The organism is Pseudomonas sp. 18173 (assembly GCF_050432945.1).
Taxonomy (GTDB): domain Bacteria; phylum Pseudomonadota; class Gammaproteobacteria; order Pseudomonadales; family Pseudomonadaceae; genus Aquipseudomonas.
Window position 1 is genome coordinate 1 of record NZ_JBKFTN010000011.1, and the last position, 57,671, is coordinate 57,671.

42 protein-coding genes and 6 pseudogenes (1 of these 48 running past the window's edge) are annotated in these 57,671 nt (G+C 59.4%); 28 read left to right on the forward strand and 20 right to left on the reverse strand.

Annotated elements, in window-relative coordinates:
• Positions 1-172: 172 nt before the first annotated feature.
• Together ACLD1X_RS14025 and ACLD1X_RS14030 are read right to left on the reverse strand one after the other, a co-directional pair.
• On the reverse strand, positions 173-1,771 hold the full coding sequence (locus tag ACLD1X_RS14025; protein WP_429368515.1) for a choline dehydrogenase: 1,599 nt from the start codon (positions 1,769-1,771) through the stop codon (positions 173-175).
• A 72-nt stretch (positions 1,772-1,843) separates the two neighbouring features.
• Entirely contained in the window at positions 1,844-3,334 is a 1,491-nt protein-coding gene (locus tag ACLD1X_RS14030) for an APC family permease (protein WP_429368517.1), read from the reverse strand.
• Between the two features lie 224 nt (positions 3,335-3,558).
• Here ACLD1X_RS14030 and ACLD1X_RS14035 point away from each other — a divergent pair, with 224 nt between their 5' ends.
• From ACLD1X_RS14035 to ACLD1X_RS14060, 6 genes are all read left to right on the forward strand, one after another.
• A complete protein-coding gene (locus tag ACLD1X_RS14035; RefSeq protein ID WP_429368519.1) occupies positions 3,559-4,590 on the forward strand; it encodes an SIS domain-containing protein in 1,032 nt (343 codons plus the stop codon).
• A complete protein-coding gene (locus ACLD1X_RS14040; RefSeq protein ID WP_429368521.1) occupies positions 4,587-5,501 on the forward strand; it encodes an ROK family protein in 915 nt (304 codons plus the stop codon). The genes ACLD1X_RS14035 and ACLD1X_RS14040 overlap by 4 nt, the downstream gene beginning before the upstream one ends.
• Before the next feature lie 83 nt (positions 5,502-5,584).
• Complete coding sequence (locus tag ACLD1X_RS14045; RefSeq protein WP_429368523.1) at positions 5,585-6,373, forward strand: DeoR/GlpR family DNA-binding transcription regulator; 789 nt, start codon at positions 5,585-5,587, stop codon at positions 6,371-6,373.
• A 285-nt stretch (positions 6,374-6,658) separates the two neighbouring features.
• Positions 6,659-7,753, forward strand: coding sequence for an alpha/beta hydrolase (locus ACLD1X_RS14050; protein ID WP_429368525.1), 1,095 nt, complete (start codon positions 6,659-6,661; stop codon positions 7,751-7,753).
• Positions 7,754-7,814: 61 nt separating this feature from the next.
• Positions 7,815-8,870 (forward strand): alpha/beta hydrolase, encoded by a 1,056-nt coding sequence (locus tag ACLD1X_RS14055; RefSeq protein WP_429368527.1) that lies wholly within the window; start codon positions 7,815-7,817, stop codon positions 8,868-8,870.
• A 19-nt stretch (positions 8,871-8,889) separates the two neighbouring features.
• On the forward strand, positions 8,890-10,062 hold the full coding sequence (locus ACLD1X_RS14060; protein WP_429368529.1) for a (R)-mandelonitrile lyase: 1,173 nt from the start codon (positions 8,890-8,892) through the stop codon (positions 10,060-10,062).
• Here the strand turns inward: ACLD1X_RS14060 and ACLD1X_RS14065 are convergent.
• From ACLD1X_RS14065 to ACLD1X_RS14075, 3 genes and pseudogenes are all read right to left on the reverse strand, one after another.
• Positions 10,050-10,943: a LysR family transcriptional regulator gene (locus ACLD1X_RS14065; RefSeq protein WP_429368531.1), complete on the reverse strand. Its 894-nt coding sequence runs from the start codon at positions 10,941-10,943 to the stop codon at positions 10,050-10,052. The genes ACLD1X_RS14060 and ACLD1X_RS14065 overlap by 13 nt on opposite strands.
• 145 nt (positions 10,944-11,088) lie before the next feature.
• Positions 11,089-12,222, reverse strand: coding sequence for an ATP-binding response regulator (locus tag ACLD1X_RS14070; protein WP_429368533.1), 1,134 nt, complete (start codon positions 12,220-12,222; stop codon positions 11,089-11,091).
• A 36-nt stretch (positions 12,223-12,258) separates the two neighbouring features.
• A pseudogene (locus ACLD1X_RS14075) lies at positions 12,259-17,445 on the reverse strand (HAMP domain-containing protein); the annotation flags it as partial.
• Positions 17,446-17,900: 455 nt separating this feature from the next.
• On the opposite strand from ACLD1X_RS14075, the gene ACLD1X_RS14080 reads away from it, so the two are divergent.
• Together ACLD1X_RS14080 and ACLD1X_RS14085 are read left to right on the forward strand one after the other, a co-directional pair.
• Complete coding sequence (locus tag ACLD1X_RS14080) at positions 17,901-18,542, forward strand: response regulator (RefSeq protein WP_429368535.1); 642 nt, start codon at positions 17,901-17,903, stop codon at positions 18,540-18,542.
• Positions 18,543-18,751: 209 nt separating this feature from the next.
• Complete coding sequence (locus ACLD1X_RS14085) at positions 18,752-19,051, forward strand: hypothetical protein (protein WP_429368537.1); 300 nt, start codon at positions 18,752-18,754, stop codon at positions 19,049-19,051.
• A 208-nt stretch (positions 19,052-19,259) separates the two neighbouring features.
• Here the strand turns inward: ACLD1X_RS14085 and ACLD1X_RS14090 are convergent, their stop codons facing one another.
• A complete protein-coding gene (locus ACLD1X_RS14090; protein WP_429368539.1) occupies positions 19,260-19,715 on the reverse strand; it encodes a VOC family protein in 456 nt (151 codons plus the stop codon).
• Positions 19,716-20,159: 444 nt separating this feature from the next.
• A complete protein-coding gene (locus tag ACLD1X_RS14095) occupies positions 20,160-21,206 on the reverse strand; it encodes an ornithine cyclodeaminase (RefSeq protein WP_429368541.1) in 1,047 nt (348 codons plus the stop codon).
• A gap of 551 nt (positions 21,207-21,757) precedes the next feature.
• Here ACLD1X_RS14095 and ACLD1X_RS14100 point away from each other — a divergent pair.
• The 6 genes from ACLD1X_RS14100 to ctlX all read left to right on the forward strand — a co-directional run bounded on the left by ACLD1X_RS14100 (position 21,758) and on the right by ctlX (position 27,313).
• Positions 21,758-22,537, forward strand: a complete 780-nt coding sequence (locus tag ACLD1X_RS14100) for a transporter substrate-binding domain-containing protein (protein ID WP_429368543.1) — start codon at positions 21,758-21,760, stop codon at positions 22,535-22,537.
• A 59-nt stretch (positions 22,538-22,596) separates the two neighbouring features.
• Positions 22,597-23,322, forward strand: coding sequence for an ABC transporter permease (locus tag ACLD1X_RS14105; protein ID WP_429368545.1), 726 nt, complete (start codon positions 22,597-22,599; stop codon positions 23,320-23,322).
• Positions 23,319-24,029, forward strand: coding sequence for an ABC transporter permease (locus ACLD1X_RS14110; protein ID WP_429368547.1), 711 nt, complete (start codon positions 23,319-23,321; stop codon positions 24,027-24,029). Before ACLD1X_RS14105 ends, ACLD1X_RS14110 begins: the two co-directional genes overlap by 4 nt.
• 56 nt (positions 24,030-24,085) lie before the next feature.
• Positions 24,086-24,847 carry an ABC transporter ATP-binding protein gene (locus ACLD1X_RS14115; protein WP_007986657.1) on the forward strand — a complete coding sequence of 254 codons (762 nt, stop codon included), beginning with the start codon at positions 24,086-24,088 and terminating at the stop codon, positions 24,845-24,847.
• Positions 24,848-24,859: 12 nt separating this feature from the next.
• A complete protein-coding gene (locus ACLD1X_RS14120) occupies positions 24,860-25,339 on the forward strand; it encodes an Lrp/AsnC family transcriptional regulator (protein ID WP_007974731.1) in 480 nt (159 codons plus the stop codon).
• A gap of 999 nt (positions 25,340-26,338) precedes the next feature.
• Positions 26,339-27,313, forward strand: a complete 975-nt coding sequence (gene ctlX, locus ACLD1X_RS14125) for a citrulline utilization hydrolase CtlX (protein WP_429368550.1) — start codon at positions 26,339-26,341, stop codon at positions 27,311-27,313.
• Here ctlX and ACLD1X_RS14130 read toward each other — a convergent pair.
• Positions 27,258-28,076: a helix-turn-helix transcriptional regulator gene (locus ACLD1X_RS14130; RefSeq protein WP_429368552.1), complete on the reverse strand. Its 819-nt coding sequence runs from the start codon at positions 28,074-28,076 to the stop codon at positions 27,258-27,260. The two genes, ctlX and ACLD1X_RS14130, sit on opposite strands and share 56 nt — an antisense overlap.
• Positions 28,077-28,173: 97 nt before the next feature.
• On the opposite strand from ACLD1X_RS14130, the gene ACLD1X_RS14135 reads away from it, so the two are divergent.
• The 3 genes from ACLD1X_RS14135 (at position 28,174) to ACLD1X_RS14145 (ending at position 31,061) form a co-directional block, all read left to right on the forward strand.
• Entirely contained in the window at positions 28,174-29,130 is a 957-nt protein-coding gene (locus tag ACLD1X_RS14135; RefSeq protein WP_429368554.1) for a threonine dehydratase, read from the forward strand.
• 60 nt (positions 29,131-29,190) lie between these two features.
• Positions 29,191-29,886, forward strand: coding sequence for a tRNA (adenine(22)-N(1))-methyltransferase (locus tag ACLD1X_RS14140; protein ID WP_429368556.1), 696 nt, complete (start codon positions 29,191-29,193; stop codon positions 29,884-29,886).
• A 527-nt stretch (positions 29,887-30,413) separates the two neighbouring features.
• On the forward strand, positions 30,414-31,061 hold the full coding sequence (locus ACLD1X_RS14145) for a hypothetical protein (RefSeq protein ID WP_429368802.1): 648 nt from the start codon (positions 30,414-30,416) through the stop codon (positions 31,059-31,061).
• 203 nt (positions 31,062-31,264) lie between these two features.
• Here ACLD1X_RS14145 and ACLD1X_RS14150 read toward each other — a convergent pair.
• Positions 31,265-31,444 (reverse strand): annotated as a pseudogene (locus ACLD1X_RS14150) (hypothetical protein); the annotation flags it as partial.
• A 281-nt stretch (positions 31,445-31,725) separates the two neighbouring features.
• Between ACLD1X_RS14150 and ACLD1X_RS14155 the strand changes: the two are divergent.
• The 5 genes from ACLD1X_RS14155 to ACLD1X_RS14175 all read left to right on the forward strand — a co-directional run bounded on the left by ACLD1X_RS14155 (position 31,726) and on the right by ACLD1X_RS14175 (position 36,231).
• A complete protein-coding gene (locus ACLD1X_RS14155; RefSeq protein ID WP_429368558.1) occupies positions 31,726-32,166 on the forward strand; it encodes an Ohr family peroxiredoxin in 441 nt (146 codons plus the stop codon).
• Between the two features lie 78 nt (positions 32,167-32,244).
• Positions 32,245-32,697: an Ohr family peroxiredoxin gene (locus tag ACLD1X_RS14160; protein ID WP_429368560.1), complete on the forward strand. Its 453-nt coding sequence runs from the start codon at positions 32,245-32,247 to the stop codon at positions 32,695-32,697.
• A 127-nt stretch (positions 32,698-32,824) separates the two neighbouring features.
• Positions 32,825-33,283 carry a MarR family winged helix-turn-helix transcriptional regulator gene (locus ACLD1X_RS14165; RefSeq protein WP_429368562.1) on the forward strand — a complete coding sequence of 153 codons (459 nt, stop codon included), beginning with the start codon at positions 32,825-32,827 and terminating at the stop codon, positions 33,281-33,283.
• A gap of 362 nt (positions 33,284-33,645) precedes the next feature.
• A complete protein-coding gene (locus ACLD1X_RS14170; protein ID WP_429368564.1) occupies positions 33,646-35,244 on the forward strand; it encodes a multiheme c-type cytochrome in 1,599 nt (532 codons plus the stop codon).
• 288 nt (positions 35,245-35,532) lie between these two features.
• Entirely contained in the window at positions 35,533-36,231 is a 699-nt protein-coding gene (locus ACLD1X_RS14175) for a response regulator (RefSeq protein ID WP_429368566.1), read from the forward strand.
• Here ACLD1X_RS14175 and ACLD1X_RS14180 read toward each other — a convergent pair whose 3' ends face one another.
• From ACLD1X_RS14180 to ACLD1X_RS14195, 4 genes are all read right to left on the reverse strand, one after another.
• Positions 36,232-37,719: a sensor histidine kinase gene (locus tag ACLD1X_RS14180; protein ID WP_429368568.1), complete on the reverse strand. Its 1,488-nt coding sequence runs from the start codon at positions 37,717-37,719 to the stop codon at positions 36,232-36,234. It lies immediately after the preceding gene.
• Between the two features lie 181 nt (positions 37,720-37,900).
• A complete protein-coding gene (locus tag ACLD1X_RS14185) occupies positions 37,901-39,166 on the reverse strand; it encodes an MFS transporter (RefSeq protein ID WP_429368570.1) in 1,266 nt (421 codons plus the stop codon).
• A 51-nt stretch (positions 39,167-39,217) separates the two neighbouring features.
• Complete coding sequence (locus tag ACLD1X_RS14190) at positions 39,218-40,288, reverse strand: sugar phosphate isomerase/epimerase family protein (RefSeq protein WP_429368572.1); 1,071 nt, start codon at positions 40,286-40,288, stop codon at positions 39,218-39,220.
• A gap of 112 nt (positions 40,289-40,400) precedes the next feature.
• Entirely contained in the window at positions 40,401-41,909 is a 1,509-nt protein-coding gene (locus tag ACLD1X_RS14195) for a PLP-dependent aminotransferase family protein (protein WP_429368574.1), read from the reverse strand.
• Between the two features lie 345 nt (positions 41,910-42,254).
• On the opposite strand from ACLD1X_RS14195, the gene ACLD1X_RS14200 reads away from it, so the two are divergent.
• The 3 genes from ACLD1X_RS14200 (at position 42,255) to ACLD1X_RS14210 (ending at position 45,905) form a co-directional block, all read left to right on the forward strand.
• Positions 42,255-43,127 (forward strand): DNA/RNA non-specific endonuclease, encoded by an 873-nt coding sequence (locus ACLD1X_RS14200; protein ID WP_429368576.1) that lies wholly within the window; start codon positions 42,255-42,257, stop codon positions 43,125-43,127.
• 483 nt (positions 43,128-43,610) lie between these two features.
• Complete coding sequence (gene potE / locus ACLD1X_RS14205; protein ID WP_429368578.1) at positions 43,611-44,951, forward strand: putrescine-ornithine antiporter; 1,341 nt, start codon at positions 43,611-43,613, stop codon at positions 44,949-44,951.
• A 48-nt stretch (positions 44,952-44,999) separates the two neighbouring features.
• The gene (locus ACLD1X_RS14210; protein ID WP_429368580.1) at positions 45,000-45,905 is read left to right on the forward strand and encodes an amino acid ABC transporter substrate-binding protein; all 906 of its coding nucleotides are present in this window, start codon (positions 45,000-45,002) and stop codon (positions 45,903-45,905) included.
• A gap of 120 nt (positions 45,906-46,025) precedes the next feature.
• Here ACLD1X_RS14210 and ACLD1X_RS14215 read toward each other — a convergent pair whose 3' ends face one another.
• The 6 genes and pseudogenes from ACLD1X_RS14215 to ACLD1X_RS14240 all read right to left on the reverse strand — a co-directional run bounded on the left by ACLD1X_RS14215 (position 46,026) and on the right by ACLD1X_RS14240 (position 53,519).
• Complete coding sequence (locus tag ACLD1X_RS14215; RefSeq protein WP_429368582.1) at positions 46,026-47,726, reverse strand: aspartate:alanine exchanger family transporter; 1,701 nt, start codon at positions 47,724-47,726, stop codon at positions 46,026-46,028.
• Positions 47,727-47,905: 179 nt separating this feature from the next.
• Entirely contained in the window at positions 47,906-49,306 is a 1,401-nt protein-coding gene (locus tag ACLD1X_RS14220; protein WP_429368584.1) for an MFS transporter, read from the reverse strand.
• A gap of 651 nt (positions 49,307-49,957) precedes the next feature.
• Positions 49,958-50,932, reverse strand: a pseudogene (locus tag ACLD1X_RS14225) (methyl-accepting chemotaxis protein); the annotation flags it as partial.
• 312 nt (positions 50,933-51,244) lie between these two features.
• Positions 51,245-51,523: pseudogene (locus tag ACLD1X_RS14230) on the reverse strand (PAS domain-containing protein); the annotation flags it as partial.
• 297 nt (positions 51,524-51,820) lie between these two features.
• Positions 51,821-52,045: pseudogene (locus ACLD1X_RS14235) on the reverse strand (AAA family ATPase); the annotation flags it as partial.
• A 136-nt stretch (positions 52,046-52,181) separates the two neighbouring features.
• A complete protein-coding gene (locus ACLD1X_RS14240) occupies positions 52,182-53,519 on the reverse strand; it encodes an MFS transporter (RefSeq protein ID WP_429368586.1) in 1,338 nt (445 codons plus the stop codon).
• Positions 53,520-53,650: 131 nt separating this feature from the next.
• Here ACLD1X_RS14240 and ACLD1X_RS14245 point away from each other — a divergent pair.
• Positions 53,651-53,779 (forward strand): annotated as a pseudogene (locus ACLD1X_RS14245) (nucleotidyltransferase family protein); the annotation flags it as partial.
• Between the two features lie 57 nt (positions 53,780-53,836).
• The gene (locus ACLD1X_RS14250; RefSeq protein WP_429368588.1) at positions 53,837-53,998 is read left to right on the forward strand and encodes a DUF2986 domain-containing protein; all 162 of its coding nucleotides are present in this window, start codon (positions 53,837-53,839) and stop codon (positions 53,996-53,998) included.
• A gap of 107 nt (positions 53,999-54,105) precedes the next feature.
• Here the strand turns inward: ACLD1X_RS14250 and ACLD1X_RS14255 are convergent, their stop codons facing one another.
• Positions 54,106-55,428 (reverse strand): DUF1329 domain-containing protein, encoded by a 1,323-nt coding sequence (locus ACLD1X_RS14255; RefSeq protein WP_429368590.1) that lies wholly within the window; start codon positions 55,426-55,428, stop codon positions 54,106-54,108.
• A 362-nt stretch (positions 55,429-55,790) separates the two neighbouring features.
• Here ACLD1X_RS14255 and ACLD1X_RS14260 point away from each other — a divergent pair, with 362 nt between their 5' ends.
• Positions 55,791-57,671 carry the 5' portion of a sensor domain-containing phosphodiesterase gene (locus ACLD1X_RS14260; RefSeq protein WP_429368592.1) on the forward strand. The gene runs 1,026 nt beyond the window's last position, so only the first 1,881 of its 2,907 coding nucleotides appear in the window; the start codon lies at positions 55,791-55,793; the stop codon falls past the right edge of the window.

The window sequence follows — 57,671 nt, forward strand, 5'->3', positions numbered from 1 at the left end:
ATCCTGCATGGCTTGGCGGTGGTCATTCAACGCCTGCCAGGCGGGCAGGGCGGTAACGTCATGAGGAGTGCGGTAGTACGCCATCGCTGCGGGTTTCCTTTTGCAAGTGTCGCGAGGTATCACCAATACGCCCGGTCGCGATTTTCATGTCGCGGCCGGGCAGCACCACGCTTTAGCGGGCACACATTGTGGCGGCAATTTTCTCCGCCACCATGATGATCGGTGCATTGATATTGGCCGTCGGTACACGTGGAAGGATGGAGCCATCGACCACTCGCAGACGGCTCACGCCATGCACGCGACCTTGGCTGTCGGTGACAGCCAAGTCGTCCGAGCCCATGCGGCAGGTACTGGTGGGGTGGTGCTCGGTGTTGGCCACCTGGCGTAGCCACGCGGCCAGCTCGCTATCTGTTGCCTTGAGGCCGGGGGTGTCCACCGATTCACCGCGATAACGCGACCAGGCCGGCTGCTCGACCATTTCCAGGGTTTTGCGAATGCCATCGACCATCTGTGTAACGTCGCGCTGATCGGTCAGATAGTTGAAGCGAATCACCGGTTTGTGACGTGGATCGGCGGTGCGCAACGTGATGCTGCCGCGACTGTGCGGGCGCATCTGGCTGACGAAGTATTGGAAGCCGTCGGCAATATGCACCTTGCCGGACTGGAAGTCCGCGAGGAAGGGCAGGAATTCATGCTGCATGTTGAAGTAGTCGACGTCGTCGCTGCTCTTGAAGAATGACCCCACCTCGAAGAACGGCGTGGCCCCGAGGCCTGTCTTGAACAGTGACCACTGCACTCCGAGCTTCAATCGGCCGAAGGTATTCAACTCTTTGCAAATGGATACGCCCGAAGGTGACTTGAAGCGCAACGGCGCCACCACATGATCCTGCAGGTCGGCACCGACACCGGGCAGGTGCACTCGCGATATAACGCCATGGGCGGCAAGGTGATCGCGGTTGCCGATACCCGACAGCATCAGTAGGTGAGGGGAGCCGATGGTGCCGGCGCAAAGCACGACTTCCCGGGCAGCGTGGATGATTTTCTGTTCGCCCTTGTGCTGCACCGTGACGCCACAGGCAACACTGCCTTCCAGGTTCACACGCTTGACCAGGCAATTGGTCAGGACCGTCAGGTTCGGCCGGCGGATCGCCGGTTTCAGATAAGCGAGGCTCGTGCTGCAGCGCACGCCATTGCGGATGGTGGTCTGCGTGACGTGTACACCTTCCTGATTGCCGCTGTTGTAGTCGCCGGCGTCGTCCAGACCGAATTGCTGGCCGGCGTCCAGGAACGACTGATACAGCGGGTGGTCAGCCTTGCTGCGCACCACAGTGATCGGGCCGTCCGCACCCCGCATCGGGTCGGCGCCATTTTCGAAACTTTCCATCTTGCGGAAGAACGGCAGGCAATCGGCAAAATCCCAACCCTCGACGCCCAGCGTGCGCCAATGGTCATAGTCGTGTTCGCTGCCTCGGACATACACCATGCCGTTGATTGATGAGCTGCCGCCCAGGCAACGGCCGCGTGCCTGGCCGATTACCCGGTCGTGCAGTTCGGGCTCGGGTTCGCTCTCGAATTTCCAATTGAATACATCGCTTTCAATGGGAAAGGTCAGGGCGGCGGGCATCTTGATAAAAATACTTTTATCGCTGGGTCCGGCCTCAATCAGGCAGACCGTCACGCTGGAGTCTTCGGTCAGGCGGTTGGCCAGGACACAGCCTGCCGATCCTGCACCGACGATGACGTAATCAAATTCGTTAACCTTATTGACCATCTTGAGTAACCCGGTAAAGACATGTTTGGCTGAAACAGCCCCATGTATCCGGGGCTGCCTTGAATCGAGGTGTCAGGCTTTTCGTGCCGCAGACAGATGCGCGGCAGATGACGCCGGTCGTGATGAAGCTCCGGCGCTGTTGTCGTTCTCCACCACGTACTTGGACAGCGTCTTCCAGGTGTCGCTGCCGCTGCGCTTGAGATGCACCAGACGCCATAGGCCGAGAATCATCAGCACGATGAAAGCGATCGGTGCGTAACCCACCGGAGGTTCCGGCAGCGGCACAAGCGAGTAGTAAAGGACGGCGAACAGCGCGATGGTCGAGATGATTGGGAACAGGATGTGCACGATGACGTTCAAGTCCTTGCGCATGACAGTCGTGAAAAAGCGAGCGACGCCAATGTTGCCCATGAAGTAGACGAACACGTAAATGATGGTTGCCAGTGTCGCCAGCAGGAAAAAGGCCTGATCGGGTTGCATGAAACTGCCGCCCACCAGCGCGACGACCAACGCCATAATCGTTTGAGTCAGGATCGCTGCGTGAGGGGTGCGGTGCACGGGGTGAATTTTTTTCAACCAACCAGGAATCGCTTCTGCGCGGGCCATGGCGTACCAGTTGCGGGTCGAGTCCACGGTGCAAGCGATGCACACCGCAATGCCGGAGTTGAGCAGCGCCAGCAGAATCAGAATCCAGCCATTGCCCCAGAGTCGATGAGCGACGGAAAACGCCGGGCTGTCCTTCGAGTCGGCCAGCGTATCAAGGTGCGCAATGCCCCAGCCGGTCTGAATGCCCCAGGCGCAGAACACGTAATAGACACCCAGGAGAATCAACGAACCGATGATGGCCTGCGGGATAACCTTGCGCGGGTTGCGCGCCTCTTCGGCAACGGCCGCTGCGCCTTCCCAGCCTGTGAAAGCGAAAATCGACAACACGACCGCCAGGAAAAAACCGTGGGAGCTGGTGCTGTTGGCCGGATTGAAACCTGCCAGCGACACGCCGCCTTCACCCGGAGAGATCAGTCCGCCCATCGCCAGCGCCGCGACGATCAACATCTCTACCACAGACAACAAGGTCAACATCTTGCCGGAGGTCTTGATGCCTTTATAGGCGATGTAGCCGACGACTAGCAGGATGGCGGCCGCGGTGTACTGCCACGGAACGTCGATTCCATAGTTCTTGCTGATTTCAGTTTGCAGAACGTACCCGGTAAACGCGGCCAGCCCCCCTGGAATCAGCGCCACGATCCAGGAATAGAGCCAGCCAACCATGAAGCCGGCACTTGGGCCGACCGTGGCGCTGACGTAGGTGTAGAAACCGCCTGCGGAAGGAAAATGCTTGCCCAATTGCGCCAGGGACACGGCCACGATCAGGCCGATGATAAAGGCTGCGATGTAGGCCGAGGGCGCGCCGAGGCCCGCTTGCTGGGTATTGAATGCAATCGTGGTGAGTACGCCGACAGCGGGGGCGATCTGGGCAATGCTTTGCATCAGCACGGTAACCAGACCGACGGAATTACTTTGCAAACCGGTCGTCGGCGTGGAGTGGGGGTGATCATCGTTCATCGAAATCTCCTCATCTTATTGTGGTACGAGGAGCGGTAATGCGCACCGAGCCTCTGAGGAGATGAGTATTGATGCACGCAAACGTGCAGTCAATACCCTAAAACGTGTATTTTACCGGCGGTGCCACTTGGTTTTGTGTCGTTAAAATCATAATTCGCGCGTTGACTGCACGAAAACGTGCATATAGGATTGAAAAACACGCACACTCATCTCGGAGTTTTCTGATGTCTTTTTCTGCCAGTCCTTATGAACTCGACATTAACGACCAAATCGCTGCGCTGGATGATCAGTTGGCTTACAGGTTGCCTGCTGCACTGGCTGAACTGGACTTGGCCTCCTATGACCGCATCATTCTCACGGGCATGGGCTCTTCCGATTACACCGCGCTGCCAATCGAACGTGACTTTGCTGCCCGTGGCTTGCCAGTCTGGCGCATCGATGCGGGCCGCTTGCTGGATTTCCCGCAACTGATCACCTCTGACACTTTGTTGTGGGCGACTTCGCAGTCCGGTATGAGCGGTGAGATTGTGTCGTTGTTGGCGCAATTGACCGGTACGAAACGGCCGAAAACCATCATTGGTGTCACCAACGCGGAAAACAGCGCGCTGGCGCAGGCCTGCGATATTTTGGTGGCGCTCAAATCCGGGGCTGAAGCGACGGTCAGCTCTAAAAGCTACATCAACACCCTGGTCGCACAAGCCCGCTTGGCCCTGGCGCTGCGGGGCGAAAGTGAAGCGCCGCTATTGGCGACACTGAACAACTTTCGGAAAAACATGGCGAGTCTCATCAAAGACCGCCTACAGGTTCAAAAACTGACTGACAGCGCCTTTGATAACGCTGAGCCGCGCTTGGCGTTGGTGGGAATTGGTGCCGATGGCGCCACGGCGATGACAGGGGCACTGATTTTGAAGGAAGCGTGCAAGGTCATGGCCGAAGGATATCTGGGCGGAGAGTTCCGTCACGGACCACTGGAAACCTCAGGCCCCGGCATGATTGCTTTGTTGATCGGTGACGGCACGGACAGCACCCTGGAAACCCTCGCCCAGGATTTGCTCGCCAATGGTACGACCGTGGTGACCATCGGGCCAAAGGCTTATGCTCAAAGCGAACTGTTGTCTACCAGCGGGCAGGATGAATTGACCCGCCTGATCGCCGGAATTCTTTACATCCAGCACTTTACAGTGACCTTCGCGCGGGCACGCGGCCTGGTCCCGGGCGAATTTCTCTATGGCAATAAGATCACGGTGAAACTATGAGTTGGGCAGGCGAGGGTGGTGTTCGGGCCGGCGTCGACATCGGCGGCACGGGCATTCGCGTGGTCATCCTTGAAAATCGTCGAGAAATCGCTGCGGTCACCGTGTCCACATCTTCCTTCGAGCGATTCGACCGTCAAAATCGCTCATTGGAATTGGCTCGTGTCATCCTCGCACTTGTGCCGAATGGCAAAACCCTGCTGTCGTTGGGAGTCGGCGCCAGTGGGCCGGTAGATACGGCGGCCGGGGTCATCGAGAACCCCAGTACATTGCCGACGTTTTCGGCATTGCCTCTGGTAACTGAGTTGTCGGCGTATCTGCAGGTGCCGGTGCGTATCGATAATGACGCGGTGACGGCAGCCTTGGGCGAGTTCCATTTGGGCACCGGTGCGGGCAGCAAAAGAATGCTCGCCGTCACGCTGGGAACCGGTGTCGGCGTGGCCTTGCTGCTCGATGGCCAGCCGCTGCGAATGGCGAACGGTGCGCACCCGGAAGGCGGGCATATTCCCGTCGGTCACTCAGACACCCCTTGCTACTGTGGTGTGTCCGGTTGCTGGGAAACCCTGGCCTCACGTACCTGGTTACAGGCCGAACTGACGAGGCTGGTGCCCAGTATCGCCTATGAGCAGCATGACTTGGGTTTCTATCGAGACCTTTGTCAAAACGATTCCCGTATCGCCCAGCTGTTTCAGCAGTACGGGCATCAGGTCGGCAGGGGCCTGGGGGCGTTGATGTCGCTCTACGGGCCAGATCTGACTGTGTTGAGCGGCAGTGCGGCGCAGCTTTTTCCGCTCTATGAAGACGCGGTCCAGGCATCGTTGGTGCGTTCAAAAGGCTTCGAGTTAAGCACGCGTATCGTGATATCCGCGTTGGGTGATGGCGCGGGTGCCATGGGCGCTGCGCTTCTGTCTTGACGGTTGGCTCCTTTGCGTTCAATGGGTTAAATGGCTACTCTTTGCACGCAATCGTGCAATCCCTTTCAGTCAATGAGCAGAAAATGACAGCGTCCGAACGGCGGCTCCAGATCGTGGAACTCATAAAAGAACGTGGCTACGTCAATGCCGCCGAGTTGTCCGAAATGTTCTCGGTCGACAGTTCCACCATCCGCCGGGACCTGTCATTCCTGGAGAACAGCGGCAAGCTGATTCGAACCCACGGCGGTGTGCTTCCGTCGCAGGATGCTGATCAAGGTGATACGCCGTACAACGTACGACGCAGCATGCATGAGCAGGGCAAAGCTGCGATTGCCTTGGCCGCACTGGACTATATCCAGGACGGTCAATCGATCATTCTCGATAACGGCTCGACGGTGTTTCAATTGGCGCTAGCACTGAAAGCGCGCAAGAACATCACGGTCATTACCAATGACCTGATGATCGCGATGCAGCTCTCCCAGCACCCGAGTATTACGCTGCATGTCGCCGGCGGCATGATGCTCAACAATGTTTTCACCCTGGTGGGGCCCGACACCGTGCAAAAATTCGAGAACATCCACACTGACTGGGCGTTCCTGGGGGCTGAGGGCGTGCATCCGGAAAGTGGTATCACCAATATCAACACGGTCGAAATTCCAATCAAGCAGGCGATGATCGCCTCGGCGAATCAGACCATCGTTCTAGCCGATAGCTCCAAGCTTGGATACAAGGCCTTTTCGCATGTTTGTAGCCTGGACGCGATTACCAAAGTCATTACGGATGATCAGCAAACTATCAAGCATCGCCATAGCTATGCCGACAAGCTTGAGGTTGTATCGGTCCGTAAGGTCGCAGGTGGAGTGAGTTCGTAGCGAATTATCAAAGCCTGGCGCAGCAACGGCTGCAGGTCGCGCTGGGATCGTGTGAATCACGACCTTTCTCCATCTCAATACAGCGAAGATGAACGGTTGGATCCACAGCCGATTGCAGTCTGTCGCCAAGGACTGCATCCGGCCCAGGTTCACCACTTGCGCAAGTGGTGAACTATCAATCAGATTTATGTGAATCTGGTATCAGTGCTATGTGATTGGCTCGCTTTATCGATTAATCGTTGAAAGGTAATTTGCTTCTCGGCGATATCAATCCGAGAGCAAGCCATGATCCAGAGCCTCATCCGTCAATGCATACCCGCCGCGGCGAAGGCCGGCAGTCTTTGTTTCGCACTGGGCGCCGGTGCGTGTGTCGGCGCAGACGATCACGCCCCGCTGATCATCAAGGATCAGGGCAGCCTCACTGCCGGCGGTGGATCGATCATCCAGCCGGGAACCTTCGACCCCTACAAACCGTTGATGCCCGATGGCCAGACCTATCACGGCGACCATGTGTATGCGTTTTATCAGATACCCGTCGGCGCTCGTCCGCTGCCGATTCTCATGTTGCATGGGGCGGGGCAGTCCGCGAAGTCCTGGGAGACAACGGCCGACGGCCGTGAAGGGTTCCAGAACATTTTCCTGCGGCGAGGATTTTCCACGTACCTGATCGACCAGCCGCGCCGTGGTGATGCGGGACGCAGCCTGGTTGAAACGACGATCAAACCGGTGCCGGACGAGCAGTTGTGGTTCAACCAGTTCCGCATCGGCCTGTGGCCCGAGAGTTTCGAGGGCAGCCAGTTTCCACGTGGGCAGGCGGCGCTGGAGCAGTTCTTTCGGGCGATGACACCCAATACCGGGCCCTACGACATTGAGGTCGTATCCAATGGCGTTTCTGCTCTGTTGGAAAAGACCGGTCCGGCGATCTTGTTTACACACTCCCAGGGCGGCGGCCCCGGCTGGCTGGCGGCGATCAGAAACTCAAACGTGCGGGCCATCGTGGCGTTCGAACCGGGCAGCGGTTTCGTGTTTCCTGAAGGGGAGGTGCCCGCACCGATTGCCAGCGCGTTCGACACGCTCTCGGGCCAGGCCGTATCGGCGGAGCAGTTCAAAACACTGACCCAAATCCCCATCGTTATTTTCTACGGCGACAACATCCCCGACCAACCCGTTCGGCTACCGGCCCAGGACAGTTGGCGCGCGCGGCTCGAGATGGCGCGGCTGTGGCGCGATGCGGTGAATCGCCATGGCGGTGACGCCAGGCTCGTTCACTTGCCCGAGATCGGTATCAAGGGCAATAGCCACTTTCCTTTTTCGGACATGAACAACGTCGAGATCGCGGATCTGGTTTCGCGGTTTCTCGCTGACAAACATCTGGATTGACCAGCAGTGTGGCGATATCGGCCAACCACCCTCACACACTTGAAATCTCAGGAGTATTCCTATGATGCGAACCACGCTCAAGGCCACGTTGATGGCCGCCATGATCGGCATGTCCGGTGCCGAAGCCGAGGCTGCGGACTACAAGCAGAATCCATTCACATTGTCCTACGGTGGTGCGCTGACGAAAAACGAGCCGGGCAAGGTCAACATCCACCCGGTCACCTACAAACTCAATGGCCTGGACATAGCCGCCAACGTTTACACCCCGGCGAACTATGATGTGGCGAAAAAATACCCGGTCGTCGTCGTGGCGCACCCCAACGGTGGGGTGAAGGAGCAGGTTGCGGGCCTGTATGCCCAGCGTCTGGCAGATCAGGGCTACATCACGATCACGGCGGATGCGGCGTACCAAGGGGCCAGTGGTGGTGAGCCGCGCAATGTCGACAAACCGGCGCATCGCATTGAAGACATCCATGGCATGGCGGACTTCATTGCCAGCTATCCCGGCGCAGACAGCAAGCGCCTGGGCTTGCTGGGTATCTGCGGCGGTGGCGGTTATTCCTTGGCGGCGGCGCGAACCGACAAGCGCTTCCAGTCGATTGCGACCTTGAGCCTGTTCAACTCCGGGCTGGTTCGCCGTAATGGTTACCAGGATTCGCAGCTGTCGACGATCCAGGAGCGCTTGCAGCAGGCGTCGGCGGCCCGCGCCCAGGAAGCGGCGGGTGGGGAAGTGCTCTACGTCGGTGATGCCCGGCTGACTGATGAGCAGATCGCCAAGCTGCCGTTCGATCTGTATCGACAGGGCTTCGAGTACTACGGCAAGACCCACGCTCATCCCAACTCGACCTTCCGTTACACACAGAGCAGCCTGATGGACCTGATGAGCTTCGATGCCACGGATCAGATCGAGTTGATCGACAAGCCGTTACTGATGATCGCGGGCAGCAAGGCCGACAGCCTGTACATGTCGCAACAGGCCTTTGCCAAGGCCACCGGTACCCGGGACAAAAAACTGTTCACCATCGATGGCGCGACCCACATCGACACCTACTGGGTGCCTGCGTATGTGGACGTCGCCATGGGCCAGTTGACCGCGTTTTACGCCAGAACGCTCTGACTTGAAGGGATACGTCCTCATGAAGAACACCTTGATAGGCATCGCGGTGTGTGCCGCGGCGCCTTTTGCCGACGCTGCCGGTGCAGACAATGCCAGTGAGTCCCGGACTGTGCAGCAGATCAGCCGGGCAGGCACCCAGGCTTCGGTTGCGGGGCCTGCGGACTATTTCACCGGGCGGGTGCGCGTCGATCCCTTGTTTCCCGCCACGGACGAGATCAATGCTTCCGGTGCTTATGTCAGCTTTGAACCGGGGGCGCGCTCGGCGTGGCATACCCACCCTGCAGGGCAGCGACTGGTGGTGACTTCCGGCGTGGGGCTGGTCCAGGAATGGGGCAAGCCGATGCAGGAAATTCACCCGGGCGACGTGATCGTCTGCCCTCCGGGCGTCAAGCACTGGCATGGTGCCGCTGCGACTAGCGCCATGACGCACTTGGCCGTGACTGGCTCGGTGGATGGCAAGAGTGTGCAATGGCTGGAGAAAGTGACCGACGAGCAATACAACGCTCAAGGTACGCAGGCACCGCAAGCCAAGCCTGCGACCCCGGCAATGTCCGAGACGCTGTCCGCCAGACAACAGGCCATCCCGTTGATGGCCGCCGCCATGGCCACGAGCAACATGTCCGCGCTCAATATCGCATTGAATCAAGGGCTGAATGCCGGCCTGACGGTCAGCGAGGCGAAGGAAGTTCTGGTGCAACTCTACGCCTACAGCGGCTTTCCACGCAGCCTCAATGCACTCGGCGAGCTGATGAAGGTGGTCGAGGCACGAAAGCAACGCGGGGTTCAGGACGATCCGGGGCGCGAGCCCGGCCGGGACATTCCCGTCGGCGATGAACTGCTGGCGGCGGGCAAGGCCAATCAGACGCGAATCGCCGGTGCGCCGGTGCAGGGCCCGTTGTTCGACTTCGCTCCCGTCATCAACCAGTACTTGCAGGCGCATCTGTTCGGCGACATCTTCGAGCGCGATAACCTGGACTGGCAAAGTCGTGAACTGGCCACCGTCGCGGCTTTAGCCGTCACTCCTGGCGTCGAGCCGCAACTGCGTTCGCACATGGCTGCCAGCCTGCGGGTCGGCCTGACGGCTGCGCAGTTACGTCAGCTGGTTCAACTGCTGGCTGATCAGGGCGATGCCGGCGCGGCCACGCGTGCCGGTCAAGTGCTGGAGAGCGTCCTGTCGAATCAACCCAAATAGCGCAGGGCTTCGCGCAGCAAGGTGAAGGCCGGTGAACTCTGGCGCCGGCTCGGGTAGTAGAGGTGGTAGCCGGAGAAGGGTTCGCACCAGTCTTCGAGCACGCGAACCAACCGGCCTTGCGCGACATGCTCCAGCACCAGGTCCTCCGGCATATAGGCCAGTCCCAGTCCCTGGAGGGCCGCCTCCAGGCGCATGGCGATGTTGTTGAACACCAGTTGGCCTTCGACCCGTACTTTCAGTTCTTGCCCGTCCTTTTCGAACTCCCAGAGGAACAGCCCGCCGTAAGTCGGCATGCGCAGGGTGATGCAGTTGTGCACCATGAGATCACTGGGGACGACCGGCCTGGGGTATCGGGTGAAATACGCCGGGGAGCCCACCACTGCCATGCGCATGTCAGGGCCGATGCGCATCGCGATCATGTCCTTGGCGACTTGCTCGCCCAGGCGAACACCGGCATCGAAACCTTGCGCGACGATGTCGGTCAAGCCGTAGTCGACGATGATTTCGATACTGAGATCGGGATTGTCGGGCAGCAGCTTCGCCAGCACCGGATGCAACAGCGTCATTGCCGAGTGCTCACCGGCCGTGATGCGCAATTTGCCGGCCGGTTTGTCGCGGAACTCGCTGAGCAATGCCAGCTCACTGTCGATTTCTTCGAACCGGGGGGCGATCACCCGCAGCAAATGCTCGCCGGCTTCGGTGGGGGAAACGCTTCGGGTGGTGCGAGCAAGCAACCTGACCCCCAGTCGCTCCTCCAGCTGACGCATCGCGCGGCTCAAGGCCGGTTGAGACATGCCGAGCCTGGCGGCAGCGCGGGTGAAACTGCGCTCTTGGGCCACGGCCGAGAAGATCGCGAGTTGGTCATAGCTTTCGACGGTCATTCATGCGCACCTGTTATAAACAGTTTGCGATTATGCCATCTGTGCGATTGATCGTGCGGTCTCTCAGGGAGCGAAGATTAAAATATACCGACCCTGGTTGGCCCGTCCGAAGGGCAGGGGTCAACACATTTCAATGCCATCGGGCTCAGTCGAGTGGCAGCGATATCGTCAGTCTCGTTCCTTTGTGCGGTGCGCTGTCGATGGTGAATTCCCCGCCCAGCATGCTGATGCGTTCCTTCATTCCCACCAGTCCGAACGAGTTCGCTTTCTTGCGATCGGTCATGCCGACGCCATTGTCCTTGATCTGCAGGTAAAGCCGGCGCCCGTCCCTGTGGAGTTCGATGTGCACCTGCGTCGCTTGCGCGTGCCGGGCAATGTTCGACAGTGACTCCTGCACGATGCGGAACAGTGTCGTGGCGGATTTTTCATTCAGTTCGCAACGCAAATCCGGGTCTTTCACCGACATCGTGCACTCGACCGTGCTGCGTTGGCGGAACTCTTCCAGTTGCCACTCGATCGCTGCCTGCAATCCCAGATCGAGTACCGGTGGCCGCAGTTCATTGATGATGCTGCGGACACTGCGGATGGCCGTATCGAGGTGATTGAGCGCATCGCTGGCCTTTTCGTTGAGCCTGGGGTGCAGGGTACTGGTGCGGGCCTGCAGCATGGAGACATCGATTCGCAATGCCAGCAGGCTCTGCCCCAGCTCGTCATGGATGTCGCGTGCGATGCGCTTTCGCTCCTCTTCCTTGATGTGCTCCTGATAGGAGGCCAGTTCACGCAGCTGCCGCTTCGATTGCAGCAACTCTTCGGCCTGCATCGTCAGTTTGCGCTGCAGGTAGAACAGGTCGACAAACACCCGGATCTTGGCGCGAAGCACCTCGGCCACAATCGGCGAGAAGATGTAGTCCACGGCGCCGGACGTATAACCGCGAAAACGCTCGGTATCCGTATCGGCCTCGGCGGTGACGAAGATGATGGGCGTGTGGGCCGACTTGGGGCGGCCGTGAATGAGGGCCGCGGTTTCAAAACCGTCCATCACGGGCATTTTCACGTCGAGCAGGATGACGGCGAAATCGCGCTGCAATAGCAGGCGCAGTGCTTCGCGCCCGGACGTCGCCGTGGCAATATCCAGGCCCATGTCGGCCATCACCGCGGCCAGCGCCGTCAGCTTGGCGGGATTGTCATCCACCAGCAACACGGAGGCGGGCACGCCATCAGGCGGGAGCGGTTGCCGCACCTGGGTTGTCTCTTTGAGTACCGGGGGTTCCTGCTGCATATTCATGCCACTCGGTTTGCGCTGGCGCCTGCAGCGTTATCGATACAGCCATTTGCGCATCAGCGACAGCAGCTGGTCGGTATCCACCGGCTTGCTGACATAGTCCGATGCGCCGGCCTCGAGGCACTTTTCACGGTCACCCATCATCGCCTTGGCTGTCAGGGCAATCATGGGCAGGGTTTCAAACCTTTTGAATGTACGGATCTGGCGCATGGTTTCAAAACCATCCATCTCGGGCATCATGATGTCCATCAGGACGATGTCGGTATCGGGCTGCTGCTGCAGCAGTTCTATGGCGGTCCGGCCGTTTTCGGCGGTAGCCACCTGCATTTTGTTGCACTCGAGCACGCTGGTCAGGGCAAAGATGTTGCGCACGTCATCGTCGACCACCAGGGCTTTTTTACCCTCCAGACTGTCCGAGCCCTCATAGAGTTTTTCCAGCATCCTGCGCTGGGTCTGCGGCAGCCTGGCGACGACGCGGTGCAGAAACAGCGCGGTTTCGTCGAGTATGCGCTCCGGGGATTGAACGGCCTTGATGACACCCTTGCCGAGCAGTGTCCGGAATCGCTCGTGTTCCTGCCGGGTCAGCGTCTGTGCGCCATAGACGACAATCGGCAATTCACGCCTGGCGTGGTCTTCCTGCAACGCCTCGAGAAAGCTGATGCCGGAGGCATCGGGCAGCTTGAGGTTGATTGCCATGCAGTCGTAGCGTTTCTTTGCCAGTTTCTTCAAGGCGTCTGCGCTGCTGTCGGTCGTTGCGATCTTCACGTCGGTATTGCCGAGCAGATCGAGCATGCGGGCGCGATTACCTTCGTCACCGTCGACGAGCAGCAGGCTCCTGGTCTTGCGCCCTGCGAATGCCACGATGCCGACCAGCGCATTTTGAATCTCGTCGGCCGTGACCGGCTTGAGCAGAAAATCGAATGCGCCATAGCGCAGCCCGCGTGTGCGGTCGTCATCGGCCGAAATGATCTGGACCGGGATGTGGCGCGTGGCGAAATTTCGCTTCAACTGCTCGAGCAGCAGCCAGCCATCGATGTCTGTCAGGCCCGGGTCCAGGGTGATCGCGGCGGGTTTGAAGCGCTCGACAAGCTCCAGTGCATCCGCGCCACGGGTTGCGACGATCGCCTTGAATCCCTTCTGGCGCGCGGCCTCGAGCAGAATGCTGGCGAATCGGGCGTCACCCTCGAGCATCAGCAGTACCTGGTCCCCGGGTTGGACAGACTCGCGGTCGTCGAGTATCTGTGCAGAAGTGCCAGGCGTGTGGTCGCGCCTGACCTGGTCAGCTACTGTCCCGGCTTCTGTCGCAGATTCGTCTGGCGCCTGGCGCTCGGCAACCCGTGTCCGCAACGGCACGTACAGCGCGAAAACACTGCCCTTGCCAATCTCACCGGGGATCAGCCGCAGCTCGCCGCCCAGGCGGTGCGCGAGTTCGCGGCTGATCGACAGGCCGAGGCCGGTGCCGCCGTATTTTCGTGAGGTTCCGGTGTCGGCCTGCTGGAACGCTTCGAAGATGAGTTTCTGCTTGCCGGCAGAGACGCCAATGCCGGTGTCGGTGACCACGAAGGCGACCACCGCATCGGCGTGATTCAGTTCGCTGTGATCCACGCTCCACCCGGACACAACGGGTGCGATGCTGATCCTGACGCTGCCTTGCTCGGTGAACTTGAAGGCGTTGGACAGCAGGTTCTTGACCACCTGCAGCAGGCGCTTTTCGTCGGTCCAGATGACCGGGGGCAGGGTAGGCGCCAGTTCAATCGTGAAAGTCAGGCCCCGGCTTTCGGCGACCGGGCGGAAGGTGCGTTCGATCTGGTCGCGCAGGTTGGTGAACAGCGCTTCATTCAGGTCCAGTGTGACCGTACCCGACTCGATCTTCGACAGATAGAGAATCTCGTCGATCAGCTCCAGCAGATCCTTGCCCGCGCTCCGGATGGTCCTGGCATATTCGACCTGCCTGGGCGTGAGATTGTGTTCCGCGTTGTCGCCGAGCTGCTGGGCCAGGATCAGCAAACTGTTCAAGGGCGTCCTGAGCTCATGGGACATGCTGGAGAGGAATTCGGACTTGTACTTCGAGGTCAGCATCAGCTGCTCCGCCTTTTCCTCCAGCGATAGCTTGGTGATTTCGACTTCGCGGTTCTTGCTCTCGACTTCGGCTTTCTGCTCGGCGAGCATTCCAGCCTTGTCTTCCAGTTCCTCGTTGGTCTGGCGCAACTCTTCCTGCTGCCTTTGCAACTCCTGCGCCAGCGATTGCGACTGCTTGAGCAGTTCCTCGGTACGCATATTGGCTTCGATCGTGTTGAGCACGATGCCGATCGATTCAGCCAGCTGATCAAGGAAGGTTTGATGAATGATGCTGTAGCGCGTGAACGAAGCCATTTCGACCACGGCCTTGACCTTGTTCTCGAACAGGATCGGCAACACGATGATGTTCAGCGGGGCGGCCGCACCCAGTCCGGATGATATCGCGACGTAATTGGCCGGTACGTCGGTGAGCAGGATGCGCCGCTTCTCGTAAGCGCATTGCCCGACCAGGCCCTCGCCGAGGCGCCACTCATCGTTGACATTGATGTTGCCCTTGTACGCATAGGCCGACAGCAGCTTGAGTTTCGCAGGATCGGGCGGGCTCTCGTTCATCATGTAGAACACACCGTGCTGGGCGTTGATCAGCGGCGCCAGTTCCGACAGCACCATCTTGGACACGGCCGCCAGGTCGCGCTGGCCCTGCAGCAGGCGGGTGAATTTCGCCAGATTGGTCTTGAGCCAGTCCTGTTCCGCGTTCTGCCGTGTGGTTTCGCGCAGGTTGCGGATCATCTCGTTGACGTTGTCCTTCAGTTCCGCCACTTCACCCCTTGCTTCCACCTCCACGTAGCGGGTCAGATCGCCCTTGGTCACGGCAGTCGCCACGTCGGCAATGGCGCGCACCTGGTTGGTCAGGTTGGCCGCCAGGCCGTTCACGTTGTCGGTCAGGTCGCGCCAGGTGCCGGCAGCACCCGGCACGTTGGCCTGGCCGCCCAGCTTGCCCTCGACGCCCACTTCACGCGCCACCGAGGTCACCTGGTCGGAGAACAGCGCCAGCGTATCGGTCATACCGTTGATGGTGTCGGCCAATTCGGCGATCTCGCCCTTGGCTTCCAGCGTCAGCTTCTTCTTCATGTCGCCGTTGGCTACCGCGGTCACCACTTTGGCGATGCCGCGCACCTGGCTGGTCAGGTTGGCGGCCATGAAGTTGACGTTTTCGGTCAAGTCCTTCCAGGTGCCGGACACGCCTTGCACCTGTGCCTGGCCGCCGAGCTTGCCTTCGGTGCCGACTTCGCGCGCTACCCGCGTCACTTCGGCGGCAAAGCTGTTGAGCTGGTCCACCATGGTGTTGATGGTGTTCTTCAGCTCCATGATTTCGCCCTTGGCTTCCACGGTAATCGTGCGCCCCAGGTCGCCCTTGGCCACCGCCGTCGTCACGTCGGCGATGTTGCGCACCTGATTGGTCAGGTTGGCCGCCATGCTGTTGACCGAGTCGGTCAGGTCTTTCCAGGTGCCACCGACGCCCGCCACCTTGGCCTGGCCACCGAGCTTGCCGTCAGTCCCCACTTCGCGGGCCATGCGCGTCACTTCGTCGGCAAAGGTCGAGAGCTGGTCGACCATGGTGTTGATGGTTTCCTTGAGCTGGAGAATTTCACCTTTCGCTTCGGCGGTGATCTTGCGCGACAGGTCGCCATTGGCCACAGCCGTGGTCACGTCGGCAATGTTGCGCACCTGGGTGGTGAGGTTGGCCGCCATGCCATTGACCGAGTTGGTCAGGTCCTTCCAGGTACCGGATACACCGGTCACTTCGGCCTGTCCGCCGAGCTTGCCTTCGGTACCCACTTCCAGCGCCACGCGGGTCACCTCCGCGGCGAAGCTGGAGAGCTAGTCGACCATGGTGTTGATGGCGTTTTCCAGTTCGAGAATCTCGCCCTTGGCTTCGACGGTAATTGTCTTGCCGAGATCGCCGTGTGCCACCGCCGTTGTCACTTTGGCGATGTTGCGCACCTGGGTGGTCAGGTTGGCCGCCATGCCATTGACCGAGTTGGTCAGGTCCTTCCAGGTACCGGATACACCGGGCACTTCGGCCTGGCCGCCGAGCTTGCCTTCGGTACCTACTTCCAGCGCTACGCGGGTCACCTCCGCGGCGAAGCTGGAGAGCTGGTCGACCATGGTGTTGATGGTGTTTTTCAGTTCGAGAATCTCGCCCTTGGCTTCAACGGTGATTTTCTTGCCGAGGTCGCCGCGCGCCACCGCCGTCGTCACCTGGGCGAGGTTGCGCACCTGGGTGGTCAGGTTGGCGGCCATGCCGTTGACCGATTCGGTCAGGTCACGCCAGGTGCCCGATACGTCGCGCACTTCGGCCTGACCGCCCAACTTGCCTTCGGTACCGACTTCCAGCGCTACGCGGGTCACCTCCGCAGCGAAGCTGGAGAGCTGGTCGACCATGGTGTTGATGGTGTTTTTCAGTTCGAGAATCTCGCCCTTGGCTTCAACGGTGATTTTCTTGCCGAGGTCGCCGCGCGCCACCGCCGTCGTCACCTGGGCGAGGTTGCGCACCTGGGTGGTCAGGTTGGCGGCCATGCCGTTGACCGATTCGGTCAGGTCACGCCAGGTGCCCGATACGTCGCGCACTTCGGCCTGACCGCCCAACTTGCCTTCGGTACCGACTTCCAGCGCTACGCGGGTCACCTCCGCAGCGAAGCTGGAGAGCTGGCCGACCATGGTGTTGATGGTGTTTTTCAGCTCGAGAATCTCACCCCTGGCTTCGACGGTAATTGTCTTGCCCAGATCGCCTTTGGCCACCGCGGTCGTCACGTAGGCGATGTTGCGCATCTGGGTGGTCAGGTTGGCGGCCATGTCGTTGACGGAGTCGGTCAGGTCTTTCCAGGTGCCGGACACCCCTTTGACATTGGCCTGCCCGCCGAGAATCCCTTCGGTGCCGACTTCGCGGGCTACGCGGGTCACTTCGGAGGCGAAGGAGCCCAGTCGCGTCACCATGGTGTTCACGATCCCGGCGGACTTGAGGAACTGGCCCCGAAGTTTCAGGCCGTTGAGTACCGGCGGTACCCGCTGGCTCAGATTACCCTCGGCCACCGAACCGACAACGCGAATGATCTCGTTCATCGGGCTGATGAGGTCGCCGGTGAGCGCATTGCTCGAGTTGATGATCTTTTGCCATGAGCCTTTCAACATCGGCAATTGGATACGCTCATCGACCTTGCCCTGCTTGCCGATCAATTGCGCCACGCGTTCGAATTCGGTGGTGGTGTCGGCCGCCATGTCGATGATTTCGTTGAGCGTGTCGGCGATCTTGCCCGGCATGCCGGTCCAGTCTTCCGGCATGCGCGTAGTGAAGTCACCTTTGCGCAACGCCTTTAGCGCTGCCAGCAACGTCTTCATGTCGAAATCTTCAATCGGTGTCGTTACTGTGGCCATGTCTGTGTCCAGTCAAAATTGATGCCACGCGGTGTTTCCCGGGCTGAAAAGCGAGCGTCAGCTTAGGGAATACTAGCAAGGTTGGCGCAATGCCCCGGATCCTGGGGAAATTGCCATCTTGCAATGCAATCGCGGCCTGCTAACGTCAAACTTTGCGGCACGATTCCGTGGTTTGCCGGTCACTGGCCTCAGGGCCTTGCGGGTACGAATGGAAAATACAGATGCCTGACCAGAAAATCAGAGTCTTGCTGGTGGATGATCACAGCATCGTGCGTAACGGCGTGCGCCGCATGCTGGAGACTGCCGGCGAGATCGAAGTAACGGGTGAAGCTGAGACGGCACAGGGCGCAATGCTGCTGATTCGGGAGCAGGATTTCGACGTAGCGCTGGTCGATATCCAGCTGCCCGACAAGACCGGCCTCCAGCTCCTCAAGCTCATGCGTGCAGAGAAGCCAAAACTCGCCGTACTGATGTTGAGCATGCATTCGGTCGAGGCCTATGCGTTGCGCGCCATCAAGCATGGCGCCGCGGGCTACCTCACCAAGGATATTTCCGCAGCCACCCTGGTCGCGGCAGTGCGCCAGGTGGCCACAGGCGGCAAGCACGTCAGCCCTGAGCTGGCGGAAAAACTGGTCAACGCTATCGGCAGGGGCGACGCGGCACCCCACGAAGCACTCTCCGACCGGGAACTTGAAGTACTCAAGCTGCTCGCAGCAGGCGAGAGAATTGTCCGCATCGCCCAGATCTTGCACTTGAGCCCGAGTACCGTCACCACGTACCGGGCACGCATCCTGGAAAAAACCGGGATGGACAGCAATGCCAAACTGGCCCGCTATGCACTCGAAAACGGCCTGTTGACCTAGTACTCCTTGCCATCCGATACAGCCGATCCAGCCTGCCTGTAGTGGAACCACTACAAACACTTGGCCGATATCTCCACAAGGATGTCCGGCTAACGTCGATAGTGGGAGCCGTTCAACTCAAGCATATTAACCTCTCTGCAAAATGTGTAGGTTGAGCGCGGAATACGCGCTGCATTCATGTTGAATCAAAGTTCCACCTGGAGGACTACATGATGATTGGCTACTGGTTGTGCGCGTTGCTGTGGGGTGTGGTGCTGCTGGAAGAGATCCAGTGCATGCCCCGGCAAGAGTGGAAAGAGCAGGGTCTGAAAAATGTTCTGTTGCTGCGCCGGACGAGAACCCGGACCAACTACTTCATGGCGTTGATCGCTGGCGCCTTGTGCCTTTACAGCGAAATCCGGGTGGCGCCGGTCGATCAGAACATTTTCAATCCGGAGTTGATACTCACCGTGTGCGGCCTGCTTTGGGGTGCCTATCTTTCCGTAGTCGCCATCAAGGGCAAACGATAGACGCCTGGCGCCATATCGACGGCGAGTCATTGATATTTCGCTATCGTCGGCCGGCAGGGGCATTCCCCCGGTCAGGCGCAAAACCCGGCATTTGAAGAGCCGCGGCCTCCCTGGTTGCGGCTTGTGCCGTGTGGTTTGCTTGCCGGGCTTGATGGCCCTGCCTGAGAGGCCGTTTCTGGCTGCAAGCAGACGTTCATTGCAGCACCGCTCAGGAAAATGCAGCGTCTATAAATGCCTCGAGCGCCTTGTCTTCCAGGATTTCGATTGAGAAGTGCCCGAAGCGCCTGGGCAACCAGATAATGCGTGTCCCGGACGGGGATTGCAGGTTCGCGCGGGCCAATGGCTTTCCGTTTTCGTCTTCTGGCTGAACACCGGCGATCACCAGTTCGTCGTAGGCCTTCTCGATATCCGGTGTCGAATAGCAGTGGCGATAAATCATCCCTTCTCCCGAGGAGTCCAATAGCTCCCTCAGGTTCCCCGCCAATGGCTGCACCAACATGAAACGCTCTTGACCGATCAGCGCAATCGCGTAGCGCACGTGCAGACCACCTCGTTCCCAGACGAGCGTTTTGGAGATCCTGGCATTAAGTATCTGTGCGTAGTAAGCACAGGCTTCGTCGAGATTATTAACCAGCACATCTACGTGACTGAACTTCAGATCCATTGCAGCCCTCCTGTTGAATCAACATCCCTGCGCAGGTTAATCAAGCGTCCATTTATGCTGCAGTAGCTCGGCAATACCATTTGCCTGCTGCGTCGGCAGACGCGTGAGCACGTCCTTCAAACAAACATGCGAATCGTGCAGGGTGGGCCGTACTGACGGAATTCGACACAGCATAGCAGTGGCTCGCCGGTCGCTGCCTGGCGAGGTTTGCTTCTGTTCGAAAGCAGCTTTGGAGCGCACGACCGTTTCTGGCTGTGGATTCAACCGGTCGGCGCAACAGCCATGGGGTTTTTATGCAAACGCGTCGTTTGATTATGTTGAACCAGGCAGCTCGCGCAGCGGAAGGTGCTGAAAAAAAACGCGCAAACGACCGAGGGTTTGTCCAGGGTTTCGCCTGGCAGCCGAAGGGGCCGCCAGGTGAACGCATTGACGAGTCGAGTGGCGTCAGGCCCGGAGCCTTGCATCGGCTGTTGCAGAAGGCTGCAGCAACGAGAACAGGTTCTTGGGATCGCGCAGTTCTGGCACCAACTGGATGTCGCTGCCAATGTCGAGCGTTCTGGCTACGTCCAGCACATAACGCAAGGCGGAGTAGTCTTCGAGGGCGAAGCCGACCGAGTCGAACAGGGTGACTTCCTCTGGGTGCTGGCGACCTTGGACCTGGCCATCGATGACTTTCCAGAACTCGATAACCGGTGAGTCGACGGGCATCTGCTGTATTTCGCCTTCAATGCGGCTTTGCGGTTCGTACTCGACCATGACCCGCGCACGCTCCACGATGTCCCGATGCAGTTCGGTCTTGCCGGGACAGTCGCCGCCCACGGCGTTGAGGTGCATGCCGGGCTCGATCATCTCAGGCGTCAGAATGGTTGCGTAGGCCTTGTCGGCGGTGACCGTGGTCACGATATCGGCACCTCGCACCGCTTCGGCGACGGTCTTGGCAACGGTCACCTCAATGGCGGGGTAGGCCTGCAGGTTGGCTACCAGTTTCGCGGTCGCGGCAGGGTCGATGTCGTAGAGGCTGATTTCCGTAATGCCCAATAAGGTATGAAACGCCAGGGCCTGGAATTCGCTCTGTGAGCCATTGCCGATGAGCGCCATTCGGCGGCTGTCCGGTCGGGCGAGGTAGCGGGCCGCGAGGGCAGACGTGGCGGCGGTGCGAATGGCGGTCGTCAGGGTCATTTCACTCAGCAGCACAGGCTTGCCTGTATCGACGTCTCCCAGCGCACCAAACGCCATGACCGTCAGCATGCCATTGTGCGTGTTCTTCGGATGTCCATTGACATACTTGAAGGCGTAGAGCGCTGCATCAGACACAGGCATCAACTCGATGACACCCTCGGGCGAGTGGTTCGCCAGGCGCGCGCATTTTTCGAAATCCGGCCAGCGCAGGTAATCCTGACGGATGTATTCGGCCATTTCGGTCAGGCAACCAGGCAAGCCTTTTTCCTGGACGAGGCGGCTCAGATCATTGACGTCGATGTAACGGGTCATATCGGGTTCCTTTGGGCTTTGGCAGCTGCGACTCGGGAGGTGGTCGATGTATTTGCGACGGACCTATTGTCGAGGCAATGGCGAGAAGATTTCGGCCAATACCAACCCCGGATACAGCGTGAGAAGTCGAAAAACACAGCACGCACAGCGGAATCGGCTTGGCGCTTCACGAAGCATCGTCATGCCGATAAAGAAGGCCGCATAGACCATCACATTGCCTGTGCCAACCCCCATCAAGTGGTGAAACCGTGATTTACAGCGGACGACAGAATCGGCTGTGAGCGCCCTTCGTTCAGCACAGGCACGCTGTTTGAACGAGGGCTTACGACACCAGCACCGTCCCCGCAATTGGCATTCTGGCGGTCCGTTTCAAGCGGTTGTCGATCGCCGCTTGAGAGGGATGCATCTGCGACGACTGGTTGCTTCCAGTCGAAAACAACAACAAAAACGGCTGCGGTGAAGACCGCTTCGATTCTCTGCCCCTGTCAAAAAGTGTGGTCCGGCACAGGCGCCGGATCGCGATAAATCCAAATAATCCGGGACTCAAGAAGATGAACATCAAATGGCTGACTTTGCCGGCACTCGCGTTGCTGTGCTGCACCACAGGCGCCAGCGCCAAGGAATGGAAGGAACTGCGATTTGGCGTCAACCCAAGCTACCCACCCTTTGAATCCTCCACGGCCGATGGTGGCGTGCAGGGCTTCGGCGTGGATCTGGGCAATGCGATATGTGCCGAGCTGAAGCTGACCTGCGTGTGGGTCAGCAATGACTTCGACGGACTGATTCCGGGGCTCAAGGCCGGCAAGTTCGATGCCATCGAATCTTCGATGACCGTGACCGATGCGCGCAAAAAACAGATCGACTTTACCGATCGCCTGTACGCCGGGCCGACTGCCATCGTCACCCGCAAAGACTCCGGGCTGCTGCCCACGGCCGAGTCGCTGCGCGGTAAAACCATCGGCTACATGCAAGGCACGATTCAGGAAACCTACGCCAAGGCCAAGCTCGGGCCGGGCGGGGTGAAACTGCGGGCTTATCAGGATCAGGACCAGGTCTATGCCGACCTGGTGTTTGGCCGTCTCGATGCGTCGATCCAGGACAAGCTGCAAGCGCAGATGAGTTTCCTGACCTCGCCGCAAGGCGCGGACTTCCAGAACAGCGAAGGCATCAGCGACCCGTTGGTGCCATCGGAAATCGCCATCGGGGTGCGCAAGGATAACGAGGAGCTCAAAGGCATGCTCAATGCCGCCATCAAGGCCCTGCACGACAAGGGCATCTACGCGCAGATCCAGCAGAAACACTTCGGTGATCTGGACCTCTACAACAACTGATCCTCGTGCCCCGGCCACTGTGTTGCAGCGACCGGGGCGCATCAAGACAGGTGACTGGCGTGAATTCCTTCCTGAATATCCTGGGGCTCGACCTTTCGGCCCTGCAAGGCTATGGCCCTCTGTTGCTGCACGGCACCTGGGTCACTCTCAAACTGTCGGCGCTTGCGCTGGTGGTGAGCATGGCGCTGGGGCTGCTCGGCGCGGCGGCCAAGCTGTCGCCGTTGAAGCTGCTCAACCTGCCGGCGACCTTTTACACGACGCTGATCCGTGGCGTGCCTGACCTGGTGTTGATGCTGCTGATTTTCTACAGCCTGCAAGGCTGGCTCAGCGCCCTGACCGAGGCCATGGGCTGGGCCTACATGGAAATCGATCCGTTCGTGGCCGGCATCGTCACCCTGGGTTTCATCTACGGTGCGTATTTCACCGAGACCTTTCGCGGAGCGATCCTGAGTGTGCCACGCGGGCAACAGGAAGCCGCGGCGTGCTTCGGCCTGAACCGTTGGCAGCGCTTTCGTTTCGTGGTGTTCCCGCAAATGATGCGTTTCGCCTTGCCGAGCCTTGGCAACAACTGGCTGGTGCTGCTCAAGGCAACGGCACTGGTATCGATCATCGGTTTGTCGGACCTGGTCAAAGTCGCGCAGGAGGCCGGTAAAAGCACGTTCAACATGCTCGATTTCCTGCTGCTGGCCGCAGCGCTCTACCTGCTGATCACCAGCGCTTCGAACTATGTATTGCGTGTGCTGGAACGGCGCTACAACCAGGGTGTACGGGGGATGGTGCGATGATCGAATTGATTGCCGAATACTGGCGACCCTTCCTGTTCAGCGACGGCGAAAGCTTCACCGGGTTGGCGATGACCCTGTGGTTGCTGGTGGCGAGCATTGCCATGGGCTTCGTGCTGTCGCTGCCCCTGGCGATCTTGCGTGTGTCGCGTTGGGGCGTATTACGTTGGCCGGTCCAGCTGTTTACCTACGTGTTTCGCGGCACGCCGTTGTATATCCAGTTGCTGATTTGCTACAGCGGGATCTACGGCATCGCCGCGGTCCGTTCGCAGCCATTGCTCGAAGCGTTTTTCCGCGACGCCATGAATTGCACCTTGCTGGCGTTCACCCTCAACACCTGCGCCTACACCGTGGAGATTTTCGCCGGGGCGATCCGCAGTATTCCCTACGGCGAAATCGAAGCGGCCCATGCTTATGGGCTGAGTGGTTGGCGCCTGTATCTGCAACTGATCCTGCCTTCGGCGTTGCGCCGCGCGCTGCCGTACTACAGCAACGAAGTGATCCTGATGCTGCATGCGACTTCGGTGGCCTTTACCGCAACGATTCCGGACATCCTGAAGATCGCCCGGGACGCCAATGCGGCGACCTTCATGACGTTCCAGGCATTCGGCATCGCCGGTCTGTTGTACCTCGCGCTGTCGTTCGGGCTGGTCGCCGCTTTCAGGCTGGCGGAGAAACGCTGGCTGAGCTTTCTCGGCCCGACCCACTGACTTCCATTTTTAATCCAGAGCGGCGCCGATTCTAGTGCCGTTCCAGGGGTATTCGCATGTACAAACTCACGGTTGAAAATCTGTATAAACGTTTTGGTGACAACGAAGTGCTCAAGGGCGTCTCGTTGAACGCACGGGCAGGGGACGTGGTGAGCATGATCGGCGCCAGCGGTTCGGGTAAAAGCACCATGCTGCGCTGCATCAACTTTCTGGAGCGGGCCGACGAAGGTGCCATTGCCCTGGATGGCGAGCGAGTCCTCACCCGTCAGGGCGTGGGTGGCATGCGCGTGGCCAACCCGAAGCAGTTGCAGCGATTGCGCACGCGGCTGGCGATGGTGTTCCAGCATTTCAACCTGTGGAGTCACCTGACCGTGCTGGAGAACATCGTGCTGGCGCCGTGTCGGGTCCTGGGCATGAGCCGCAAGGCTGCTGAAGAAAGCGCCCGGGCGTACCTGGACAAGGTCGGCCTGCCGCAACGGGTGGCCGACCAGTACCCGGCGTTTCTGTCGGGCGGGCAGCAACAACGGGTGGCGATTGCCCGTGCCCTGGCGGTGGAGCCGGAAATCCTGTTGTTCGACGAGCCGACCTCGGCGCTCGACCCGGAACTGGTGGGTGAAGTCCTGAAGGTGATTCAGGCACTGGCCGAAGAAGGCCGGACCATGTTGATGGTGACCCACGAAATGGGCTTTGCCCGGCAGGTCTCCAGCCAGGTGCTGTTCCTGCATCAGGGCCGGGTCGAGGAGCAGGGTGATGCTACGATACTCGACCGGCCAAACAGCGAACGTTTGCAGCAATTCCTATCGGGTCGTTTGAAGTGAGGCAAGGCGTACATGGCGGATATTCGCGATCTGTCGATCGTGCTTGATCGTATCGATCAGGCAATCATTGAAGTGTTGCGCCACGAAGGGCGCATCACTTATCAAAAGCTGTCCGAGCGCGTGCACCTGACCCCCAGGCCCTGTCTGGAGCGGGTACGCAAGCTGGAACAGCTGGGGGTCATTCGCGGCTATGGCGCGATTCTCGACGAGAAGAAACTGACGCCGGGCTTGTCGTTGCTGGTGCTGGTGGCATTGTCGAACCAGAGTGGACGCGCAGCGCAAAAGGCCTTCGAGGCCAAGGTGCGCGCTTGCCCGCAGGTGCTGGAATGTCGCCTGATCAGTGGCGCGTTCGACTACAGCCTGCGCATGCGCTGCCGGGACATGGAGCATTATCGGGTGTTGACCGAAGTCTGGTTTGACGACCCGGATCTGCACATCGACAAACTGGTCAGCCACCCGGAGCTGGCGATGGTCAAGACCACGATGGAATAAGATCAAAAGCTTGCTCGCGGAGGTGGCCTGACTGGGTACATATCCATTATTTGGGTAACGGCGGCTGGCGGTTTCGCCCTTACGGCGACTCACTTTTTTTGACAAACGCCTCAAAAAAAGTAAGCAAAAAAAACGCTCGCCCCGAACGTACGGCCCCTCGCCAAGGCTCGGGGTTCCTTCGCTCCGGCATTCATCCGGGGGCATTGCCCTACGGTTTGCTTCGCTGCACCTCCCTGCAATGTGTGCGGCTTCGCCGCACGGCGCTGTGCGCCAGTCCCCGGATGAACGCCTCCACTCAGCCTGCCGAGGGGGCGGGTGGATCAAGATCAAGAGCGGCAGGCGAGCTAACGCTCGGCCTGTTGAGTGGTGAAGGGCGTGGGTGTTCGCCGACCTGCCTTTGCTCTGCTTTTGCTCTGCTTTTGCTCTTTTGTGGGAGCGGGCTTGCCCGCGATGGACGTCAACGATGACGCGGGCGGCCTGAATCCACGCGGTGTCCCGGCATTTTTCGCGAGCAAGCTCGCTCCTACAGGGGAAGGCATTCAATCGTGGTCAGGTCGGCTGTCAGGCCGCCTCGCTTTGGTTTTGGCTTTTGATCTGCTTGCCCCCTCGAGAGGCCGAGCGCAGGTTCTGCGCAGCGGGCAACCCGGCATAGATGCCGGGTTAGCCGCGTCCGGCCATGGATGGCCGATCGCGGCGGGCCCACGGAGCAAGACCGGAGCGAGGGAATGCTGAGCCTTGGCGAGGCACCGAACGTCAGGGGCAAGAGCCCTTGGTTACTTGGGGCTTTTCCAAGTAACCCGCTGTAAAAGCGGAACCGCCAGAGGCCGTTACCGCAGTAATGGATATGTACACCTGCAAGGGCTCCGCAGCCACACCGAATCGGCTGGCCAACCCAGAATCTTCAGCCGTTTTCATCACCCCGACAGCCGTTATCAACCGGGTTTTTCCCGCCTCGAAACAGACAATGAGCCTCTCTCGACCCTCATTGAGTCTGTGCCCATGCAAACCACCAATACGGTATTAATGATTCGCCCGACACGTTTTTCCTTCAATCAGGACACGGCAGCGAACAACCGTTTCCAGCGTCCGGCAGCCATAGCCGAAGATGTCCAGATCAAGGCCCTTGCCGAGTTCGATGGCTATGTCGCCGCGCTGCGTCGGCACGGTGTCGAGGTCCTGGTGCATAACGATCGCGAAGCCCCGCATACTCCGGACTCGATCTTCCCCAACAACTGGTGGAGCACCCATCCGGACGGCACCCTGGTGCTGTACCCGATGCAGGGTCACAACCGCCGCCTGGAGCGGGGCAAAGGCGTACTCGACGGGTTGCTGGACGAATACCGGGTCGAGCAGGTGCTGGACCTGTCCAGTCTCGAAGAACAGGAGGTTTTCCTCGAGGGCACCGGCAGCATGGTGCTGGATCGGCAACAGCGGATTTGCTATGCCGGATATTCCACGCGCACCCACGCCCAGGCCCTGGACCGGTTGGTCAGCCATTTGGGCTATGAGCTGTGTGCGTTCAACGCGGTGGACCGCCAGGGCGTGGCGATCTATCACACCAACGTGATGATGAGTGTCGGCACCCGCCTGGCGGTGGCGTGCCTGGCGTCCTTGTCCCATCCGGGTGAACGTGCGGCGCTGCGTGAGCGGCTGGAATCCAGCGGCAAACAGGTCGTCGCCCTGAACTGGGCACAGCTGGAGTCCTTTGCCGGCAACATGCTGCAAGTGCACAACGCAGCGGGCGAGCCGCTGCTGGTGATGTCGCGCACCGCCTGGCAATCGCTGGACGCCGATCAGCGCCGCTTGATCGAAACCCACACCACGCCGTTGCCGGTAAACATCGACACCATTGAGCGCATCGGCGGCGGCAGTGCACGCTGCATGCTGGCCGAGGTGTTCCTGCCCAAACGCTCCCAGGCTAGGCGCCGCTGCGATGACGCAGTTGCGCCGGACTCAAGCCAAGGCGTTGCTTGAAGGTAGTCGCCATGTGCGCCTGGGAATTGAAGCCGCAGGCGTAGGCAATTTCTGTCAGCGTGGCCGTTGAATCGAGCATCAGGGCTCGGGCCTTGGCCAGGCGTCGGTCGATCAGGTAGCCATGCGGGCTTTTGCCCGTGGCGTTCTTGAATGCCCGCATGAAATAGCCTTCGGACAATCCAAGCAGGCCCGCCATTGCCGGTACGCTCAACGGGCCATCGAGGCCCGCATCGATGAACTCATCGAGCAGGCGCATTCGCGGGCCGGTTATTGCACCACGGGGCGGCGTCGACACAACTTCGCTATCCGTCGCCCGCGCGGACAAGGCGAGTGCCCAGGCCTCCCAATCGTCGTCCACGGAGGCCTGCAACAGCGCGGCGCGCATTCGCCGTGCGAGGACAGTGGCTTGCTGATCGATGCGGTTGTTGAAGGGCCGGTCCCCCTCCAGCGCCATACCGTCGGTGCGTATCACCCGCAGATATTCACCACCCCTGGCTGATTCGGACAACACGTCACACCCGGCGGGGACGAACGCCAGGCCGTTGGGCATGGCATCGAAGGGCTGTACCCGGTCGCTGCCGATAGCGTGCAGGCCGCGCTGGCTGTCGAAGGCAAAGCCGATTCCCGCCTGACTCGCTACGTACCGGGTGGCGTAGGCGCGCCCGGGGAGTAATTCGATCGCCCAGGGCCCGGCCTCGATGCGGCGGATCGGTTCTGACAGGAGCGGCAGCGGCGGGCGGTTTCGATGATTCATGAACAGCATAGTAGTGAAGGTGAGGGGCAAAAGTCAGGTCAGTTTTCTGAAAGCCGCAAGACGGCGACCGTGTTCAGATTGAGCGAAATCTCAGGGGGACCCACTCATGCACAGACTGACTCGCGACGATATCGAACAGGCGGCCCGCACCGTCTACCAGGTAATGCCGGCCACCGCCCAGTACCCTTGGCCCTTGCTGGCCCGGCGGCTGGGTTGCACGGTGTGGGTCAAGCACGAAAATCACACGCCTACCGGTGCTTTCAAAGTGCGCGGCGGTATCACCTTCATGCACTGGCTCAAACGTGAGCACCCAGGTGTGAAGGGCATTGTCAGCGCTACCCGCGGCAACCATGGCCAGAGCCTGGCGCTGGCGGCGGGCGCGCTGGGCTTGCAGGCATTGATCGTGGTGCCGGAAGGTAACTCGCTGGAAAAGAACAATGCCATGCGCGGCTTTGGCGCTGAAGTGGTCGAGTATGGCCGTGATTTCGACGAAGCCCGTGAAGAGGCTGCACGCCTTGCGCACGCGCATGAGCTGTTCCTGGTTCCGCCGTTTCACCCTGAGTTGGTCAAAGGTGTCGCCACTTATGCGCTGGAGTTGTTCAACGCAGCGCCAGACCTGGATACCGTGTATGTGCCGATTGGCTGTGGGTCGGGGATCTGTGGGGTAATCGCCGCCCGCGATGCGCTGGGTCTGAAAACCCGGGTGGTGGGCGTGGTTTCCACGGAGGCGGCGGCCGCACAGTTGTCCTTTGATGCCGGGGTGATATGCGAAACCGCCTCGGCAACCACCTTTGCCGATGGTCTGGCCGTGCGCAAGCCGGTGCCCGAAGCTTTTGCCGTGTACGCGGCAGGTGCGCAGCGGATTGTAGCGGTCAGTGATGCGCAGATTGCCGAGGCCATGCGCGTGTATTACACCGACACCCACAACCTGGCCGAAGGCGCCGGTGCGGCGGCGCTGGCAGCGCTGATTGCCGAGCGTGAAGACATGGCGGGGAGAAGGGTGGGGGTGATCCTGTCCGGAGGAAACGTCGACAGACCGGTGTATGCGCGGGTGATTGCATGACAGAATCACGCCCCGATCCGGCCAGAGGCGCCGGACGTCGCTGGTTTAGAGGGGCCGCAGTTGAACGAACAGACATTGTCCATGCGCCTGGAGCGCGTGGCGGCACATGTGCCAGCCGGTGCGCGACTGGCCGATATCGGCTCCGATCACGCCTACCTGCCGGTGGCGTTGATGCGCCGGGGCGCTATCGCCGCGGCGGTGGCCGGCGAGGTGGCGTTGACGCCGTTCCTCTCGGCCGAACGCACCGTGCGCGAGAACGATCTGGACCTGCTGATTACCGTACGTCTGGCCAACGGCCTGGCGGCAATCGAGCCGGCAGACGGGATTACGGCGATCAGCATCTGCGGCATGGGCGGCGAAACGATCCGCGACATCCTCGACAGCGGCAAGGCCTGCCTGAGCGGTCAGGAGCGCCTGATCCTGCAACCCAACGGCGGCGAGCAGCCCCTGCGCCTATGGCTGATGGAAAATGGCTACCGCATCCTCTGCGAAGAAGTGTTGCGGGAAAATCGTTTCGATTACGAAATCATCGTCGCCGAGCGCGCCGGCCCGGTGACGTACACCGCCGAGGAGCTGTACTTCGGCCCGTTGCAGATGCAGGCTCGCAGCCCGGCGTTCCTGGTCAAGTGGCAGCGCAAGCTGCGCCAGAAGCAGAAGACCCTGGCGCACTTTTCTCGGGTGGGGCAGGCCGTGCCCGAGGACAAGGTGCAGGACATCGCGCGCCAGGCCCGGTGGATCACCCGGTTGCTGGCTTGAACCCGTTCCTGGCGGTCGACAATGTTCGCCGTCGGTCGGGTCAGGCGGTGTAAATGTGACTCGAAGGCTGTTTTTTTCATGGGGAATTTCGGAAACGATTCAGCCGCGTAGCCACGCAGGTTTCAGCGAAGCAGACCGGTTCATCCGGGTGCCGGATTCACTACCGCCTGTCGAGCTTTGTGCTCAAAAAGTGAACGATCGGGTGATGCAGCGCTCCTATGCTCCAGCAGGCGGAACCTTCGGGATTTCGCGTTGCACTCACTAGAAAAATAATGGACGAATACCTCATCTGCATCGAATGGAATGCACATGGGGATTTTTTTTACCTGAGACCTGGAGTGATATTATGCCGTCATCACTGACTCGCTGGGCGAGTCGCTCTCTCTTGTAATCCCAAATTATTCAATTGCTTTAATCATTGCAAAGTTGATCCTGTCGGCGCGATTAATTAATTAACTCGCATGCCTTGGGCATGGCCAATTTGCACTGCCGCATTAAGTGGAGATGTAATCGTGGATATTAATACAATGATCGGCCTGTTAGGCCAGAAAGAATCCATGGAGTTTTTGCGTTTAGGAGTTGTTTACGTTCACCTGTTGGCTTGCTGCGTGGCTATTGGTCTGGTGTTTGCCAGCGATGCCGCAATGGTCAAGGATTTATTGAGCGGTCGAGTGTCGTCGGGGCACGACAATGATCATATGGCGAGTCTTCAGAAGTCTGTTTCCAATGCGTTGATATTCTTGTGGGTGACCGGCGCTGCAATTATAGGCATTGATTACCTTGATAAAGGCATGACCTATTTCGCCAACCCGAAACTTCAAGCCAAAGTCATTATTGTTTTGTTGCTGACATTCAACGGCATGTTGTTGCACCGCTATGTATTGCCGGCAATGATGAAGGCTGGTTCGTTGCTTGATCTGCAGATCAATGTGCGAATGTTTGCCCTGTTCTCTGGCGCACTGTCGGGCGTGTCCTGGTTGTATGCCGCCATGCTCGGTGTCGGTCGACCGCTGGCCTGGAAATACTCGCTCACCCAACTGTTGATGGCCTATCCGGTGTTGATCGTGCTTGGCTTTGCGATGATGGTGGCATTGACGCAGTGGGCCCGTAAACGCAACGCGGCAGCGCCTGTTGAAGAGACCACTTGGTTGTTCGCTGGAATTCCTGCGCGGTGAGCTGACGCAAACCCGGGCAAAGGCGGCTAGAACCCTTTGCACCGTTCAAACATCAGACCCCCTCCTGGCGAGGGGGTTTTTTGTGCGTGCGGGTTTTGTGAAATCAGAGAATACCGGCTCGATGGGCTAACGCTGATCAGTCAAGCCAGGACACGGAACCCGTGGCGAGGGAGCAAGCTCCCTCGCCACATGGGGTTACTGCATCAGATACGGAAACTGCCCACCAACTGCTTCAACCGCGCCGCCTGCTGCTCAAGGTCCGAGCATGCGCGCAATGTCGATTGCAGGTTTTCCACACCTTCCTGGTTCAGCGTGTTGATCTCGGTGATGTCGACGTTGATCGACTCCACCACGGCAGTCTGCTCTTCAGTGGCGNAAGCCAAAAAATAAGCTTTGACATCATCGAGGCTTTGGCAGACTATCTATCCATCGCATGCGATCTAGTCGGTAGCGATACAAAACAACAACCCTTGCCGTTTGGAGATTCAGCCATGAGCACCGAAAGCAGCCGCAACATGATCAGCTCTACCGCGCAAGCTTTCCATGGCCACAACGGCAACAACTGGATCATTGCACACGCCAATTGATCGACATTGCCTTTCTGGATGTCACATACATCGCACACGATATAATCGCACGAAACTAAAACCCTGAGGAAATACCCATGAGCAAAATAGAAAAAGTACTGGCGACCGGCAAAACCCACACCACTCACAGCAGTGTCGGTGGCCGCAACGGCAACCTGGACATCGTGCTGTCGTCCCCTGGCAGCGCCACACCGGCACACGTGCTGACCGCCGTGCAGCCGCACCCGAAAGCCGAGCAATTGTTTGCCGGCGCCTGGTCGGCCTGCTACACCGCGGCAGTGGGGCTGGTGGCCCAGGAGCGCAACATCGTGTTGCCGGCGGACATGGCTGTCGACATTGAAGTGGACCTGGGCCAGACTGGTCCTGCGTATTTCCTTCAGGCCCGACTGACACTGCGCGTGCCAGGGCTGGCTCAGGATGTCGCGACCGAACTGGCGCACATCGCAGACTCCATCTGCCCTTACTCCAAAGCCACACGCGGCAACATCGATGTTGCCCTGAGCGTTATTACCGCGTGACGCCTGGATGCGTTACTAATATCGCATACGATACAAGCGCATACGAATATAACTGACTGTAATCCTGAGGAAATCATCATGAGCAAGATCGAAAAAGTACTGGCCAGCGGCAAAACCCACACCACCCACAACGCCGCAGGCAACACGTCGCGTGGCCATAACGGCAACCTCGACATCGTGCTGTCGTCCCCTGGCAGCGACACACCGGCACACGTGCTCACCGCCGTGCAGCCACACCCGAAAGCCGAGCAACTGTTCGCCGGTGCGTGGTCGGCCTGCTACATCGCAGCGGTAGGGCTGGCCGCCCAGCAGGCGAAAGTGACACTGCCGGCCGACACGGCCGTCGACATTGAAGTCGATCTGGGCCAGACCGGCGCGGCGTACTTCCTCCAGGCCCGACTGACGTTGCGTGTACCGGGGCTGGATCATGGGGTGGCGACCGAATTGGCCCACAACGCCGATGCCATCTGCCCGTACTCCAAGGCCACACGCGGCAACATCGATGTCGCCATCAATGTCCTGACGGCATGACCCACTCGACGGCCGGCTCACCGGGGATTTTCCCGGTGAGCCGGCCGTCGGTGTTTATGCGCACTTCCGATACCATCGTGTACGACGTATAGTCTCGGTCTCGCAAGATTGACCCAGGAGAGCGCCCGTGAAAAACACCGACAAGAGATCCGCCCTGGATCTCAAACTTTCCGACTTCCTGTGTTTTGCGGTCTATTCCGCCAATCTGGCCTTCGGCAAAGCTTACAAACCGATGCTCGAACGGCTCGGCCTGACCTATACGCAATACATCACCCTGGTTGCACTGTGGGAGGAAGACAACCAGACCGTTGGCAGCCTCGGCGAAAAGCTGTTCCTGGAATCCAATACGCTCACACCGATCCTGAAGAAGCTGGAAGCGATGGGTTATCTGCTGCGCCAGCGCGACCCGGAAGATGAACGCCAGGTGCGGATCAATCTCACAAAAGAGGGGCGAAAACTGCGTGAAGGGCTCTCCGAAGATGGTTTCCCGCAAACCGGTCTTGATCCCGACGACTTCGTGCAAATGCAGAAAGCAATTGTAAAGTTGCGGGGTAATCTCATCCGGTCGACGAAAGACAGAGAGTAATTCGTTTCGAATAAAGTGAGCGCCCCCGGGGTTGCGTAGTTCCCCCAATTTCGGAGTGAACCCCCCCCACTAATGGGTGTGCTGCTCAGCGGCACTCGTATTTTCAATTCCACAGCATTTCATTTTCTGGCCAATGATTGCGGGCACTCAGTTCGTTGAACATATTTTGTTACAGCGGTGGCAGGGTAATTGCTCAGAGAACGTATCCCATTCATCTAAGGTGCAAAGTCGGGAAGCTGTGGAACTGTCAGTACCCCCATTTGAGTGATCGCCCGTACCCATCGGTCTGCATCTGGAAATACCCCTGGTTACTCAATAGAAGTGCGGCAGTGATCCTCTGCAACCGTCCAGGGGAAATGCTGATGAGCCACTCCAAGCCAGCGCTGCAGCGGTTATCCGTCTTGATCATTCTATGGACGATGGGCACCAGCATTTATATGGCCTTGTTCAATGTTCCGGCGGGACTGAAGCTGGCCATTGTCGACTTGAATATTTCTCTGATTGCATTGTTCATACCGTTTCTCCTGGTGATCAAACCTTTCGTCCGCCGTCTTTTGTGCCTGCTGGTTTGCCTGCTGACGGTAACGCTGGTGGCGGCCGACGAACCTCAGGGCAATGACAATCAAAACAATGAGAAGTGGCTGGAACCGGCACGTTCCAGGCTCATGCATATCAATGGCGGGATGCCGTTCTTTCCCCATCGGGCCAATACCCCCGGCAACCTGGTCTTGAATGTGAAGGACTTCGACAATGCCCAGGTCTGTGGCGCTTGCCATACCGAGATCTACAAGCAATGGCGCTCCTCGATGATGTCCCAGGCCTGGGATGAGCCCGTCTATCGGGCCTTGCTCAAGCGCGCGAGCTCTGCAACCGATGGCAAAGTCGATAATTTCTGTACCGGCTGCCATACCCCGATCGGTCTCACGACCGGGCAGATCAACTCGGAAGTCAACCGCTCCTCGATTGAAGACAGCGCGAAGAACCATCCGATGCCCGGGGTCGATTGCGAGACCTGCCACAACATCAGCGCGCGTACGGGCCTGGATAACGGCGCCTATGTGCTGAGCCCTCGAGCGCACGGTAAACCGACCAAGTTCGGCCCGCGCAAGGATGCCGTTTCGCCTTATCACGACACTGTGTATTCCGCTCTGCACACGCGCTCGGACTTCTGCGGCACCTGCCACAACGTTACGCACCCGTTCAGCAGCGTGGCGGTCGAGCGCACCTATGACGAATGGCAGGAAAGCACTTACAGCCTCAACGATGTCACCTGCCAGAGCTGCCACATGTCGGGTTTTGCGGGCAAGGCCGCGATCATGGGACCAGACCGCGAGCAGGTCGCCTCGCATTGGTTCAGCGGCGCCAACGCGATGATGCTCCAGCACCTGGGCCAGGAGGAGGGTGCACAACGTGCGCGCAACATGCTCGCCAGCGCCGGGGAAATAACCTTCCAGCAACTGCCGGCCGCCATCGTTCCCGGGCAATACAACTCGGTAGCGGTCAAAGTGACCAATGTCGGCGCCGGGCACAAGCTGCCCACCGGGTTCCCGGAAGGTCGGGAGATCTGGATCGATTTCCGGGTGCAGGATGCAGGTGGTCGCGAACTCTACCGACTGGGTGCGATCAAGGACGGCAAGACTGAGGAAAACACGCGAAATTTCAAGGTGCACATCGGCGACAAGGACGGCAACCCACTGGACGTCGAAGTCTGGAATGCCACGCAAATTCTCTCCGACAACCGCATTCTGCCCAAGGGCTACGATATCGGGGAGTTCTCCTTCCTGGTGCCGGCCGACGCTGTCGGGCCACTGACCCTGACTGCCGAGCTGAACTACTGGCCGTTTTCGCAAAAGCTGGCCGACTACCTGCTCGGCAAGGACAAGCTACAGGTGGAAATCACCCAGATGGCCAAAGTCACGCAGAGCGTCCCCCTGACCCCGATCACGGCATCGCGCCAATAGCAGGACTGGCCGGACTTGTGCGACTGTTGGTCGGATGACTGATGGATCCGGGGTTTATCGGGAAGGCTGTTGGTTGACGCTGTTCCGGTGATTTAAAACAATGGGTTGGCGTCCATGAAACATGGATTTCGTCATGAAGAATGCTGGATGACGCAGGGGTTTGGCAGGACCTGAGCCTGATTTGCGAAACCCCGGAGCCTGGGGCATACGACTGATGACCGGCAAAACCCCCGGTTCCCTGCTATTAATCAATGAGTGTTCCAGTGCTGATCCTTTTAGGAGTGAGTCATGAATCCATTCATACGCATCGGCATTGTCGACGATCACCCGATGTTGCGTGAGGGCGTTGCCAATACGTTGCGAAAGCGGGCGGATCTTCAGGTCGTGGAGCAGGGTGCCAATGCCGACGAAGCCATGGACATTGCCCAGAGGGTGCGTCCGGATGTGATGTTGATGGACGTGAATATGCCGGGCGATGTTTTTGCCGCGGTGCGGTTCATTTCCACTCAGCTGGCGGAAGTGAAGGTGCTGATGCTGACCGTTTCAGAATCCGAAGATGATGCCATTTCGGCACTGGAGGCCGGCGCGCGCGGGTATGTATTGAAAGGTGTCAGCGGACCGGAACTGATCCTGGCGATCAGGTCGGTTGCCAAGGGGGGGACGTATATCACCCCCGAGTTTGCCAACAAACTGCTGAGTAATATCAAGAAACACGAAGCCGAACTTCACAATGCCGATCTGACCCAGCGCGAGGAGGAGGTCATTCGTGAGGTTTCCAAAGGCCTGACCAACAGGGAAGTAGCGTCAAAGCTGTTGATCAGCGAAAAAACCGTCAAGCACCACATGGGGTGCGTGATGCAGAAACTGCACGCACGCAATCGTGTCGAAGCAGTCACAGCGCTTCGGCATTACAGGGAACGCGAAGCGATCGGGCGACTTCACATCGGTGCAGAGCAAACGCCAGTGGATACCCGGAGCGACTCCTGACTAGAGTTTGAACTGGGCATTGACCGATGTACCCGAGGCGCAGGAGTCGATGCTGAACAACCCGCCCAGGGATTCAACGCGATAACGCAAACCGACGAGCCCCAATCGGGTTCTGCCGGCCTTCTCGACCAGCATGGCGTCCGCCGCCATACCCGGGCCACTGTCCCTGACGCTGACTTTCAATACTTCATTCGCGTACTGCGCCTGGATCACCTGACCCTCGCCGCTGGCATGACGGTAAGCGTTATTGAGGGCTTCTTGCACAAAACGGTACAAACAGAGTTTAAGCGGCAGTGGTGCGGCCTTGGGGAGCAGCCCCAGGGTCAATGTGACTTTGGTGCCAGTACGTTGCTCGTGCCGCTGCGCCACCAGTTGCAACTCTTCCGCCAGGCTCACGTCGTTGATTTCCGGAAATGCCAGGCCTCGTGACAAGTCACGGACTTCACGCAATGCATCGGTGGCAGCGCCACGTATGGTTTCCAGAGATTCCTGATCGACTGAGGAGCAGTTTTCGGCCAGGTCGTCGAGCCGGATCAGAATCAGGGTCAATAGCTGCGCCGGCCCATCGTGCAGGTCTGCACCTATGCGCCTCAGGGTGAGTTCGTTGACTCGGGAAAACTCCTGGGTAGCCGTCGCTATCTTGCGCTGGAGTTCGGCATTGCTGATGTGCAACCGGGTTTGTTCCTGCAGCCGCAAGTGCAGCGCCACCTGTTGTTGCTGGATAATCTTGTCACCGCGTCGCACGATGAAAAAAAGCAGCGTCAGCATTGCCAGTGTCGCGGCGCCAACGACCACCCATACTTGCTGCCGGACCCGATTGACCTCGCGCTTGAGACTGTCGGCCTTTTCATAAAACTCGCCCACCGCGATGATTTTGCCGGAGGTTGAATCCCTCAGGGGCGCGTAGATCTCATAGAGTGGCAGGTTGAGTTCGCGCTCGAATTCGTTCTCATCCTCGTCCAGGTCCTTGAGGTCGGTGACCACTTTGCCCTGGAGTGCCAGGGTGATCTCATTCATCGGGAACTTGCGGTTGGTGATGGCTTTATTGGTGCTGTAGACCACCGTGCCATCCGCTCGCCAGATCTTGATCGAGACAATGTGATGTTTCAGCGAGCGACTTTCCGTGAGGTGGTCCAGGGACTGGATGCTTGCGGCCGAAAGGCCGTTGTCCCGGCTCATCTCCTGCACATAGGGTTCCAGAAAGGTATCCATGTACTGCGCGCCTGCTTCTGCTGCGCTTTGTACCGCGGCATTTTCTATGCGTTCGCTGACCAGATTGCCGACGAAGAACATGGTCAGCCCCAGAATGACCGCCGCAGCAATGACAAACTGGGTCGAATGACTCAACTTGCGCGCCTGGACCGTGATCCGATTGCGCCAGACTCCATTGCCAACCACGTTGGAAACAGGGATTGGCGCGACCAACGCCTCAGTCTCCTGCGCGATCAACGTCTCGTTTTCCGATTCGGCTTTTGCATTCTTTGCCATCGACTGGTTCCCCGATCATCGTGATAAGCCCGTCGAAAACCCTGCAACTCAACGGATATCTTGAGATTGGCTGTCGGCGCCATGCCCATGAATGACAGTAGTTCACTGTATAGCGATCCGACAGCTTCTCTGATGGACTACACCCCACCGATGATCGTCAGGTTGATTGCCTTGGCGAAGTTCAGGCTTGCGCTGTGCCGACCTTGCCGGTGGCGGTGCAATTGTTCCGGACCGCCTGATACAGCAGGCTGGATACCAGGAACCCGAGAATGGCCAGCACACTCATCAACGAGAACACGTAGTTGTAGCCCTGTTGACCCGGGAAGTGGTCGAGGATTGCGCCATAGATGACGTAGGCGAACATGCCAGGTGCATAGCCGATCAGGCAACCAATGCCAAAGGCCGAGCCTGTGATGTGCTGGGGAATGCCGACTTCACCCATGGGTGCCCAGAACACGCCGCGCATGGAAAAGACAATCATCGCGAAGGAGAGGGTGGCCGCCATGCCCGCATAGATGAAGCCCGGGCTTTTCGGGATGAGCATGATGGCGCCCATCAGCGGCAACAGCGCCAGGAATGCCCACTTCAGATAGCGGCTGGAGCTCTTGAATTGCTTGTCGGCAATGAAGCCGCCAGCGGGGCCGCCGAGGATCTTGAGGAAGTACTGGTTGATGATGCCATAGGCGCCCACCAGGGCTACGGGCAGTTCGTACATGTCCTTGAGGTAGGGAATGAAATAGGTCAGGCCGCAGTACACGATGTAGACCATGAACACGTTGAGGCTGACCAGCCAGATACCCGGCACCTTGATCGCCTCGAGCAGGTTCGCCAAACCGTTCTTCGGCTTGGCGGTGGACTGGCCAGTGCCGCCCTTGAGCAGCAGCCAGGTCAGGGCGCCGGCAAGAATGTCGATGACCGAGTAGAAGAGGATCGCCGATTTCAGGCCGTTTTCACCGGATCCCATGGCGACGAACACGCCCAGTGCAGAGAACGCGACCAGGGTATCAACGACGCCACGTCCGCCTTCGAGAAGGCCAAACAGGCGTCCCTGTTCTTTGTCGTCACCCAGATTGCGGATGGCCTTGAGCAGCGAGGGCCAGAAGATGCAGTCAGCACACACCGCCAGCAGGCAGAACACGATCAGCAGATTGCTGAAGGGCGGAAAGGTCGCCAGGTAGAGCCCGAGGCTGCCGGTGCCGATCAGGCCCAGAGGAATCAGCTTGCGGGTGTCGTACCGATCGGCGAGCACGCCGCCCAACACGAACAACGCGGTGGCAATGATGGCGTTGGCGCTCAGCAGCACGCCGATTTCAGTATGGGACAGCCCCATGAATTCCTGCATGGGGATATAGAAGGCGTCCTTGAGGTTCGCCAGCTTGTAGATGGTGCCACCACCGAGGATGAGAATCAGGAATCTGAGCCATTTGGCCTTGTCATGGGATGTCATTATTGTTCTCCAGGCGTAATCGGGTAGGCAGTGCCGGTCGGCACATCAGGTTCAGGCGTCAGGGCAGTGGGCCAGGGTCAACTCGGCCAGTGTCCGGAACTCGGCCAACAGGCTTCGTACGTAGGCGACCTGGTTGTTTGCCCAACGGTGTTCATCGGCCAGCATGTGTTCCAGCGAGTAGCCTTGCGGCAGCGCTGTTTCACTCATTTCCCGGTACGCAATGAACGGGTCGGCGGCTTCGTCGAGCTGGCGGAACGCCGGGGCGACGTAGTGGTTTTCCTGCTCGAGAATGAAGGCGATCACTTGCGGGGTTGATTCGCCGAGCATCAGCAGTTCGAACAACATGCGCGCGTTGGGCAGGTCGTCTTCGTCACAACCTTGCAGCACGCCGTAATGCCCGAAGCCGTTTTGCTCGGGGACGATGCGCACACCCTTGAGGTGGGTCTGGCGTATGTGCGGCGCCAGGGTGCGCAGTGCCACAAGAGGCTGTTCGCAGGCATTGATCATGTTGCCGAAATCGAACAGGGCATGCAGTCGCGGGTGGTTCAGCCGATTCAGCAGTTGCGCGATCTCGGCGCTCTTGAGTTCTTCATGCTGCTCGAAGTCGAAGAACAGGTCGTGCTCGTCCGCTTGTTGCGCGAGGTACTCCAGGTCTGTCTCGATCAGGTCCATGACCCGCGACAGCGCCCCTTCGTAGCGTGAGTAGACACGGATGTTGCGGGTGCCCAGCGCCTTGGCAATGGCGATCACTTGATCGACATCCTTTTTCAAGGTGCTGCTGATTTCCAGATGCACATCGAGCCCGAGTGCATTGGCCTTGGCAGCGAACGCCTGAAGTTGTGCGGCTGTCATTTGGCTCAGGCTGTTTTCTTCACCGTCGAGCAAATGCAGGCTCAGACCCTGCAGTTCGTGGCGATAGGCGAAGTCCAGCAGGTCGCCGGGTGTGACGCGGCCGTGGGTCAGGTTGGTCAGCAAGGGATAGGCATGGGCAAACAGGCGCAATTGCCCAATTCGGTCGAGCAACTGGCGGGCCAGTGCCTCGGTCAGTACGGGAGGTGCCCCGGCCTCGACAGCCTTGTGGCTGAGCAAGGCGTTGAAGCGTTCCTGGATCTTATTGTTCATTGGAGTCGTTCCTGGTTCAGACGCCGGGTCTGCCGGCGCAGCCTTTATCGCGCCAGTCAGGAACTCTCGATAGATCCATTATCAGTTAAATCATAAGACCACTTGCCTTGGGTCAAGTGGCCTGCTGCAGGTAGCCGAGCTTGCTCAAGGCCTGGGCAAGCGCTTCGACGCGCGCCTGGGCCTGGTCCTCAGGGGTGCTGGCAAAACCGATCAGCAGCGCCGGCGGCAAGACATGCTTGAGGCAGTAGTCACTCAGGGCATAGGTATGAATGCCGTGTTGGCCGAGCTCCTTGGCCAGGGTGTCGCCATCAAGATGCGCGGGCAACCAGGCGATCAGGTGCATGCCGGCTTCCACGGGCGTGATCCTGAAGAATGTGCCCAAGCGTTGCTGCAGCTGTTCGACCAGTGCCTGCTGGCGAGCCTGGTACAGCGCGCGCATGCGCCGAATATGCCCGAGAAAGTGGCCTTCGCGCATGAAGTCTGCCGTGACGGCCTGCAGCAGTGTGGGCGGGCTGCGGTCCATGACCGCGCGCAGGGTGCAGAAAGGTTCGATCAAGGCGTTCGGCAGTATTACGTAACCCAGTCGCAGCGAGGGGAAGAGCACTTTGCTGAACGTTCCGGCATAGATGACCCGGGCCCATTGGTCCATGGCATAGAGTGCCGGCAGCGGGCGACCGTTGTAGCGAAATTCGCTGTCGCAGTCGTCCTCGATGATCCAGCTTTGATTGCGCGCGGCCCAGTCGATGAGTTCCTGGCGCCGGGCGTAGCTCATGGTGATGCCCAAGGGATGCTGACGGGAAGGGGTGGTAAACACCAGGCGGGCGTCAGGGCACTCGGCCAGGCCTTGCCGGATATCGATCCCCTGTTCGTCGATACGCAACGGGACCACCAGCCCGCCCTGGGCCTGGAGCGCAATGCGCGCCGCGATATGCCCCGGATCCTCCATCCAGAAGCTGTCCTGCGGATTGAGCAACAGCATGCCCAGCAGGTTGAAGGCTTGCTGGGCGCCGGAAACGATGACCACCTGCTCGGCACTGCAGTCGATGCCCCGGGCATCAAAGACGTATTCGGCAATCGCCTCGCGCAGGGCCAGCAATCCTTGCAGTTCGCCATAACCGAGCATGGCCTTGGTCGGCTTGTGCAGATGGCGATTCAACAGCCGCTTCCAGACGGTTTGCGGAAACGCATCGTAGGCGCTGTGGCTGGGCAGGAACGAAGTCGGGCTCCCGGTCGCCCAGTCGGCATAGGAAACGCCGCGGAAATGATCGCTGCGCAACGACAGCATGGACTGGCTCAGATCGGACAGGCGAGGAGGCTGGCGCGGGTGCTTGTCGTCATCAATGCCGCGGTTTTCCCATTCATGGCCGACATAGGTCCCGGCCCCGGTCCGCGACGTCAGAAAACCTTCGGCAATCAGTTGATCGAACGCATTGAGAATGCTGATTCGCGAAAGCTGCAGTTCTTTGCTCAAGGTCCGGGTGGACGGCAGGCGTACGCCGCCCTGAATCCTGCCGCCGAGTATCTGTTTGCGAATCTGCAAGTAGAGTTGGCGGTACAAGGGGATGGAACTGGCACGGTCCAGCTCGATACCTGACAACAGCAAACCGGCGGAGGATTTCATTGTTTGTTCGTCTGGATAGTGTGTGAATTGCCGTCAGGCACCTGGATGCGAAAGGGTATCGAGCAGTACTGGATAAGTCATCCACCACAGGCATTGGTACAGTGCAAAAGACCCTAATGGAATTTCAGCACTGCTGCGCACTAACATGTGCTGGCATGGTCAATAGACCGCGTCCGACCCTCGGCGGTCGAACGACCCGGAACCGACCGGCCCCCGCATCGGCCATTTGATCAAGGACAGTGAAAGCATGCTCGCCGCCACATAATCAGCAACAGCCTCCACCTGGTTCCGTGAATCGGGACTCGCCCTACGGTTACCCCTCAATCCCTTTCGAAGATTTAACCCATGTACCTACGCAAAATTGCAGTTGGGCTGTCGGCCCTTGTTTTGCTCTCGTCCGGGGCTGAAGCCCGCAGCCTGCTGGATCTGCTCAAACCGCCCGCCGCGCATCATGAACCCGCATCCCGCTCGGGCTCGATCAGCCAGGGTGCGGCCCTGGACCTCTACTCGAACAAACAAAGACAGGCATCGTTTGACGGTTGTGCAGAGCTGTTCCCGGCAGCGAAACCGATCAACACCGCCACAGTGCCGGCAACCATGAAACCCCTGGCGCTGTGTTCCGATAACTTCGCGGTGCTGTACTCGCAAACCAGCAAGACCCCGCTGGTGGTGGTCGAACGCCTGAATGCAGCGCAGTTGCAGGATGCCAAAGGGGAAGAGCGCACCAACCAGTTCTATCCTGACCCACGCATCCCCAAGAGTGGGCGCGCCGAGTTGAGCGACTACCGCAGCCAGCATCCGGCCGTGGACCGTGGTCATCAATCCCCGGCGGCCGATGCACCGAACGCCAATGCCATGGCGCAATCCTTTGCGCTGTCGAACATGGTGCCGCAAGACCCGACCAACAACCGCAAGATCTGGAGCAAGGTCGAGTCGGATGTCAGGAAGTTTGCCAAGCGCGCCGATGGCAACGTGTTTGTCTTTACCGGCCCGCTGTTCGACCCTGGCCACTCCACCATCGGCGACAACCAGGTCTGGGTGCCGACGCGCCTGTTCAAGCTGGTGTACGACGCCTCGTCGCAACGTGCCTGGGCCTACGTGCTGCCCAACGGTGAAACCCGTATCGAAAGGCCGATGGACTATGAGGCTTTCGTGAAGACCACAGGACTCAAGTTGCTGGGCAATCTACCGGTCACGGGGTCCGCAGGGCGCACTTGATGGCTGGATGAGCAGCACCCCAAAGGTTGGTTGCAACCGATGGGGTGTTTCATCGCCATGGACCGCGCAAAAGAAAGGTCCGGGAAATAAATCCGGCCGGTAGTAACAATTTGTAAATTTGAACTATACCCAATAGGGCAATCGCTCCTGACCCCGGGACATGATGCCTGCACAGATATTCGTCCCAGGAACTTCAACGTCAAACAGACCGAGATATTCTGGTTATGAACGCTTTGAAAATCGCGGCCGCCGGTGCGGCCCGGGATTCCTTTCGAGATACCCGCGCAAATTTCCTGTCTGGCGCAGCACTGCTTCGTGCTGATCGTGACCATGGCTCTGGAAAACGACGACAGCATCGTCCTGCGCAACACCCAACCTGCAAGGTTTACCTGGTCAGGCAGTGAGCATTGGCCCACCTGTCCGGCTGCGTGCTGCACGTCGCCAGGCTCAGGTTCAAGACTCTGAAAAGGCAAGGAGTTTGCGATGGCTGATTCAAGCAAGAAAATGAGCCTGATGGGGCTCACGACGCTGGTAACGGTCAACATGATGGGTTCGGGTATCATCATGTTGCCCACCAATATGGCGCAATTGGGTGCCGTCTCGCTGCTGTCATGGATCTTCACGGCGATCGGCTCGATGGCCATCGCCTACTGCTTTGCCCAGTGCGGGGTGTTCTGTCCGCGCTCCGGCGGCTTGTCCGCCTACACCGAGGAAGCCCACGCGAAGTCGGGTTTTTTCCTCTGCTCGTACCTGTACTTCCTGTCACTGGCCATCGCCAACGTGGCCGTGGCCATTTCGGCGGTGGGCTACATGACGGCCTTCGTGCCGTGGCTGGGCACGGGGGCGATTCCGCTGTGCATCGGCACGATCGCGTTGATCTGGCTGACCACCTTCGCCAACTTCGGTGGCCCGGGCATCACCGGCAAGATCGGCGCATTCACGGTGTGGGGCGTGATCATCCCGGTGGCGGGCCTGAGCATCATCGGCTGGTTCTGGTTCAAGCCCGATGTGCTGGCCGCGGCCTGGAACCCGAACAGCCTGCCGATTTCCGAAGCCGTCGCCAAAGCCATACCCCTGACCCTGTGGGCCTTCCTGGGCATGGAATCGGCGGCCCAGGCCACCGATGCCGTGGAAAACCCCAAGCGCAACGTGCCGTTGGCCTGCCTGTTCGGCACCCTGGGGGCCGCCGTGGTCTATGTGCTGTCGACCACCGTCATCCAGGGCATCATTCCCAATGCCGAGCTGGCCAAATCCTCGGCGCCCTTCGCGTTGGTCTACGCCACGATATTCAGTCCGATGGTGGGCAATATCGTCATGGCCCTGGCGGTCATGGCCTGTGTCGGCTCGCTGCTGGGCTGGCAATTCACCCTGGCGCAAACCGCGAAGATGACGGCTGACCAGAACCTGTTCCTCAAGCTGTTCAGCAAAGTCAATTCGATGAATGCGCCCGTGGTCGGCATGATCGTCTGCGGCGTGCTGCAGACCCTCATGGCCCTGTCGACCATCTCGCCCGACGCCGCCGCCCAGTTCAGCAAGCTGGTCAGCCTGGCAGCGGTCACCAACCTGATCCCCTATATCACTGCACTGACGGGGCTGCTGGTGATCATGCACAAGGCCGGGGTCTCGCAAGCGATCTACTCGCGCAACGTGGTGGTACTGATCATTGCGATAACGTACTCCTTGTACGCCCTGTATGCCTGCGGCAAGGACGCAGTGATGGGCGGCACCCTGGTGCTCGCGGTCGGCTACCTGCTCTATGGGTTCCTCGCCAAGCGCTTCACCGAAGCGCCATCGGCCAATCAGGCCAGGGCCGGCAACCCCTAGGCGTGGCCATCAGGACTGTACAGACATCTGCATACGGGGAAACCGGACATGAACGTACCATTTGCCACTACCACCAGACTGCTGCTGGCCTTCGCACTCTCGACGCTGCCGCTAGTGGCCGGCGCCAACACCCTTGAACGCGTACGCAGCAGCCACACTTTTACCCTGGGCTACTTGCCTGACCTGGCCCCCTTCAGCAAGCAGGAAGGCGACAAGGCCAGCGGTTATGCCATCGACCTGTGCCTGAAAGTCGCCGACAAGCTCAAGAGCGAGCTGGGCCTGCCCGACCTGCAAGTGCACTACCAGCCGGTAAAGATTTCGGACGAGGTCAGTGCCGTGAGCCAGGGCACTGTCGATATCCTCTGCACGCCGACGCCGCCGACCCTGGAGCGGCGCAAGATGATCAGCTACTCCATACCGATCTACACCGCCGGCCTCTCGGTGGTGGTGCGCAACGATGCGGCCGAACCGCTGCTCAATGTGCTCAATGGCAAGGTCGCCAATACCGGCCCGACCTGGCGTGCCAGCATCAATAATGGCCTGGCCAACCAGACCTACGCGACCCTCGAGGGCGGGGTGACCGAAGACTGGATTCGCGACAAGATGCGCCTGCTCAACGTGATCGCTTCGCTGGTGACCGTGGCCAGCATCGACGAGGGCATCAAGCTGGTCGCGCAGGGCAAGGCCGATGCCTTCTTCTCCGAGCGCATGCTGTTGCGCAACGAAGTTGCGAAGGAAGGCGCGGCGAGCAACCTGATGATCCTGGACCGCATCTTCGAGTATTCGCCGGTGGCGATGATCGTGGATCGCAGCGACGAAGACTTCCGCTTGCTGGTCGATACGGCCCTGAGTGAAGCCTATTACTCGGGCTTCGTGGAAAAGGCCTACGACCAGTATCTGGGCGGGACCAACCTGACCGTGAAAAACCTGTTCAGGGTGTATGCGTTGCCCTGATGGGTATTCTGTAGGAGCGAGCTTGCTCGCGATGGATTCAAGGGCGCTGCGTTCAGTCAATGAGCACGCGTCTTCGTTAACGACCATCGCGAGCGAGCTCGCTCCTACAAGTGAGCTGTGTCAATTGGCGAAGACCATGGCGAAGTAGCCGAGGACCGTCAGCAGGATTCCCGAGACGGCAAAGGCTACGGGAAAACCGACCCACGGCACGTTGCTGCCGATCTCCGCCGCGGCCTCCATGCACGGCCCGGAATGACTGCGGGCACCGGCCATACCGCCCATCAGTACCGCCGGATTGATTTTCATCAAGTGATAGCCAACCACCCAGACGGCAAACGGCGGCAGCATGCAGGTGACGAAGCCCACCAGGAATATCTGCACGGCGAGCGTTCCCGTCAGTTGCGCGAGCAGGGTGGCGCCGGCATTGATCCCGACGATGGCAACGAACACCAACAGGCCCATGTCTTCAAGGATGTTACGCGCAGCGCTGGGCGTATTGCCGAAGAAGCGCAGGCGCGAGGACAGTGACGAGACGATGATTCCCGACACCATCAGGCCGCCAGCGCTACCCAGGCCGACCGAAGCGCCAAAGGCGGGGAACTGGATCAAGCCGATCAACAGCCCCAGGGTCATTCCGACAAACAGCGTCAACAGATCGGTCATGCTGCTGGGCCGGGCGATGACGCCGAACAACTCGCCCGCACGTTGCACCGCGTCGGACAGGCCGGTGACGAAAAGCACGTCGCGGCGTTGCAACGTGGTCTCCGGCCCTGCGGGCAGTGGTACTCCGCCGCGCTGGATGCGCGTCAACTGGACCTGCCCGGCCAGGTCCAGTCCGCGGAACTCCCTGAGCTTCTTGCCGATGACGGCCTTCTCGGTGACCAGTATCTCCGCATGATCCAGAGGTACGGCGAGCGCCCTGGCGTCATCGACCTCCGGGCCGATCAGACCGATGTTGGCCGTGAGGCCTGTACGTGTGCCGCCCAGGGTTATCACATCGCCCAACTGCAACCGTATATCAGGATCTGCCCCAAGCGACTTATCGTCGCGATGCACATTGACGACACGATACTCAGGGAATCGGGCAAGAAATTCGCGGATGGTGAGGCCGGCTGTCGTACGGTTTTGCAGGTGATAAGCGCGCAATCCGAAGACCTTGTCAGCGGTCAGGCCGTCGTCCTCGAGATCGTGCATCCCGTGCTGTTCCTCATAACGACGGGCTGCCGACCTGGCATCCACACCCCACCAGCGCGGCATGTATTTGCACATCAGTACGATGCCGACAGTGCCCCAGATGTAAGTGATGCCATAGGACAGGGTAATCATCGCGGACACCCCCTCGACCGTGTCGCCCGGTGCCAGGTGGACGGCGCCTGAGGCCACCGCCTGTTCGGCCGAGCCGATGGCCGAGGACATGGTCGTGGCCCCGGCGAGGATTCCGCCGGCCGCGCCTGTCGGCAAGTTGAAAAGACGGGTGCCCACTACCACCACGGCCAGGCTGAACACACTGCAGATGACCGCCAGGAGGGTGAACTTCAGCCCGTCATCCTTCAGGCTATTGAGGAAGGAGGGACCGACGCGCAAACCGACCCCGTACATGAACAGGTAATAGAAGAGGTTCATGGTGAAGGTGTCGAGCTTGAACGTGACGCCATAGAGGGACGCGGCAATGGCGATGCCACAGCCAACCACGATGGCGCCGCCGACTGTGCCCAACCCGTAACCCTTGATGGTGAAGCGGCCAATCAGCACCGCCAGGCTCACCACCAGGAACAGCAACATGTAGGGGTTGTCATTGAGAAACGAGAAAAGTGCCTGCACTGTTTGAATCCCCTGTCTTCGCTACGTGAATGCCTGCTGCCAGGAACTAGCGTAGCGTCTGAATCCGCGCGGGGTTGGCCCGTAACTGAAAACGCCCGCCAGGATTCAACCTTGCGGGCGTTTTCAGTCTTTTGATCAAAGCGCGTTGCGTTTCAGTTCGCAGCGCGGTGCTCCGTCGCTCAGAGGTCAGTGATTTCCTTGTGACGTGGAACCAAAGCCTTCATCACGCTCCACGCGACCAGATAGGCAACGGCGCAGATGGCGAACATGATCATGTAGCCGGTATGGATATCTCCAAGCAACTTGTAATGGTCAATCACCCAACCGCCGGTCTTGGTCATCACGACGCCGCCAAGGCCACCTGCCAGACCGCCAATGCCGACGACCGAGGCGATCGACTTTTGCGGGAACATGTCGGATACCGTGGTGAAAATGTTGCACGACCACGCCTGATGCGCCGAAGCGCCCACCCCGATCAACAAAACCGGTACCCAGAAACTGATGTAGCCCAACGGCTGCGCCAGCAATACCAGCAGCGGGAAGCAAGCGATCACCAGCATGGCTTTCATGCGGCCGTCATACGGCGCGTCGCCACGTGACATGAAGTAACTGGGAAACCAGCCACCACCGATACTGCCCACCATGGTCATGGTGTACAAAACGGCCAAGGGGAACACGATGGCCGAACCTTTCATGCCGTACTGAGCCGACAGGTAGGTTGGAAGCCAGAACAGGAAGAACCACCAAACGCCATCGGTCATGAATTTGCCGAAAGCAAAGGCCCACGTCTGGCGATATGTCAGCAACTTGAACCATGATACTTTTTTGGCCGCGACGTCCGCGGTCTTCGGGCTGGAGATCTCTTGCGCGTCACTGCGGATATAGGCCAGTTCCTGGGCCGACAGACGCTTTTGCTTTTCCGGGTTTTCGTACAACGCAATCCATACGGCCACCCAAACGAAGCCCAGCATCCCGATCACGATGAAAGCCGCCTCCCAGCCCCAGATCCCGGCGATCAACGGCACACAGATCGGGGCCAGAATCGCGCCCACGTTCGCACCGGAGTTGAAGATGCCGGTGGCGAAAGACCGCTCTTTCTTCGGAAAGTATTCGGCCGTCGCCTTGATCGCGATCGGGAAGTTGCCCGCTTCGCCTATCGCGAGCACTGCGCGTGACAGCATGAAGCCGGCGATCGATACAGGTATGACAGCGAGCCCCAATGCACTGCTCAGACTGGCGATACCTTCTCCCATCGGCACCGCAAAGGCGTGCATGATTGCGCCCGTAGACCAGATGGCAATCGCTGCCACGTAGGCCGTCCTGGTGCCGATCTTGTCGACCAAGCGACCGGCAAACAGCATGGAAATCGCGTAGACGAACTGAAAGACCGAGGCGATGTTGGCGTAGTCAGTGTTGCTCCAGCCAAATTGCGTCGACAGTTCCGGTGCCAACAGACTGAGTACCTGGCGGTCCAGGTAATTGACCGTGGTAGCAAAAAACAACAGCGCACAGATGGTCCAGCGATATTTGCCAACAGCTTGGCCAATGCGTTGCGGATTGATGGGCTCGTTCAGATTCATGGCATCACTTTATTGTTGAATTATGGTGATGATCTCTCGGTTTAAAGCGAGATCGATTGGGTCTTGGAGCATTGCCGGCCTGCGCATGGTCAGCGCCGGGACTGTCATCGGCACTTGTCGCCGACTTTCTGGAAACAAGCGCTCTTGAGCCCTGTGGCCAAAAAGTGATGTTCGGCTAGAGCTGTCGGGCGAGAGGCACAGTCGTGCGCACCGGGCCGGAGCGCGCAAAAAGGCAGGCAGCCAGGTTCGAGCCATCGGAAGTGGCAATGAGAAAGGCGGGGGGAGGGAAGTAAGTAGGCGTCATGATGGGCTTCGACTCATTTTTATTTTTAAAGTCAGTCTGCTGACAAATTGTAAGACGTCGTACAACGATGACCTTATATCGATTTCTCCCGGGGGCTGTCAATACGAACGATCACCGTCCGTCCGGCTTTGAATCGGCTGATTCGCGTAGGGCTATGGCTTTAAACCTAAGGTTTTGATTTTTTGGATGTTGGCTTTGGCCGTTTGGGTATTGGCCAGGATTTTGCGGGGTTGTCCGATGACTGGTGGGGTGTGTTGTCGCGATTTTCGGTTCGCGCAAGCGTGCGAACGACTGTTTGCGATGGCTGCCTGTTGTCCGCACGCAAGATGGGCAACAGGCGCCAATGGCTATCGGCTGAAACGCTCGGCCAGGCTGTGCAGGTACTCGGCCATGACTTCAAGGTCCTGGCTGATCGCGGCGCCTTGCGTGGCCTGCCCGGCGCTGTGATCGCACAGCTGGGCGATGCGCGTGATCTGTTGATTGATGTCTTCAGCCACGTGGCTTTGTTCTTCGGACGCCGAGGCCATCTGCTGGCTCATGCCGGTTATCCGGGTGACGGCCTGGCTGATGCCGACCAGTGCCGACTGCACCGCTTCGACACTTTGCATGCTTTCGCGGGAAATCTGCTCGCCACGATTGGCCGTTGATACGGCGCGATCGGCACCGGTGTAGAGCGACGCGATGATGCCGTGGATCTGTTCGGTGGAGGTACGGGTACGCTGGGCAAGGGAGCGCACCTCGTCGGCAACCACGGCAAAACCGCGTCCTTGCTCGCCGGCCCGGGCCGCCTCGATGGCCGCATTGAGCGCCAGAAGGTTGGTCTGCTCGGCAATGGATGTGATGACATCGACGACACTGCCGATCGATTGCGTTTCGCTCGCCAGTGCATTGACCGCCTGGCCAATTTCGCTGACCGCCTCATGCATGGTTTTCATGGCGCTCAGGCTTTGTTGTGCCAGCTCGCTGCCTTCGCGGGTCAGCTGGTCAGCCTCCGATGCCGCATGTGCGGTGCTGACGACGTTTTGCGTGACTTCCAGAATGGTCGCGGCCATCTGTGAAATCGCGGCGGCAGACTGATCGGTTTCACTGCGCTGACGATCCAGCGACTGCGCCTGGGAGCCGGAGAGTTCTGACGACTGCGCGGCCTTGGCCTTGACGTTGACCCCGGCATCGACGAGCCGGGAAAGGGCGGTCTGCAGGCGCGCTTCCTCACTGACCATGGCCATGTCCAGACGCCCCTGGGGGCCGTGGTTGTCGCTATAAGTAAGCGCGACCAACGGATCGGAAAAGGCTTTTGGATGCTCGGCCAGGGTGCGCTCGATGGCTTTGCGATGTCGCGACTCGATCAAATACCAGGCAATGGTCAGGCTCGCCACCAGCACTCCCTGTGCCGCGACTTTGGGCAGCCACTGATCACCGAGCAGCGCAATGCCCCCGGCGATCAGCAGTGGCCACCCGTTCTGCAGCGGCCAGAAAATCCGCGCGCTCAGCGAAACGATCGGCTTGCCGGCCCGCATCCTTGCATAGAGTGCAGATGCCCGGCGGACCTGGTCGCGGGTGGGCAGTGAACGAACGGACTCGTACCCACTCAGGCGTCCGTTCTCATAGATGGGCGTGACGTAGGCACTGACCCAATAGAAGTCACCATTTTTTGCGCGGTTTTTCACGATGCCCATCCAGGGTTTGCCCTGCTTGATGGTGTGCCACATATGGATGAATACCCCGGGTGGCATATCGGGGTGTCGTACCAGGTTGTGCGGCTGATCGATCAGTTCGTCGTAAGTGAAACCGCTGATGGCAACAAAGGCGTCGTTGCAGTAGGTGATTCGGCTATCCAGATCGGTCGTGGAGATCAACCGTTGCTCGGCGGGGAATACTCTTTCATGCTCGGTTACGGGTAAATTCACGCGCATACAATGCGACCCCTCGGATTATTATTATGATATTGAGCATATGAATCAGACAGGCGCCCAGACATTGCGTCGGCCGGGCCTGCCGTCAAATCGTGGCGTTCAACGTGCGGGCCCGAAGAGGAATTTATGGACGGTGAAGGTTGGCGACCCTTCTTCCGACGACAAATTCTTTTCATTTCATGACAAGTCCGCGATGCGGCTGTGGAATCCTGCCCAATATTGATTCAAGTGAGTTCTGGATCGAGAAACGCTGAGGGGGGCACGGCATAGCCTTGGGTGAGGGATGCTGTCGCGCCTCTATTCGAGGCAGGCTCCAGGCATTGCCGGCAAGCCATGGAGAAAGGCGGCTATCTGTCGGTTATTGCGCAAATGCAACTCAGGAATCTTCGGGCCTATGGCCAGGCGTACCGCCTCGATACCCGGTCGGTAGCCTCGATCGAAATGCCACACGAACGCCAGGAACGTCAGGAACGCCCGATCGAGCTTTGCTGCACAGCCGGTTGCAAGGTCAGGGCGAGGGCGGATTTGCCGCTGCCGGCATTGCCCAGAATTACAATCCGTTGCACGAGAGACGTCCTGTCAAAAAAGCCGGCAATTGTGCAGGTTTCAGCCGGCCCGTTAAAGACAGTTATCTGTGTGAGTCACGCACTGTTCATTTTCACGCCGTAGCATTCACGCTTGCGCCTTTCTCTTGCGAGGGAACGTCATGCAGGGAAATCCTTGAGGTCTCCGGCAATGCCAGCCCACCGGCCAGCGCGAGCAATGCAACGGCGATCAGGTAGAACGCCGGCGACAGGTTACTGCCGGTGCTGCTGATCAGCCATGTCGCCACCAGCGGAGCGGTGCCGCCGAAGAGGGTGTACGCCATGTTGTAGGTGATCGCCGAGGCAGTGTAGCGGGTGCGGGTAGGGAAGGTTTCCGAGAGCAGGGCTGCCGTCACCACGCCACACAACACCGCGCCCATCGCCAGCAGCATGACGCCGACGATGGAGGCTGCGAACGAGCCGGAACTGGCCATCAGGAACGATGGATACACGATCACGATCAACAATACGCAAGCCGTCACCACGGTCATTCGACGCCCGACCCGGTCCGAATACAGCCCGGCCAACGGGCAGATCGCCGCGGCGAACAGCAACGCAATCAGTGACACCAGCAACGCCGTGGCGCGACTCAGGCCGCCGGCGACTTGCAGGTAGGTCGCGAAATAGGTGGTGAACATATAAAACGACAGTGCCGTCAGTGACACAAAGGCGCCCAGGCAGCCGATGGCCGCACCATGGTTGCGCAGGGTTTCCTTGAGTGGGGAGTGCGCGACTGCGTGTTCCTGGGTCACCGCCTGGAAGGCCGGTGTCTCATCGAGCTTCCAGCGCAAGTAAAGACCGACCAGGCCCAGGGGCGCGGCAATCAGGAACGGCAGACGCCAGCCCCAACTGCCCATTGCTTCGGCCGACAAAGACGCCTCGAGTGCGTAGGCCACCACGGCTGCCGCGGCAAAGGCGGAAAATGTCGACACCGGAATGAAGCTGCCGTACCAGGCGCGCTTGTCACTCGGAGCGTGTTCCATCAGGTAGGCACAGGCTCCTGCGTATTCTCCCCCGGCGGAAAAGCCCTGGGCGCAACGGATCAGGGACAGAAGAACCGGCGCCATGACGCCGATCGCCGCATAAGTGGGCAGCAGGCCGATCAGGGTTGTCGCACTGGCCATCAGCAGAATGGTCATCGCCAGGGTCCGCTTGCGACCGATACGGTCACCGAGCATGCCGAAGAAAATCCCGCCAAGGGGCCGAAACGCAAAGGCCACGGCGAATACCGCAAAGGTCTTGAGCAGCGCGGCACTGGCATCGCCGCTGGGGAAAAACTGCTGGGCAATGGTCGTGGCCAGAAAGCCATAGACGGCAAAGTCGAACCACTCGACGAAATTGCCGATGCCGGCGGCCACGATCACTCTTCTCAGCGTTTGCGGGCTGACTTGTTCCATCGTTGCGTTCGTCATGCTTGACCTCGACAGTCCGTGAGTATGCTATCGATTATCGGGGCAGACACCGGGGTGGCTCACTTCAAAAGTGTCATCCACATAGTCAGCACCGACTTCATGCCGCTGAATCACGCATGATTCGCGCCAGATTGGCCGACACAGAGCACGGGCTGCTTCGTATCAATCCAAGGAACCCCAAGCCAGTCCTGTTCGATCAGAAGGCGAAAAGTTATCAGGCTCGCTGGCCCTGGCTCAGGGTCATGGCGCCGCAAAGTTGAACCGGTTGAATGTCTCAAGCTGATATCATTGAAAAATTACCGGCTGAGTAGAACCACATGAACCGTCAAAAGAAACTGAAGCAGCTGTTCAAGGAGAAGGCCAAAAAGGCCAGTGCCAAACTGGCACCGAAGAACAAGCCCAAATACATTTGCAAGGCCGACCGATTGAAGCTGGCGGCGGAAGCCAGTCACGACCCGGTCACTTCCACCGAGAGCTGATCCTTGTAGCTCGCACGCCACTCGACAATTCAAGCCCTGGTTCTTTCGAACCGGGGGCTTTGTCATTTATCGGTCATGCATCATCGCTGCGCTGCATCACCGCCGACCTAGCGAATACCGGTACCCGCCATCGACTCGGGTACCCACTGCGCCGTCGACAGCGGCTCGATGTAGCGGATGCCGCCATGCGGGCCGACCACGCCATTGATGTTGTAGGTGCCTTTGGACAGGTCGTAGGTCATGAACGGGGTGGCATCCGGGACTTGCTGGTCGTAGCTCTGGCTGAAGAACGCGAAGGAGCCACGATACAGTTGGCCACTGGTGTCGTACTGGTCGGAGGCCACCGCGGCCCAGGTATCTTCATCCAGGTAAAAGCGGCGCTTCTGGTAGATGTGCGTGGCGCCGGGCTTGAGATTGCCCTCCACGACATAGACCCGGTGTTTTTCCCAGCGGACGAAATCCGGGGAAACGAAATTGGGGGTGGTCAGCGATTTGGCATCGCGCGCGTAAGTGAGTTTGTAGGTGTTGTACGGCACGATCATTTCCTGCTTGCCGACCAGCGTCCAGTCATACAACTCGAGCGCACGGGCGGTGCCGGGGTTGGGTGTGTCGTAGGCCAGGATCGAAATCTGTTTGACCCGGCGCTGGGCAGGCATGTACTGCCAGGCGCGGCCAGGAAACTCTGTGGCATTGGTGGCGTTCTTGAGCATGATCGACTCGCCGGCCCGGCGCGCAGGTCCGGTGTAGGACAGTTTCAACTGATAGTAGATGTCCGAGCTGCTGAACGGCTTCGACAGGTTCTCGTAGATCGGGAAGGACACGTATGCTTCGCCGGTGACCGCCAGGCTCGGTACACCCGCCGTGTCAACGCTCCAGGAGTCGTACTTGGAATGGATGTTGACGCCCTGGTAGCGCAGCAGGAAGTTCCACATCGCTTCGGCGCCTGATTGCGGGATCGGGAAGGGCACCCCCGGCATCACATTGTCGATGGCGGTCCCGCCGTTCAGGGACTTAGCGTTGGTGGCATTTTTGCGGCTATTGTCCAGTATCGCCTGTGGTAGCGATGCGGTGCGGTGGGTCGGGTACACGTCGATGCGAAAACCGGGGTAGCGCCTGGCCAACGCCACGGTAGTGGCGGTCAGCAGGCCTTTGTATGCATCGACGTTCTTGCCGTTGATCACCAGCAGCGGTTTTTCGCCCGCAAAGGGGTCAGGACGCATGCTGTCGCCGGTCTTGAAACTGGAGGGGGCCGTGGTCAGGCCACCGTTGTAGGGCGGAATGGAGCCATCGCCATTGCCGGCCTTTTCGGCACCTACCCACGTCAGGCTGGTGCCCAGGCGCTCGGCGTCATGACCCGATACATAGGCTTGAGCATCAATGGCCAGTGCCATGAAGGGCACGGCAGCCAGAAGACTTTTCACGAATTTCATATTGTTATTCTCCTGCCTGGCGTACCAGGCAACTCGTGACTCGGGCGCCGCGGATACATCCGTCGGCCCGATCGCCAGAGGTTTTTAGAGCCTCCATTAAAAAGCCGTTGATTCGGGGACGCTTTTCATTTGGCGACAGTCCCTTGGCTATTCATGACAAACCGGACGTTGTCGAGCATGTGGCGGACAGAAACGGTTGTGCCGGGCAACCCGTAGCGAATAACTTGTCGTCCGTCTCAAAGTTGGCTTTAAAGTGAACAACTTCATTAAAAAAACCGTTATAAGTTATTGACGGGAAACTCATGGCACATTGCTATCTATCAGCAAGTGAGTTTCGGCAGTTTTTGGCTCAGGGAGCGCTGATGAGTTTTCGTACATTGACCGATTCCCCGCGACAATCGAGCCATTGCAAGGTTGCCGCACAGCAACCACCCGTGAACCCGGATACTGTCGGCATGGCGTGTGCCGGCAATGACGACACGATCGAGCAATTGCTGGAGTCAGCGCGCAACTGGGCCCATACCACCCGCTGGGCGTTTTACCGTGCCGGTGAACAAATGCATTGGGTCGGGCAGGGCGACCCGCAGGTGCAATGGCCTTCAAGCATTGCCAATGAAGCGTTTGACGCCTTTTGCCTGACTTCGAACCTGCACCGTTGGCCGACCGGCAGGGGCGAAAGTGTGCTGGGTTGGCTGCTCGCGCCGGTCAATGAGGCTGCGGAGCCTGCGTTCACCGAATTTGCCCGGCGCCTGGGCATTGAGCTCCAGACCAATACCCTTGCCCGTGCGCAATTCACTCAACGTGTGCTGTATGAAATTACCTATCTGGCCAGTTCAACCCGTGACCGCGCAGTGTTCCTGGTGGGTGTTCACCGGCTGCTGGCCAGCCTGATCGACGCCGAAAATTTCTATCTCGCGCTGTATAACCCGCACACGGGCAAGATCGACTACCCGTATTACGTCGACATCATCGACGTTGATGCCCTGGAATCGGAAAACTACGAGTACCTTGACCGTTCGCGCCTGTCGCTGACCGGGCAGGTGTTGACCACTGGCCAGCCGCTGCTGATCGACGCCGCCGGCATTCTCGCGGCCCAGGCCGAAAAGCGTTTCTACTGCGTGGGCGATCGTCCCGAGTTCTGGATGGGCGCGCCGTTGAAAAATGCCTCGGATGAGGTGTTTGGCATGCTGGCGATGCAGGTCTACGACGTTTCCCGCATCTACAGCGCTGAAGACCGCGCGCTGTTCCTGGTGGTTGCCCGTCACGTGGCCATGGCGCTGGACCGGATTCTGCACCGGGAGGACCTTGAAGAAACGGTGATACGTCGCACCCTCGAACTGTCGGCACTCAACGATGCATTGAGGCAGGAAGTGGCCGACCGGGAGCGCGCCGAACATCTGCAGGGCGCGCTGTTCCAGATTGCAGAACTGTCCAGCCAGCCGGGTGACATGGCCGAGTTGTTTCAAACCTTGCATGGCATCGTCGGTGATCTGCTGTTCGCGCAGAACTTCTACATTGCGCTGTTCGACGACGCTACCGGCGAAGTCACCTTTCCCTATTACGTGGATGAACGCCAGACGACCACCCCGGCGGCACGGCGAGGGCGTCGGGGCTTGACCGAGTACGTGATCCGCCAGCGCCGACCTTGCCTGATTGACGCCCCGGAGGCCGAAAGGCTGTCTGCGCAAGGTGAAATCGAAGTTGCCGATGAGAACGTACGCTCCTACTCCTGGCTGGGCATCCCGTTGTTCGAAGACGATGTGGTGCGCGGCGTGCTGGCGGTGCAAAGCTATACCTCGCAGGAGCGCTATACCCTGCGCGACCAGGAACTGCTGACGTTCGTGTCGCGCCACATAGACACCGCGTTGTCGCGGCGTACGGCCGCCGAAGCGATCCACGCGGCCAACCTCAAGCTGGAAGCCCGGGTGCAGAGCCGTACCCGCGAACTCGATCACGCCAATGCCAAGTTGCAACACGAAAACGCTCACGATGCGCTGACCGGGTTACCGAATCGCACCTACCTGCAGCAGCGCCTCAATCTGGCCTGGTCACGGTTCGGCAGCGAAGGCGGGCACCTGGCGGTGATGTTCATCGACCTGGACCGTTTCAAGATGGTCAACGACAGCCTCGGCCATCATTTTGGCGACCTGCTGTTGATGCAGGCGGCCCAGCGTCTGCGCGGTTGCCTGCGTGACACCGACATGCTGGCGCGCCTGGGCGGCGATGAGTTTTCGGTACTCGCT

Excerpts from the sequence above, each read along its gene's own strand:
- ACLD1X_RS14170 (WP_429368564.1), top strand. The coding sequence starts at position 33,646 with ATGAGCCACTCCAAGCCAGCGCTGCAGCGGTTATCCGTCTTGATCATT.
- ACLD1X_RS14055 (WP_429368527.1), top strand. The coding sequence starts at position 7,815 with ATGATGCGAACCACGCTCAAGGCCACGTTGATGGCCGCCATGATCGGC.
- ACLD1X_RS14100 (WP_429368543.1), top strand. The coding sequence starts at position 21,758 with ATGAACATCAAATGGCTGACTTTGCCGGCACTCGCGTTGCTGTGCTGC.
- ACLD1X_RS14090 (WP_429368539.1), bottom strand. The coding sequence starts at position 19,715 with ATGGATCTGAAGTTCAGTCACGTAGATGTGCTGGTTAATAATCTCGAC.
- ACLD1X_RS14220 (WP_429368584.1), bottom strand. The coding sequence starts at position 49,306 with ATGAATCTGAACGAGCCCATCAATCCGCAACGCATTGGCCAAGCTGTT.
- ACLD1X_RS14060 (WP_429368529.1), top strand. The coding sequence starts at position 8,890 with ATGAAGAACACCTTGATAGGCATCGCGGTGTGTGCCGCGGCGCCTTTT.
- ACLD1X_RS14070 (WP_429368533.1), bottom strand. The coding sequence starts at position 12,222 with ATGCAGCAGGAACCCCCGGTACTCAAAGAGACAACCCAGGTGCGGCAA.
- ACLD1X_RS14210 (WP_429368580.1), top strand. The coding sequence starts at position 45,000 with ATGAACGTACCATTTGCCACTACCACCAGACTGCTGCTGGCCTTCGCA.
- ACLD1X_RS14040 (WP_429368521.1), top strand. The coding sequence starts at position 4,587 with ATGAGTTGGGCAGGCGAGGGTGGTGTTCGGGCCGGCGTCGACATCGGC.
- ACLD1X_RS14135 (WP_429368554.1), top strand. The coding sequence starts at position 28,174 with ATGCACAGACTGACTCGCGACGATATCGAACAGGCGGCCCGCACCGTC.
- ctlX (WP_429368550.1), top strand. The coding sequence starts at position 26,339 with ATGCAAACCACCAATACGGTATTAATGATTCGCCCGACACGTTTTTCC.
- ACLD1X_RS14130 (WP_429368552.1), bottom strand. The coding sequence starts at position 28,076 with ATGCTGTTCATGAATCATCGAAACCGCCCGCCGCTGCCGCTCCTGTCA.
- ACLD1X_RS14145 (WP_429368802.1), top strand. The coding sequence starts at position 30,414 with ATGATCGGCCTGTTAGGCCAGAAAGAATCCATGGAGTTTTTGCGTTTA.
- ACLD1X_RS14065 (WP_429368531.1), bottom strand. The coding sequence starts at position 10,943 with ATGACCGTCGAAAGCTATGACCAACTCGCGATCTTCTCGGCCGTGGCC.
- ACLD1X_RS14195 (WP_429368574.1), bottom strand. The coding sequence starts at position 41,909 with ATGAAATCCTCCGCCGGTTTGCTGTTGTCAGGTATCGAGCTGGACCGT.
- ACLD1X_RS14050 (WP_429368525.1), top strand. The coding sequence starts at position 6,659 with ATGATCCAGAGCCTCATCCGTCAATGCATACCCGCCGCGGCGAAGGCC.
- ACLD1X_RS14155 (WP_429368558.1), top strand. The coding sequence starts at position 31,726 with ATGAGCAAAATAGAAAAAGTACTGGCGACCGGCAAAACCCACACCACT.
- ACLD1X_RS14185 (WP_429368570.1), bottom strand. The coding sequence starts at position 39,166 with ATGACATCCCATGACAAGGCCAAATGGCTCAGATTCCTGATTCTCATC.
- ACLD1X_RS14025 (WP_429368515.1), bottom strand. The coding sequence starts at position 1,771 with ATGGTCAATAAGGTTAACGAATTTGATTACGTCATCGTCGGTGCAGGA.
- ACLD1X_RS14115 (WP_007986657.1), top strand. The coding sequence starts at position 24,086 with ATGTACAAACTCACGGTTGAAAATCTGTATAAACGTTTTGGTGACAAC.
- ACLD1X_RS14080 (WP_429368535.1), top strand. The coding sequence starts at position 17,901 with ATGCCTGACCAGAAAATCAGAGTCTTGCTGGTGGATGATCACAGCATC.
- ACLD1X_RS14045 (WP_429368523.1), top strand. The coding sequence starts at position 5,585 with ATGACAGCGTCCGAACGGCGGCTCCAGATCGTGGAACTCATAAAAGAA.
- ACLD1X_RS14030 (WP_429368517.1), bottom strand. The coding sequence starts at position 3,334 with ATGAACGATGATCACCCCCACTCCACGCCGACGACCGGTTTGCAAAGT.
- ACLD1X_RS14175 (WP_429368566.1), top strand. The coding sequence starts at position 35,533 with ATGAATCCATTCATACGCATCGGCATTGTCGACGATCACCCGATGTTG.
- ACLD1X_RS14255 (WP_429368590.1), bottom strand. The coding sequence starts at position 55,428 with ATGAAATTCGTGAAAAGTCTTCTGGCTGCCGTGCCCTTCATGGCACTG.
- ACLD1X_RS14120 (WP_007974731.1), top strand. The coding sequence starts at position 24,860 with ATGGCGGATATTCGCGATCTGTCGATCGTGCTTGATCGTATCGATCAG.
- potE (WP_429368578.1), top strand. The coding sequence starts at position 43,611 with ATGGCTGATTCAAGCAAGAAAATGAGCCTGATGGGGCTCACGACGCTG.
- ACLD1X_RS14085 (WP_429368537.1), top strand. The coding sequence starts at position 18,752 with ATGATGATTGGCTACTGGTTGTGCGCGTTGCTGTGGGGTGTGGTGCTG.
- ACLD1X_RS14110 (WP_429368547.1), top strand. The coding sequence starts at position 23,319 with ATGATCGAATTGATTGCCGAATACTGGCGACCCTTCCTGTTCAGCGAC.
- ACLD1X_RS14240 (WP_429368586.1), bottom strand. The coding sequence starts at position 53,519 with ATGACGAACGCAACGATGGAACAAGTCAGCCCGCAAACGCTGAGAAGA.
- ACLD1X_RS14180 (WP_429368568.1), bottom strand. The coding sequence starts at position 37,719 with ATGGCAAAGAATGCAAAAGCCGAATCGGAAAACGAGACGTTGATCGCG.
- ACLD1X_RS14035 (WP_429368519.1), top strand. The coding sequence starts at position 3,559 with ATGTCTTTTTCTGCCAGTCCTTATGAACTCGACATTAACGACCAAATC.
- ACLD1X_RS14160 (WP_429368560.1), top strand. The coding sequence starts at position 32,245 with ATGAGCAAGATCGAAAAAGTACTGGCCAGCGGCAAAACCCACACCACC.
- ACLD1X_RS14095 (WP_429368541.1), bottom strand. The coding sequence starts at position 21,206 with ATGACCCGTTACATCGACGTCAATGATCTGAGCCGCCTCGTCCAGGAA.
- ACLD1X_RS14250 (WP_429368588.1), top strand. The coding sequence starts at position 53,837 with ATGAACCGTCAAAAGAAACTGAAGCAGCTGTTCAAGGAGAAGGCCAAA.
- ACLD1X_RS14200 (WP_429368576.1), top strand. The coding sequence starts at position 42,255 with ATGTACCTACGCAAAATTGCAGTTGGGCTGTCGGCCCTTGTTTTGCTC.
- ACLD1X_RS14190 (WP_429368572.1), bottom strand. The coding sequence starts at position 40,288 with ATGAACAATAAGATCCAGGAACGCTTCAACGCCTTGCTCAGCCACAAG.